Raw genomic sequence first — 57,671 nt, 5'->3', positions numbered from 1 at the left:
TCTACCCTGAAAGAGTCGCTTTTCCAAGCTCAGTGGTATTAAAAGGGTTACTTAAAATTCTATTCCCTTTTGTGGTTGTTGTTAACTGGATGACCAATGGAATGTTACGTTTATTTGGCATTAGCGCTGAACAAATTGACGAACATAGCATGAGCAAAGAAGAGCTAAAATCGGTGTTGAATGAATCGGGTGCATTGATTCCAGCTCGCCACCAAAGCATGCTGACGTCTATTTTAGACTTAGAACAAGTGACCGTTGAAGATATTATGATCCCGCGTAACGAAATAGTAGCGATTGATATTAACGACGATTGGAAGATCATCAGCCGTCAATTGACTCATGCGCAGCACACCCGTGTATTACTTTATCGCGATAATATCGATGACGCCGTCGGTTTTATTCATTCGCGCGATGCTCTTCGTCTTTTGACCAAAGAGCAGTTTGATAAACCGTCATTATTACGTGCGGTCCGTGAGATTTACTTTATCCCCGAGGGAACATCTCTAAATACCCAGCTATTAAAGTTCCAACAATCAAAAGAGCGCATTGGTATAGTGGTTGATGAATATGGCGACATACAAGGTCTCGTAACCCTTGAAGATATTCTTGAAGAAGTGGTTGGCGATTTCACGACCACACAAACACGTACGCCCAGTGAAGAGGTAACCACGCAAAGTGATGGCTCTTACCTTGTTGATGGCGGGGCTAACGTGCGCGATCTTAATAAAGAAATGGGCTGGGAATTTCCTCTTGATGGCCCTAAAACACTCAGCGGTTTAATTGTAGAATACTTAGAAGACATTCCAGATGCTAATTTAAGCCTTAAAATAGCCGGCTACCCTGTGGAAGTGTTAGAGGTAAAAGAGAATATGATTAAACAGGTAAAAATTAAGCCTAATCAACGTAAGTTATAAGTTTAAATAACGCGTTAAAAAAGGAGCCTTGGCTCCTTTTTTGCTTTTAAGGTAAGTAGTTAGCCAAAAAGCAGTCGCTCAAACCAACCTTTATCTAGCTCGTCTTCACACCGTTTAAGCTGCGCACCATAACGACTTGCCCGATGCTTAACTTTATTGGCAACACTCATTAGCCACTTTTTCTTTTTATAAGTACCGCGTTTATAACCGCCCCACCCTTCGTGATAATTTAAGTATTGCGCATAAGCATCCCATTTAGATATTTTATTTACTTTATGTGTTTTATAAACAAACCACGCCATAAAATCGATTGCATCATCAAAGTCATCCCTATCAGCACCGCTATTACCCGTTTCACGAATATAGTCAGACCATGTTGGGGTTTTTGCTTGTGAGTACCCGTAAGCATCACTGGCACGCCCTGTAGGGATAATCCATAAAAAATATTCCATCGGAGGGGCAGCATCATGACGAAACGAGCTTTCTTGGTACATCATGCTCATAAGAACATGTTTAGGCGAACCCCACTTTTCTTGTGCGTCTTTTGCATCAAAGTACCAGTCCGGCTTTTCTTCAAAAATTTTACAAAGATCATTAGGTTGCTTTGGTGGCGCAGTGGCACACCCTGCTAAAGAGAGGGCAAAAGATAAAATAATTGCATTTTTTTTCATTTTTATACGATCTCACTGAACTTTTTAAAAAAGTGTGGGTCTGAGTATATGAATGCAGCAGTATAGCATTGTTTCATCCCTGAAGAATATTTACGCAGCCCACTTGGGCTGCGTTTTTTTTGCTTAAAAAAGCTTAAACAACAGCTTTAGCATTAAAATATTCATCTAAAAAGTCAGTAAAGCTTAGCGTGTCGTCGCGCTCTATTTCTTCACGCGCTTTATTTGAAGAAACAACTTGTTGCTCAAGCCATTGCTTAGAAAATACGTTGTAGTTAGATTCTGCATGACTTTGCTTATATTTATTAGCTAATTGGATAGCAAACACACCATTATCTATACCTGCACTTTCCAGTTCAGATATATAGCGTCCCGAAAAAGTCAGCATTGGGTTATCAACCCAGGTAGCCATTTTTGTTATGGTTTCGCTGTAATAGGTCACCCCATACGCCTTATCCATATACTTAGCTACTTCACTTAATTGATCAAAAATCTCTTTACCCCAACTTTGCAAAGTACGCTGTTGGTTATTGTCATTAAGCATAACACCTAACTGACGTCCTTGATTAACCACTGTATCTAAGTTCTCTGTGCTTCGGGCTTGCTCTTTCCACAGCATTTCTGGCGAATCTTTTAATAAACAATACGTCAAAAAAACATCTAAAAAGTGTATTTGATCTATATCAATACCGGTTTCACTAAACGGATTTACATCAAGTGCTCTAATTTCAACATATTCAATGCCGGCTCTTAATAAAGCATCCGTTGGTTTTTCACCACTTTTAGCATTACGTTTGGGGCGAATTGGCGAGTAAAATTCGTTTTCGATTTGAAGAATGTTTTTGTTAAGTTGCTTAGGCGTAGCCGTGGTGTAATCATCAATATCACCGTATAGATCAGAAGGCGTATTGATTGCCTCTTTAAGCCCAGCAACGTACTCATCTAGCGAGTTATACATGACGCGTAATGAAGATTGTGCGCTATTGGTATAGCCTAAATCTCCCAAGCGAAGTGCCGTGCCTACCTCTAAATAAAGTGTACCTTTACCTAATTTTTTAAATGGTAAGTCAGTTTTTCGCCCTTGTAAAAAAGAGTTACATAAGGCTGGTGAGGCACCAAACAGGTAGCTAATTAACCAAAGCTCACGCTTAAAATTACGGATAAGCGCTAGATAACCATCCGAAATAAATGCATCTAGACTTTGCTCACTTTGCTTTAGGGTATGTAAAGACTGCCAAAAAGACTCTGGGAAAGAAATATTAAAATGCACACCTGCAATTGCTTGCATCATACTGCCGTAACGGTTTTTTAAGCCTTCACGGTATAACGTTTTCATGCGTGCGGTATTTGAGCTACCAAATTGAGCCAGTACGATGTCATCTTGATCTTCAATAAAGCATGGCATACTGATAGGCCATAAAAGCTCATCGCCCATGTGTTCAAGTGTAAATTTTTGAAGGTCTTTTAATTGTGCTAAAGTTTCTGTCGCAGATTCACTAACAGGGGTAATAAACTCAAGTAATGACTCTGAAAAGTCAGTAGTAATGTGCCCGTTTGTTAATGCACTACCTACACCTTTAGGATGCCCTAAAGTGGAAATGGCACCATTACCTTTAATACGTAGCGACTCTCGCTCAATGCCACGTTTGATCCCTTTAATTGCCTGCTGATGCGGTGTGGTAGATAACGCGTTAAGCGCGCTAGATAAATCATGTATAGTCAAAAAATGCTTCCTCGGCCACGTGGCTTAATCTTACGGTTATGGGGGCTAATTGCCCATACTCAAGACTAAATTGTTAAGAACAATATAATTTTTCAAAATTGTTAACTATTTACCCTATTGAGCATGCGCTTGATACAATTAGCATCAACCAGCTAGCTAATCTTGCCACTGCTAATACTATTATACAATCGCTTTACCAGGGCGTGTTGAACTTTGCGGATTGAAATTTGTTCAATCTAGGGGCGATTAAAATCGCGGCGCGAGGTTTGTAACCTAGTGGGCTAAGTAAAAACCAAGCAAAGCTTCCGCGTCCTGCTCACGCCCCTTACCTACATCCATGTAGGCAACAAAGAGTTTATCGCCCCTAGGCAGAACCCGAAGGGCAGCGCATGTTTGGCATTTATGCTGCGTTATCGCCTATTTATGGGGAGTAACCACACTTCATAGGCTCTGCCTTGCCTAAAAGCCAAACATACTGCTGCAAATTCAACCATCAAAGATCAACACGCCCTAAAGCCTAAAGACCGTGAATTACTAGATTAGACTTCACAAGCCTTAATATTTTAAGCGCAAAATTTGATATAGATCATAAAAAGTCGCGATTTTAGTAACATTATTATTCAGTGCGTTGCCTTTACTTCACCTCATTAAGTTTACCCAATACAATAACAAGTTAATTAAAAAGGATGATTAAAACTAACATGCGTCATAATCAAAGCTTAATAAATGAAGAAGTCCACTTTAGTGATTCTCAACAATTAGTCTCTACTACCGACTTACGGGGAGTTATTACCTATTCAAATAAAGCATTTTGCGATGTAGCAGGCTTTAGTGAACAGGAACTCATTGGTAAAAATCATAATATTGTACGCCACCCTGATATGCCCAAAGCAGCATTTAAAGAAATGTGGAGTACGTTAAAAAGTGGCCATTCATGGCGAGGGATAGTCAAAAATCGTTGTAAGGATGGCCGGTATTACTGGGTTGATGCTTTTGTAACACCTATTTTTGAAGGTAATCAATTAGTTGGATATCAATCTGTACGTACAAAGCCAGATAAAAAACATGTTTTAACAGCCCATAAACTATACGAGAAATTAAATAACGGTAAAGCCACTTTTAATTTTAAAGAGCACACAAGCTTACGCCAGATGCTTACATTAGCTGTTGTATTTAGTTGGGTAATTATGAGTGGGTTTGCTTTTTCGATTCTGGCAGCAGCTATCAACGTATTAATTTGCGTGCTTATTTTAGCCTTAAATTATCAAGAGCTTGTGGCAACCCCTGCTAAATTAAACGCCTATAAACAGCATTCTGACTCTATCTCGCGCTATGTTTTTTGCGATAACTCGCCGCTAAGTGTGAGTGACTATAAAGAGCAAATGTTACTTGCTAAGCTCAGAACCGTATTGGGGCGCGTAAAAGATGCCACCTATGCCTTTAATAACATTGCTGAAAATCTCGATGATAAATCGACGCTCACCGAAAAAGGTATTGAGGCACAAAGTACACAACTTGAACAAATCGCTACCGCTATGGCGCAAATGACCGCTACGATTGGTGATATTTCAACTAGTACAACAAATACTGCCGATAAAGTTAACTCTACTCAACATAGTTGCGCAGATATAAAACAACATATTGTTGATAACAAAAAAATGGTGTCTGAGCTGGCTACTCATGTAGATCACGCCGCTAATACCGCAAACAACCTCGCACAAGAAGCGGATAAAATAGGCCAAGTAATGAATGAGATTGAAGGCATTGCTGAGCAAACTAATTTATTAGCACTTAATGCAGCAATAGAAGCCGCAAGAGCTGCAGAGCATGGCCGTGGTTTCGCCGTGGTAGCCGATGAAGTACGTGCACTGTCGTCTCGTACGCAAACTGCTACAGGGCAAATTCACAGCTCGATTAAGGATATCCAAGATACGTTAGTTAATTGGTCTAAGGTAATGCAAAATACAAGACTTCAAGCAGAGGGCTGCGTTCAAACAACCGAGCAAACACACCATGAGCTCGATAGTATATTCAATCAAATTAGTGAAATAGCATTACTTACAAACAGTATATCAACGGCTGCAGAGGAGCAGCAGATGGTGAGCCATGATATTGCTAATAATGTAGATAATATAAAAGAGGTAAGTAACGACAACTTAGCGTTGAGCTTTGACGTTGCTAAAGATGCCGCAGAATTAGTTGCCGGCTCACAAAAAGTAAACAACTTGCTTTATACATTTAAAGTATAAAGCAATAAGCCGCCTGCTTGGCGGCTTATTGTGCGCCTATATTAGCGTTTTGAAAAAATCAGGCCTTGCTCGTTTGCATCTATCACAACAATATCGCCAGGGTTATAATCGCCCCCTAATAGTTGCTGCGCCAATGGGTTTTCGATTGTTTGCTGAATAGCTCGTTTTAATGGCCGAGCACCGTAAACAGGGTCAAACCCGCTGGAGGCAATTTTTTCAAGCGCCGCATCACTGATCTCTAATAAGTAGCCCATTTCTGTTAAACGCTCACGCAATTTAACAAGCTGAATATCGGCAATTTCTTTAATATGCTCATTGGCAAGTGGATGAAATACGACGGTTTCATCAATACGGTTTATAAATTCTGGCCTAAATTCGTTAACAAGCACATTCATAACCTTGCTCTTAAGCGTTGCGTAGTCGTTTGTGCCCGCTTGCTCTTGAATAATGTCTGAGCCTAAATTTGAGGTCATAATAATAACCGTATTTTTAAAATCAACCGTACGCCCTTGCCCATCAGTAAGGCGGCCATCATCGAGTACTTGCAATAAAATATTAAATACATCGGGATGCGCTTTTTCTATTTCGTCAAGCAAAATGACAGAGTAAGGCTTACGGCGAACGGCTTCGGTTAAATAGCCGCCTTCTTCGTAACCAACATAACCGGGAGGTGCGCCCACTAAACGTGCTACAGCGTGTTTTTCCATAAACTCAGACATATCGATACGCACCATGGCATCTTCTGTATCAAACATAAAACCTGCAAGCGCTTTAGTAAGCTCTGTTTTACCCACCCCAGTAGGCCCTAAGAATAAAAACGAACCTATGGGCCGATTAGGATCGGCAAGCCCTGCACGAGAGCGGCGTATCGCATTTGCTACTGCAACAACTGCCTCATCCTGCCCTATCACTTTGCTGTGTAGTTGCTCTTCCATTTTTAGCAGCTTTTCTCGCTCACCTTGCAACATGCGCGATACTGGGATCCCAGTCCAACGAGAGAGTATTTCTGCAATTTCGTCTTCGCCTACTTGGTTTTTTAGTAAGCTCATTTCTTGCATTTCAGCTTGCGAGGCTAAATCAAGTTTTCGCTCAAGCTCTGGAATTCTTCCGTATTGCAGCTCCGACATGCGCTGTAAATCGCTTGCTCGGCGGGCAACCTCTAAATCAAGGCGCGCTTGTTCAAGCTCAGCTTTAATTACTTGCGTGCCTTGTAACGAAGCTTTTTCTGCATTCCATACTTCATCAAGCTCTCGATATTGCGCTTCTAAATCGGTAATAAGCTGCTGCATTTCGCTGCGCCGTTTTTGGCTTGCATCGTCTTTTTCTTTGGCTAAAGCGTTATCTTCAAGTTTTAATTGAATAATACGGCGCTCAAGCTTATCTAAAGACTCAGGCTTAGAATCTATTTGCAGACGAATTGACGAGCCAGCCTCATCAATTAAATCAATGGCTTTGTCGGGTAATTGTCGGTCGCTAATATAGCGATGCGATAAATGCGCAGCAGCAACAATGGCTGGGTCGGTAATATCCACCGAATGATGTAACTCATAGCGCTCTTTTAAGCCGCGTAAAATGGCAATCGTATCTTCAACTGAGGGCTCTTCAACCAATACTTTTTGAAAACGACGCTCAAGTGCAGCATCTTTTTCTATGTATTGGCGGTACTCATCAAGCGTAGTGGCGCCCACACAGTGTAGCTCGCCTCGAGCCAGCGCTGGCTTTAACATGTTGCCAGCGTCCATAGCGCCGTCGGTTTTACCGGCGCCCACCATGGTATGAATTTCATCAATAAACAAAATCACTTGGCCTTCTTCTTTGGCCAGTTCGTTAAGCACCGATTTTAAACGCTCTTCAAATTCACCGCGGTATTTAGCACCCGCCACCAGCGCGCCTAAATCTAGCGATAAAACACGCTTACTTTTTAGGCCCTCTGGCACTTCACCATTTATAATGCGCTGGGCTAACCCCTCAGCAATGGCCGTTTTACCTACCCCTGGCTCACCAATAAGCACGGGGTTATTTTTGGTACGGCGCTGCAAAACTTGAATCGTGCGGCGAATTTCGTCATCGCGCCCAATAACGGGGTCGAGCTTACCTTGTTCTGCGCGCTCGGTTAAATCAATGGTGTATTTTTCAAGTGCTTGTCGGGTTTCTTCGGCGTTAGGGTCATCGACCTTTTGGCCACCGCGAATTGCTTTTATGGCACTTTCTATTTTAGTTGCAGTGATATTAAGCGCTCTAAAAATATCACCTAAAGGGCCTTTGTCGTCACAGGCCGCTAGTACAAATAATTCGCTCGAAATATACTTATCTTTACGCTTTTGCGCGTACTTATCACATAAGTTAATAAGCGAAGCCATATTATTAGAAAGCTGTACGTCGCCTCCTACTCCTTCAACTTTAAACAGCTTTTCTATTTCTTGAGAAAGCTTGGTGTTGAGCTCATCTGCACTCACGCCTGCTTGAGCAAGCAAAGCACGCACACTAGAGCCATTTTGCTGTAAAAGCGCATACATTAAATGTACAGGTTCAATAAATTGATGATCGCGCCCTAATGCTAGCGACTGAGCATCTGAAAGCGCAGATTGAAATTTACTTGTGAATCTATCTAGACGCATGAGGGTTTACCTATTTAATAAACTAATTGCTTAATAAATGGGTATGTTAATAGAATTGTTCAAGGTGTTAAGATGAATATTGTGGGGAAATAGTGTTTATTTGCGCCAGATCAAACTTGCCATGCGCCCTGTTTTGCCTTCTCGCCGATAAGAGAAAAACAGTGACCGCTGAGAAACAGTACAATAATCGCCACCGCTAATATTTATAACGCCTAATTGCTCAAGTTCGATGCGAGCGATTAGGTAAATGTCGCACAAATATTTTTTATTGCTTTGCAATTTAAACGCCTCTTTAAACAGCGGGGATTTTGCAATAAACCGCGAAGCGACCTCGTCGCCAACTTCAAATAGCTCAGCACCAATAGCAGGACCAAGCCACGCATATATTTGCTTACTAGGCGCGCTAAAACAGGCAAGCGTATTTTTTATGATCCCTTTTTCGAGACCACGCCAACCACCATGCACAGCTGCAACTTCGCGGCCATCATGGCTTGCAAGCAAAATAGGTAGGCAATCTGCACTCATAATAGCAAGAGGCTGATTTATAACTTGGGTATACAACGCATCAGCAGTGTGTAATGTTTGAAAATCAAAATCTGCATCAACACAGAGCACATCAGCACTGTGCACTTGATTAAGCCAAAGTGCCGGTTTTGGGAGGGATTGCTCTACCAAAGCACGGTTTTTTAGCACGTGCTCTGGAGTATCATCAACATGTAAGCCTAGATTTAAGCTGTTAAAAGGCGGCTTTGACACGCCGCCTTCTCGGGTGGTACTGCACGTACCTACCGAGGTTAAATTAGGCCATGGTGCTGACAAAAAAGTCATTAATACTCTATGTCAGGGTTAGCTTTTGTATCTTCTCTAAGCACTTGAGTCATTGCCACCATGTCATCTGGAATAGGCGCTTGCCAGGTCATCATTTCGCCCGTAATAGGGTGCGCAATACTTAATTTTACTGCATGTAAAGCTTGGCGATTAAATGTACGTAACATTTCAAATAGCTCTGGCGTAGCACCTTTAGGTGGACGAGGACGGCCGCCGTAAGCTCTATCACCAATTAACGGGTGGTTTATATACGCCATATGAACACGAATTTGGTGTGTACGTCCGGTTTCTAGGCGGAGGCGTAAACGTGTATGAGCACGGAATTTTTCAGCAACACGGTAATGTGTAATGGCAGGCTTACCCATTTCGTGAACTGCCATGTGTGTACGCTGCGTAGGATGGCGGCCAATCGGCTTTTCAACCATGCCACCTGCTGTCATAGTGCCATTACATAGAGCTTCGTATTCACGCGTGAAGTTTTCACGTTTTTGCAGTGCTTTAACTAGATGTGTTTGCGCCTGAATAGTTTTAGCCACCACCATTAAGCCTGTAGTGTCTTTATCTAGACGGTGCACAATACCAGCACGCGGTACGTTAATAATATCCGGAAAATGATGTAACAATGCATTTAACACTGTGCCATCTGGGTTACCTGCACCAGGGTGGACGACTAGGCCCATAGGTTTGTTGATAACCAAAATATCGTCATCTTCATAAACAATGTTTAATTTGATATCTTGTGCTTCGTATTCGCGTGGTGCTTCAATGCTGGTTTCAACATTTACAACTTCACCTCCGAGTAGTTTTTCTCGCGGTGTGTTATAGATTTCACCGTCAACGGTGATTTTATCATCCAATATCCATGTTTTTATACGTGAACGTGAATAATCAGGGAACAATTGCGCTAATACTTGGTCTAGACGTTTACCACCTAACTCGGTAGGAACCTCGGCTTGAAGTGAAATTTGTTCTGACATTAGTAACTTTACCCAATTTACCAGTGCAAGCTGTGCCTGACTGGGTTAGAATCGCTTTTAATAAAAGCATAATATAATACGCATAGTTTACTCGGTTTTACCGCCGTGGCCTAGCCGAAGACATCGAAGGTAACAAATAAAATGATAAATAAAATAGGGAAACGTGCATTCGCCATTGTTTTTTCAGCTTCTGTACTTACTTTAGGGGCCTGTTCTTCTGCGCCTGACCAAGAAGATATCCAACGCGTTCCTAACAAATCTGCACACGCTTTGTATGAAGATGCAAAACAAACACTTGACTCTGGTTTATACGCCCGAGCAATTGAGTTATTAACCGCTATTGATTCACGCTACCCATTTGGGCCTTTCTCAAAGCAAGTACAAATGGATTTAGTGTATGCCCATTACCAATCAGGTAATACAGAACAAGCATTAGCGACAATCGACCGCTTTATTCGTTTAAACCCAAATCACAAAGATTTAGATTACATGTACTACATGCGTGGTTTGGTTAATATTAAAGCTGATAAAAATGCCTTCCAAGAGTATTTTGGCATAGACAGAGCTGACCGCGATGCCAACCGTACCCGTGTTGCATTTACCGATTTATCAACGCTTGTAAAACGCTTTCCAAAAAGTGATTACGCACCAGAGGCTAAACGCCGCTTAGTGTGGCTATTAAACCGCATGGCGCGCTACGAGCTAAAAGTAGCAAACTACTATTACGAACGTGAAGCTTACCTAGCGGCCGCTAATCGTGGTAAGTACGTTGTTGAGCATTACTCGCAAAGCAGCTATTTAGATCCAGCCCTTGAGATGATGGAAAAAAGCTACGAAAAGCTTGGCTTGAAAGATTTAAGTGAGCACGCAAGACTAACGCGTGAATACAATAAGTCGAATAAATAAGTTTGATAGCGGTTTTTAATCAAACCTAAATTGTTTAAAGCCCTCACTGAGGGCTTTTTTATTACCTAAAAACAAGGTTACCTGATGCTAATAGTGCTTTATATTACTTAGTGGTTAGCCTTCGCACCACACCGGTCATATCAATAGCACAGCACTACACGCATGTTACAAAGAGGTGCACCGTGTGGCCCTAAGCTTGACTTTTTACTGGCGCAAAAACAAAAAAGGTAAGCCTAAGCTTACCTTTTAGTTAACTCATTATGGGTTATTAAAGTTCAAAGTCTTTTTTGAATTTTAAACCAAACTCGCTACGGTCATTACTGCGCATTACACCAACAAAACCTGACTGCTGCAAACGACCTACATCGTAAACCTCATTTAATACGTTTTCACCGTATAAGGTTACTTCCATATCGCCATACGGGTTAGTGTAAGAAACATTAAAACCAACTAACTCACGCGAATCAATAGTTTCACTTTCATTGTAAACTGACTGGCCTTGCATTTCACTTCTGTAAGAATAGTTAGCATTAAATGCAACGGTTGCACCGCTGTCTAAATCCATAAAGTAAGAAGGGGCTACCATTACAGTCCAACGTGGCGTTAATGCTGGCGAATCACCTTTACCAATACCTTGTACGCCTGCATCAACTTCTGTGATTTCAGAGTCTAAGTAACCGACAGAGCTGCGAATTGTAAAGTCGTCTGTAATGGCAACAGTGGTTTCAAGCTCAATACCTTGCGCTTTAGACTCACCGGCATTTTCAACAATCGTTACAAAACCACCGCCTGCAGTAGGGTCTGAAAATGGTAAAGCAAGGTCAGTATAATCTGTTACAAATACAGCCAACATCATAGATACATTTTCATGTACTTGGCCTTTTAAGCCCATTTCGTAGTTAATCGCTTTGGTTTCATCAAACGATACAAACTGATCTGGGCCACCAAAAGGACGCGGAGGGAAGCCACCGGTTTGGTATCCTTTTTGAATTTGACCATATACATTCATGTTATTGCTGATTTGATACGATGCGTTTACATCCCACGTTACAGCGTCAAACTCTGCACTTACGTATTTACGTTCAGCAAATGTAGGGAAAATCGCATCGGCATCTTTCTCATCTTTTGAATAACGAAGTCCACCGCCAATACTTAAATCATCTGTTAAATCATAACTTGTATTAAAGTATACAGCGTATGAGTTTGTTTCTTGGTTAATCTCAAATTCGCCATAACCACCAAATGAAGGTGTTACACCATCGTTTAATAAACTATTTGGTGTATTAAATGGGCTAAATACAAATGGACCTGAACGTGTAAAGCCATCCTCATTAAAGAAATAAAGGCCTGATACAAAGTCCATATTGTCATAGGTAGCATTTAGTTGAATTTCAAACGAGTATTGGTCTGCACCACCCTCTTCTGGGAACTCAGATAAGTTAAGTGGTGACGCATCATCATCAAGTCCACCTTCGTATTCAGAAGTACGGTAACTTGAAATAAATTTAGCCGCGTACGTATCATCAATTGCCCAATCAGCGGTAAATGACGTCCCCCACCCTGAGTAAGAGGTAGATTCAATACCCGCAACAGTAGTGCCTAAATCATCTGGGTCAGAAGGAATTAGATCCTGTGTTAATAGTGGGAAGTCACCATTAAATACATCGTTTGCATCAAGCGGCTCAGTTAACTCAATAGTGTAAGGTGATTGACCTGATTCGTTATCAACACCGTCAAGTGAAAAAGTTAACGCTAAATCACTAGTGGCCTGCCATTTAAGGGCTACGCGGCCACTAAACTCTTCTTCTTCACCAATTTCTTTTTCTGGGTTAGCTAAATTAACTGCTTCACCCACACCGTCGCGTGTTTTGTAAGATGCACTTGCAGACATGCTCACGTCATCAGTCAACGAGTTATTAAAGTAAACATCGCCAGCAATACGTCCGCGACTACCAATTTTAGCCGAGGTTGTAACAATCCCTTCGTCACCGGGCTGCTTAGTAATTACATTTACTGCGCCACCTAATGTATTACGACCATATAATGTACCTTGTGGACCACGAAGAACTTCAACACGCTCTACATTTGGTAACGATAAGTTTGACCCCATTTGACGGCCTAAGTAAACACCATCTAAATAAACACCGACACCCGGATCGGTTGTAATTATGTGATCTTGCAGACCAATACCTCGAATAAACACAGAGGCATGCGCCGCATTACCTACACCGTAGCGAGTAATATTTAAGTTTGGAACGTATTTACCAATATCTTCTAGGTTACTCATATTGGCTTTATCAATTAAGTTAGCACCAATTGATGTGATAGCGGTTGGAGATTCAAACAAGCTCTCTGTACGTTTACGAGCTGTAACTTCGATTTTTTCAAACGCGTCTTGTTTTGCTGTTGTTTTAACTTCTTCAGCATTTACAGAGGTAGTGAGTGCAGCAACAATTGCTAGGCTTAACTGTGAGAGTTTGCGTAGTTTCAAAATATTCTCCAAAGGATACCGTATAATTTAATTATGCGAACTTATTGGCTAAGGCAATAAGTTTTGGGCATAAAAAAAGACGCTTAATAGCATCTTTCCTCTGGAAGGGCATTATATTACATATTTGTGAAGAAATGTATAAAACCTTTCATTTAGTAAACATAAAAGTACTAATTAATTATAACTTTTGATTTTTATTGGATAACTTACGTGAAAAAACTCCCTCTATAAAATGTAGACGCTGCTATTTTTTATATTAACTATGTTACCTCTGCTGTTCACATACAAAGCCTTCATTATTCCATAAAATACACCAATCTACGCTAGGTATAGCTTATCGGACTATGCACTATGATTGATATTAACCAAAAATAGCAATATAGTATTACTATTGCATCTATGGACAGAAATTATGGATATTAAAAATACTCCAATACACTATATAAAGTGCTTTAATAGTCCAGACTATACTTCACTTTTCTGTGTAGCAGCTAACTACAATATTTTATTAGTTAATTACCAAGCACTTAACGTAATAACGACCTATGAACTTATCAACAAGTTTATGCAGGACAACGGATATAAAAGTTTAGTTATATTTGATGTACCTAAAAATAGTGACGTATTAGCTTTAAAAGAATGGCCTAATTTAAAGGGCCTTTTCTATGAAAGTTCAGATGATTCACTTTTTCAACAAGGTCTTGAAGCCATTGAACAAGGTAAACTTTGGTTTCCACGTGATGTCACTGACAGCTGGATGAGGCAAATGTTAGCCTCTGAACAACAAACCACCTTGCAATCTAGTAATCTCACTTGTAAGGAAATTAAAGTATTAAATTTGCTTTTCTCCGGTTTACACTCTAGCGCCATTGCAGATAGTCTATTCATTAGTGAAGCCACTGTAAGAGTGCATTTACATAAAATTTATCAAAAAATATCTGTAAAAAATAAGCAACAAGCATTACTTTGGTGTCAAAAAAACCTAAGTAAAGTCAATAGTTAAGCGGGCTTATTTGAAAGCGTATTACATCTGAATACTCACCAGCAGCTTGACGTGTAAAGTCCTCCAACTGAATACTAAGCGGTATAAAAAACTCCGTCTGCCCAGAGTAAGAGAAGTTTAAACTTGAAGGTTTTGCTAAGTTAATTTCTTCTGCGCCTAACTGCAATGTATAGTTAATACCATATTTAGTACTATAAATAGCATGTATTAAACGACTTTTATTTTCTGAAGCTACATTAAGTTGGACATCAGTGTTGGTTACTATTTGTAGACTGGGTAACATTGAATAGGTTTGTGCAGGCTTTAACTCCCCCAAATAAACTGTGTTAGAAAAAGTGTTATAGCCTAATAAAGATAAACTAGTACGTGGTTGGATGTTCGTTTCAATTTCAATCTCTTTCTCATCCATAATTTGTTTACTTTCGTCATAGAGTATCAACTGAAGCCTATCATTGTAGTTCCCCGCTTTCACGGGGGTCCCTGCAGGTATTACCAAGCTAATATCAACTACGTTATTGCTTAATTTCACATGACTAATTGTCCTGCTTAATAACTGATTTTCTAATAGAATTTGATAATCGATAACTTGAGAGTTACTTTTGAAGTAGCCTTGATTTTGAGAAGAAATACCAAAATACAAGGTACAACCCGCTGTATTTACTGTACTTATACGAATTACTTTCTCAGCATCGACTCGTGATCTTATGTTGTAAAAAGACAAGTCATCAAACAAATATTCAACTTCACCAATACTTGCATCACACTGAGCATTAACTCTACAAGCTAAAGATAGCGTAAATATACTTATTGCTAAATACACAATTTTAATGAACATAAATAACCCCTTTTCTTTGAAGTTGTTCTGCATCACGAACGTCTATAAAAAATTTAGTATTGACTTTATTTTGCAAGGTTACTTCATAGCGACAAGGAGCAAGGCCTGTTATAGCAAAGCGGCCTCGCTTATTTGTGAAAAAGGTATACTCTTTACCAGATGCATCACTTGAACAAATGGCCTTTCCAACCATTAAGGCTAAGGGAGCCTCGTCCTTGCTTCGAAGAGTTGCAATAACAGAAATATTTGCTGCAGTGCCAATTATTGCTTTGTGCCCAGTTTTATACTGCGGGTAAAAACTAAGCATGCCAGAGCCTATGTCATAGCCGGGGGCTAAATCATCAATATCAACAGGAATGTTTATGCTGTCATATGAGCTCAAGTCATTGAGCAATATAGTTTTAAAGTCGCTATTATCGGCTCTATACTCGTCCTCAACTCGGCCTAATGTAATTACTTTATTTTCTAAGCTTTTATGGGCGTTAACGAGTGCAAAACTATCGTATATAGGTTTTCCGAATGCCCACGTATCGTCTGCAAAAGCGACGCTCGATGCTACACTTAAACGACTTTGATGATAAGCAGAGCGGGCATTTAAATCTTTGTAAAAACTTGCATGCTCTAGGTTAGCAGCAAAACGATTTGCGTTATATTGCATGTTTAGATCAAAGATAGTTTTATTTAAATCATTATTTTCGAGCCCTGCTCGTAAGTTCAACGCACCAACAAACCGTTGGTTACTATCTTGCGTAAACTCTAGTCTTGTTTTATCACGTTTGGAGCGATGAGATAATTTAATCCTGTGCTGATTATTGAATTTATAGGTCAATGATAAACTGAGCCCCCACTGCTTTTCACCTCTGAGGTCATCCCATTGCGCGCCAGCTGTATACCTCCACTGACTGTTGGCTAAGTCTCCTGAAATATTTAAACCCATAGATTGATCAAATTGTTCACCCTCATGTTCACGAGAGATGTTTGCAAAGAAAGATGCTAATGTCCTACTGTTAACATAGTAGCTATAACTCGCTTGCGCATAATGCTCTGTGTAACGGTTATTGAACGCTTCCTGGGTCCTAAACCCCAAAGCTGTAAAGTATTTTGAAGTGTATTCATAACCAAACGTAAACTCACTTCCTAGGTTGCTCATATTATAGCTACTATAAACTGTACGATAGGCATAACCTTGGTGTTTAGCGAAGCTAAGTGCTCCCTCAAAAGCCAGCTGACCCACCTTAGCAGCATAAATTTGTTTAGTGCCTATTTGCTGAGCGTATTTATCTCCTTGGACTGTAAAGCCTGCAGTCCAACTTGGAGTGAGACCATAATCTAGGTAAGCACTAAGGAAGGAGGAATTTTCCTCATATTTGAGCCTATCGCCAGCTTGAGCCGGTACACCTAAGTGAATTTCATATTCAAGCTGTCCTTTAGCAAATAAATCTAAACCAGTTGCAACGTCAAAGTTTACATAGCGAACAACGCCTGCTATATCAGTAATTTTTAGAGAAATATTATTACTACCTTCGCTTATAGGTATATCATCTAAAGAATAAATGCCCGCAACTAAATTAAGACGCTGAATAATACGGCCATCTACATATACCTCCACACTTGAAGGGCTCTGCAGGGTAAAGCTTTGTGAAGCAGTCGGTCTTATAGGCCTATCTGATAATAGAGAAAAGTCATGTGCTAATGAAAAGCCCAATAAACGAGAGGAATTTTGAAAATAGCCACCTGAACTAAAGTTATCCCCAATAGAAAGGCGCATACCTAAGTTTGGTAAATCATGAATTAACCGAGTTCCCCGGCGTTTAAAAATTGAAGAGGAAGGCTGAGATATTTTGTTATATTCAAGCTCATTTTCTACCACCCAGCCTTGCCAACTAGCCACGATTTCGGAGCGTAACGCGTATTGCTCTTGAGCTTGCTGCTGTTCTTGATCATCTTGATGAACATAGCTTGCATAAGCGTTGACAAACCCACTGGCTTTTGCTGGTTCAATAGCCTTTAATTTTTTTCTACGTTTTTGCGCACTTAATTTTTGAGGACGAGTTAACTCTACTGGAACAATAATATCCAAGCTAAAATCACTCATATCAAATACAACACTAAAACCCAATTCTTTTAGTGAAGTTACCGCTAATGAACTACCTTTTAACACCTTGAACAGTTCCTCCTCTTTTTCTTCAAGTAATACTTGGCGAAAATGAGGCTCTAACTCATTCCACTTTAAAAAAAGGGCATCATCTTTATCGACTTTAAGTAAAACCTGACCGATTGAACTTTTATTCAGTTGAGCAGACACATTAAGCTCAATTGTCCTGTTAGAAGGATTAATTTTTGAAAACACAGTAAGTGGAAAAAAGAACATAGCGAATAAAAACGCAGCTGTAATTTTCATTGCACTAAATCTAAACTTAAATGCTCCACCTTGCCTCTTTCAATATTTTCTGGGAGCTTAATTTTTATGGTTTGTGTAGCATACGGCGCAAAAAAAACATCGTATCCATTTTCTAATAAAGCTTGCTTTTCAAACGCAGTCACAACTGATTTATTAGTAGTCACTTTAACTTCGTAATCCCTGAGACGAGTTGCGCCTCTTCCTTCATTTTTTACTTGAGTTAAAAGCTCCCCACTTTCAATTGTTGATGTGAGTATTTTTAATTTTGGTAAATACTCATCCATGTGCACGTGAACAACTAAATTTACATTCATTAATATTTTAAGTTGCGAGGTATCACTATCGATATTAGAAGCCAAAGGCTGCTCAACTAAACTTACTTGATAGCTTTTATCATATTTCGGAAAACTCTCGGCAATCCACCTAAATTGAATTTTCTGGCCTTGCCCCTCTTGTAAAAATAAAGAGGGAGGAAAGACCCATAACGGAGAGTCTTCCAGCTTTTTTAAAGATGGGCTGGGTGTGGAAAAATCAATTTCGTGTACTTCAATATCAAATGCAATTTCTCTGGGTAATTGATTATAAACCAGACTAGATGGTATTTTTGAAGGCTCCTGCGGGGATAGTGTAACCACCATAGGTGTTACTTCAAGTGCATCAACCGAAATAGTAATACTCCAAATTAATATTACTAAACATCGACTGAGCCACTGAATACTAAACATTAGAATACAACCTCTAGCTGACTATCATCAGCTTGAAATTCTTTAGGTATCGATATTGCAATATTACTTTTTGAATTGGGTAGTAGAATTTTCCCTGAAAGAGCTTTGCTTAGCTCCATACCTTCTAAAGTTAATACTTTACCTTTAGATTTAATATTCCATTGACCTTTAGAAAGACGTAAGTATTTATTTCCTCGATTTTCTAACGACACACTCCATTGATTTTCTGCTAATTGTTTTTTTTCTTTAACTATAAGGTTAGCTTTAGCATTTTCAGGCACAACATTAAATAGGGTTCTAAAACTAAGTGACATACCAACCCCAGACTGCGCATTATCATTTAGATCTACCGACACTTGTTCTACGGTAATTCTGTACGACTTGGAATGTTTAATAATAGGCTCCCCGATATATCTAACGATAATCGATTGACTATTTCCAGGTGGGATGATTGTTGTCATAGGAATAATTAAAAAATCGTCTTCATTTTCCTCTAAAGACTCGACTCCTGTATCACTTATACTCATATTATATGCAGAAACATCGATAGTTAACGGTTTATCTGACGGGTTAATAATTCGAAGCGTCTGCTGTGATTGACTACCCTGAGAGCTGAGATCAGCTACCATTGGCCTCACTTGAAAGGCGTTAGCCGAAAAAGAAAACAAACAGAATATTAATATAAGTAAAGCATGCATAGAATTCCCTCCTAAATAAAGGCAGTGGTTATTCACTGCCTTTTTAATTTAACTTTAGTTTGCTGTTACTGTTAGCATTAATGTATCTGCATACGTACCAGCATATACAGGTGCTTGAGTAACTTCTAAATCAATCATCCCTGCTACGCCTGAAGTTGCTAAAGTATTACTTCCGCCACTGCTTTGAAATGCACTTTGATCATTCGTTCCATTCTCGGCTGACAAAGTAAAGTCATATGGGCCTGCTGTTAAATGAGCAGTGTATCCTACACCTCTGTCTTCATGATCAGCGTTTTGAAGGTGCCCTTCAGAAGTAGTTAACGTAAGTGTTGCACCATCTACATCATTACATTTCAAATCAAAGTTAACTGTTTTTGTATTGCCTAGTGCAAGTGCTGGAAAGTAATGAGTTGTTGCGATATTGCTTACTTCACATATAGACTCAACTGCACCACCTACGTTTAAGTTTTCTGCTAATGCTGAACCTGAAGATAGTGCCGCGATTGCTGATATTACGATTAGTTTATTCATTGTTATATTCCTTATCCATGTGACATATAGTTTGTTATGTTTAATAAATGTGCGCTTAAAGCACCCCACCTGATACTACTGATGGTGTCATTTCTATGCGGATCACATCCTGGTAACTTCCTGCATAGATTAAGGGGTCATCTAGAGTTAACTGAATCTGAGCAACACTATCAAAAATAATTTCATTAATATCAAAATTGTAGGTCGATTTGATTGCCTGTGCCGATACAGACACAACGTTTTTGGCACCTTCCAGTGACCAGTTAATATTATATGAACTTATTTTATCGCTTTGCTCATGACTTAAGCCGCCATTGAGAGATTGCATTGATATTCGCATTGGCGAATTACAGTTAATTACTAATGTTGTATTAGCGATGCCATTAGAAGAAAACGCTAGGTTATTACTTTGTGGAGTAAATTCACACACTGGAGCGATATAGCCCAGCAATGTAATACTTACTTCATCGTTGCTATATGCATTGGATGCTAAGCAACATAATACTAACCATGTTAGCCTCTTCATCATTGCCACTTCCTTTGAACTACCTTGCTAATACAGGGGTAATGTTAAGCTAAAATTCAGGTTTAGGAAGTTGTTATTTGATTACAAAACAAGAAGGTGAACTAAATAAATAATGTGAATATATAGCGCCTATTATAAACATTTGAGTGGCTATGAACCTTTAGAGATAATCATATTGTGACTATCTTTCTCTTTAAGTCCGCTGTAGCGCTATGTTTAGTGTTTATAAACTATTAAAATATAAAAAAATCAAGCATAAACAGCAAAATAAACAGTAATTACTATTTCCTAAATCATTAGCTAAACAAACTCAATAAATTTAAAAGTTTTTTAACTTTAATAAAATCAATAACTTCGCTCTAGTAAAAACCCATGAGTTAACAATTGTAAACTCGAAATAAACTAAATTCTCAGTTCTTTTTTAACTAACTAGCTAAAATTATTAGATAAATACTAAATTCACTTCTATAATCCCCCTGAAATCAACATCTAAATAACAAATAGGAAATACATATGAAAAAGCTATCTGTAGCAGTAGCAATATGTGCCGCACTTGCAACAAGCGCTGTAAGCGCTGTAAGCGCTGAAGTTCGTATAAATGGTTTTGCATCTATAGTAGGTGGTAAAACCCTAGACAGTGATCAGACTTTATACGGATATGATGATGACATCTCTTTTAAAAACGAGAGCAAGTTCGCCTTACAACTCTCTGCTGATCTTCAAGAAAAACTAACTGCGACAGCGCAAATTATTGCGCGTGGAGAAGATGACTTTGACGCAACATTTGAATGGGCATATGTTACCTATGAATACAGCGATGAACTGCAATTAAGCGCGGGTAAAATGCGTGTTCCTTTTTACAAATACTCAGACTTTTTAGACGTTGGCTATGCTTATCGTTGGGTTCGTCCACCGCGTTCTGTATACGGTATTCCATTTTCTACTTATGAAGGACTTAGCGTAGTATATAACAGCCAATTAGGTGACTGGGATTCTACATTACAAGGATTTTATGGCGCTTTTGATGGCGATATAGATGTATTTGGAAACGAGCTACCTGCAGAATTGAATAACTTAGGTGGTATTAACTGGAGCGTTTCTTACGACTGGTTTAGCGCAAGAGCTGCATACATTGTGGCCGACACTAGCATTTCTATAGATAACAGTGATTCAAGTAACTTAAGTGCCCTAAATGGTATTATTGATGTACTTAATGCAAGCGGTTTAACCAGCACAGCGAACGACCTTATCACTGACGAAGATGAAACAACTTTTTTCGGGATTGGTTTCTCTGTTGACTATGATAACTTTTTATTTGATGCCGAATATACTCAGTTTGAAGTCGAGGGAAGTATTTTGGCTGAGCAATCACAATACTATGCCTCAGCTGGCTACCGTATAGATAATGTTATTGTTCATGTAACTTATGAAAAAAATGATGATGAACATGATTCATCACGCTTTAATACACTCGAATCAATTCCATTATTAAATACAAACGTAAACCTCGCCCTTGATAGCATGCGAGCAGAGAGTAACGTATACACCATTGGCGCGCGCTATGACTTCCACCCTTCAGCTGCATTTAAAATTGATTTTAGTCGATTTGACGATGACGTAACGAACCTTGAAACTGATGTAGTAGCTGTTGGCGTTGACTTAGTATTCTAATTGGAGCGAAATATGAAAAAATTAATCCTAGCAAGTGTACTGTCGCTATGTACGTTTAGCGCCTCAGCTGAAGTAGCGGTGATAGTAAACCCAGGCAATGCAAGTGCACTTGATGCCGATACAATTAAAAAGATTTACCTAGGAAAAGCAAAATCATTTGCTAACGGTAATAAAGTTAGCCCTGCTACTCAAAATGGTACCGCTGTGGCTGATGAATTCAATTCTAAAGTAGTTGGTAAATCAAGCAGCCAATTAAATGCCTATTGGTCAAAACTTGTTTTTACAGGTAAAGGTACACCACCAGAAAAATTTGATTCTGACCAGGCTGTTATTGATTTTGTTGCTAGTAATGGCGACTCAATTGGTTACATAGACAGCAGCAAGGCAACAGATAAAGTTAAAGTAGTTGCTACGTTTTAAGTGCGGTAGCTAGATATAAAAAACCACCGATTAGGTGGTTTTTTTATATCTAAATATTACGGCTATATACTAATATGCTTAAACAAATGAGCAATTGAGTGGCGGACAAGTGTGTAGATAGCGAGGCAAAAAAAACGTTATTTAGTTGCTCTAAATAACGTTTTTTGAATGCAACTAGCACTTGGCTTAGCCTCTAAAATGTTTAAGTATTATTACAGATTAATATTACTCAATTTTAAACTTCGCAGTCGCATCTAATAGGTTATCTGAAAGGTAGTGCAGGTTTTTCGCTACATCCCTTACCGCCGCGAGTGAGTCCATTGTATCTTCAAACGATTCATGCATATTCGTCACATTTTCTACGACCATCGCAGCAACGGATGTTTGCTCCTCTGTAGCAGCGGCAATTTGTGAATTCATACCATTTATTTCTAGCATTTGCTCTGCAATTTTTTCTATCGACACACCAGTTTTCTCTGCGGCTGTTGCATTATCTGTGGCCATATCTCGCGCAGATGTCATCGCCGTTACCGACTCATTTGCAGCCTCAGTCAATGTGCTTAGTAACTCACGAATTTCATTTGTAGAGTGGGCAGTACGTGATGCAAGCTCTCTTACTTCATCTGCAACCACAGCAAAACCGCGACCATGCTCACCCGCACGGGCCGCTTCTATAGCAGCATTGAGAGCTAATAAATTAGTTTGCTCAGCAATAGATGTAATTACATTAAGGATTTGAGACACATTTTTTGTATCATCCGCTAGCTTATTAATTGTTGAAGCTGCTTGATTGATTTCGTCACTCAACGTTCGTGAGGCGCTGACTGACATTTGAACTTGAGTTCTGCTTTGCTCTACCTCTTTTTCTGCGGTTTGCGCTGCATTTGATGCACTTGCCGCTGATTGAGAAATATCACCCACACTTTGCTTCATCTCTTCCATAGACTGCTTAACCACCTCAGCCTCAGTTGTTTGCTTTGTGGTTGCGCGCTCAGCCTGCTCCATACCTTGCACTAAGCGAGTTGAATTTTCCATTAGTGGCTCACATACCGCGATTACCTCAAGAACTGTTTTTTTCAACAGAGCGATAAATGAGTTAAAGTTAATCGATACTTGACCAATTTCATCCTCTGAATTAACGCTCAGATTAGTGCTCAGTGACCCTTTACCGTTCGCCAGTAAACTCAGGTTATTAGCCGCATCACTCGCAGAAGCAGCAATACGTTTAGCAATCCAAATAGCCATAAATAGCAGTAAAATTAACGAAACAATAGATACCACTAGCATAAGCGTAAGGGCGTGATCAGAACGCTCTTTTGTACTTGCAACTAGCTCAAAGAAACGAGCGTCTGCTTTAGCTTGCGCGGTTTTAAACTTTTCAAGTACATCATTATACAGGGCTGTTTTTTTCTGCGCTTGTTGTTGGATTTTACTAAAATCGGCTGTCCCATTAACCATACCATTCGCAATGCTGGATGATATTTTTTCGTAATTGGCTAATTGTACTTTTGTATCGCTATGAATATACGACGCGTTTATTTGCTCAACCGCATTTATGTTGTTACTTAGTGCATTGTATGTATCTGCTGCTTTTTCTACTAACTCCTGCTCACCAAAAGTAACAGCTTGCGTATAAAGCTCATCGAGCTTTTCTAAAAGGCTTACATTTGCCGATGTTAATTTAACCACCTGATACGAAGACTTTTCCATTTCATCAAGTGCGATTCTATTATCATTCATTGCAAAGTAATTAATCAAAACGATCGCTAAAAATGCTAGAACCGCAATGCTGGTAATAGCATGAATTTTTTTACTTATGCTGAGGTTTTGAAAAGAGAAGCCTGAAGCCATTGTGTATACCTTATTTTGTTGTCTATATCTATTATCGGCTTATTACCTATAAGTGTTAACTAAATTTGTAATATTTCTAGTTTTTTTTACAAATACAGCGAGTATTCAACAACTGGTAAGCTCAAAAAGGATAAGGTGGTTAATAAGCAAGCAAAATGAAATTTTTCCATAAAAAAACCAGTAGCATTACTGCTACTGGTTTTATAATTTGGTGCGGATGGGGGGACTTGAACCCCCACGCCCGAAAGCACTACCCCCTCAAGGTAGCGTGTCTACCAATTCCACCACATCCGCATTTTTAAGCTTTCGCTTAGGTGTTAAACTTATTGACTTAATTTGAGGAGTATAAATCGTTTAACGTTAGCTTTACGCTAAATTAGTTTGGTACGTCAGAGCTCTGCTGTTGAGTAACAGGTACATCTTCTTCTGCTGGCGCTACAGTTTCTACTGCAGGTGCCGCTTCAAGGTTTTCCCACTCATCGGTCTTTTTGATTTGACCGGCAGTTAAGTTACCTAACACAATACTTAAAACAAAAAACACTGTTGCTAAGCTTGTTGTTGTTTTGGTCATAAAGTTACCTGCACCTGATGAGCCAAAAACTGTGCCCGAAGCACCGGCGCCAAATGAAGAACCCATGTCTGCGCCTTTACCTTGCTGGATTAAAACCATACCAACTAAAGCTAAAGCAACAACTAAATAAACTACTAATAAAATTTCGTACATCTTATACGGTCCCTTTTGCACTGTTACAGATTGCAGTGAACGAATCTGCTTTTAGACTAGCACCGCCAATAAGGCCGCCGTCTATATCTGGTTGTGCAAATAATAATTCGCTATTTTTTTCGTTAACGCTACCACCATATAAGATGGTAAGCCCTTGTGCTAAATCGCTGTCTAAAGAAGCAATTTTACCACGGATAAATTTATGAACAGCTTGTGCCTGTTCTGGCGATGCAGTCTTACCTGTGCCTATGGCCCAAACGGGCTCGTATGCTATCACAGAATCTTTCAGTGCTGCTACACCTAATTTCTCAATTACCGCATCAATTTGTGCAGCAACTACGTGTTCGGTTTGACCGTTTTCTTGCTCGCTCTCGCTTTCCCCAATACACAAGATTGGTGTTAGTCCAACTTGCTGTGCACGGGCAAATTTTGCGGCTACGGTTGCGTTGCTCTCTTTGTAGATACTGCGTCGCTCTGAGTGGCCTACGAGTACGTACTTAGCTCCTAAATCTTTAATAAGCTGAGCATCCACTTCACCGGTAAAGGCGCCTGGGGTATTTTCGCTTAGCGTTTGAGTCCCCGTGGTTACACCGCTTTCAACCAGTGCTGGTACTAATGGGAATGGAGGAAATAAAACAATGTCTATCTCATTTGATTTAACACTGTTAATGGCATCAGACAGTTGAGTAACAAGCTCTAAAGAGCCATTCATTTTCCAGTTGCCTGCGACCATTGCCTTACGTATTGCCATTTTCCACTCCAGATTAGAAAGCGGGCGAGATATTAACTTTTCTCGCCCTAAGTTACAAGAGGTTATTGTTATCAACCAGTTTATTTGCTCATAGATTCGACAACTGCTGCAATTTTTTGCGCACTGTCTATGACTATTTTTTCTTGTTCGGCTTCAACCATAACACGTACTACCGGTTCGGTGCCTGATTTACGAAGTAAAACACGGCCTTTGTCGCCTAAAGCTTGCTCTACTTGCGCAACCGCATCTTGTACTTCTGGTGCTTGTGTGGGATCTGTGCCAGGTGTGTAGCGTACATTAATCATTTTCATTGGGTACTTTGTGAAACCTGCCCCTAAATCTTGTAATGTACGATTTTGAGCCACCATTGCAGCCAATACCTGAAGGCTCGAAATGATACCATCGCCTGTGGTGATTAAATCAAGATTTAATACATGCCCTGAGCTTTCACCACCAATTTTCCAGCCTTTTTGCTGCAGCATTTCCATAACATAACGGTCGCCAACTTTACTGCGTGCAAATTCAATGCCTTTTGCTTTTAATGCATTTTCAAGCCCCATGTTCGACATAACCGTGCCAACAACACCACCACCTAGCATGTGATCTTCAGCCGCTTGGCAGGCAATAATGTAAACTAAATCATCACCGTCAAATACACGACCGTTATGATCAACCATCATTACGCGGTCGCCGTCACCATCGTAAGCAATACCTACATCGGCCTTGTGCTCTAGCACTTTGCGCTTTAACGTATCAACGTGTGTAGCACCACATTCATGGTTTATATTCACCCCATTAGGCTCGCAAGCATGAGTAATCACTTCAGCGCCTAGCTCACGCATCACCGACGGTGCAATATGGTAGGTTGCGCCATTGGCACAATCTAGTACAACTTTTATACCTTCAAGTGATAAACCTTGAGGGAATTGGCTTTTACAAAATTCAATATAGCGCCCATCAGCACTTACTAAGCGCGAGGCTTTACCAAGCTTATCGGAGGCAACACAGGTCATTGGTTCATCAAGCATCGCTTCAATTTGTAGCTCAACGTCGTCGTCCAGTTTTAAGCCTTGGCCATTAAAAAACTTAATTCCGTTGTCGTAATAAGGGTTATGCGATGCACTAATTACGATACCCGCTTCGGCCCTAAACGTCTGCGCTAGATAGGCAACTGCAGGCGTCGGCATTGGCCCAAGCAATACAACATCTATTCCTGCGGCGATTAAACCAGCTTCAAGCGCGGTTTCTAACATGTAACCTGAAATACGGGTATCTTTACCTATAATTACTTTTTTTGTTCCACTAAGTGACAAAACTCGGCCAGCGGCCCAGCCTAATTTCATTGCAAACTCAGGGTTAATTGGCGCTGCGCCCACTAAACCACGTACCCCATCGGTACCAAAATATTTTCTTTCGCTCATTATAAAGCTCCTTTTTCGCATGCCTGGAGGACACCAAGCACATCTGCCGTTTCTTTTACATCGTGTACACGAATAATTTTTGCGCCATTTTGCGCGGCAATTAGCGCACCGGCTAAGCTGCCCGCTAATCGCTCATCTGTTTTTCTGTTTAGCAAATTACCTATCATCGACTTGCGTGAAAGACCCGCTAAAAGTGGTAGTTCAAACTTATTGAATGCATTAAATTTAGCCAGTATTTCAAAATTATGCTCAAGGGTTTTGCCAAAGCCAAAACCCGGGTCGAGGATAAGTTGCTCTACCTTAATACCCGCTGTTTCGCATGCCTTTATACGCTGCTCAAAAAAATGGTTAACTTGCGCTAATAAGTCAGTATAAGTGGGCAAATTTTGCATTGTGCGGGGCTGCCCTTGCATGTGCATCAAGCACACTGCAACATCAGGGTATTTAGCGAGTGTACTTAGTGCACCTGGTTCTTGCAATGCACGCACATCGTTAACTATATCTGCACCTGCTAAAATGCCCTGCTCCATAACCTGCGCTTTACTGGTATCTACCGATATAACACAGTCACTTTTAGCTCTAATGGCTTTTATTGCAGGTATCACACGTTTAAGTTCATCGTCTAAACTAACATCTGGTGCGCCTGGGCGTGTAGATTCACCGCCAATATCAATAATAGTTGCACCCTCATCTAACAACTGCATTGCCTGCCTTACCGCGTGCGCTGTATCTAAAAACTTTCCGCCATCAGAAAATGAATCCGGAGTCACATTTAAAATACCCATCACACATGGTTTTTCTAAATTTAATTTACGCCCGCGGGGAAGGTTTATTGTGTTAGTCATCGCCAACCTTTGAGTTATTTGATACAAAAAAGCCCCGAAGTACGGGGCTTTTAAAACATTATTTTAACGATTATTCAGCTTTATCATCAAGGTTTGTTTCATCTTTTTTCGATGAATCATCCGGTTTTTGGCTTTCATCAGCCGGCTTTTCTTGAGGTGCCACTGTTTTAGTTGGCTTATCGTCTAAACGGTCATGTGCATCTCGTGGTTCACGCACAGGCTGACGCGCCATTAAATCATCAATTTGTTTAGCATCAATTGTTTCGTATTTCATTAATGCATCTTTCATCGCATGAAGAATATCAATATTTTCTTTTAATATATCTTCTGCTCTTTGATAATTGCGGTCAGAGAATAAGCGTACTTCAGCATCAATGACTTTAGCTGTTTCATCAGACATGCTCATTGCGCGACCACCGCCGCCGCCCATGTACATCTCGTTTTGATCTTCAGCGTACAGTAACGGACCTAGTTTTTCACTCAAGCCCCACTGCGTTACCATTTTACGTGCAATATCTGTTGCACGCTCAATGTCGTTACTCGCACCCGTAGTTACTTTGTCTTCGCCATAAATAAGTGCTTCAGCAATTCGGCCACCGTAAAGGCTAGAAATCATTGACTCTAAAAGCTCTTTAGAATGGCTAACACGGTCCTGTTCAGGTAAGTACATGGTTACACCAAGGGCACGGCCACGTGGAATAATCGACACTTTATAAACTGGGTCGTGCTCTGGCACCATACGGCCAACAATAGCATGTCCTGCTTCATGGTAAGCCGTCATTTCTTTCTCTTGCTCACTCATCACCATGGTCTTGCGCTCTGCACCCATCATGATTTTGTCTTTAGCAGCATCGAATTCAGCCATACTTACAACACGCTTATTACCACGTGCGGCATAAAGTGCAGCTTCGTTTACAAGGTTTGCTAAATCAGCACCAGAGAAACCAGGTGTACCACGTGCAATAACTGCCGCTTCTACGTTATCGCCTAATGGCACTTTACGCATATGTACTTTAAGGATTTGCTCACGGCCACGAATATCAGGTAAGCCAACCACTACTTGACGGTCAAAACGACCAGGACGAAGCAATGCAGGGTCTAGTACGTCAGGGCGGTTAGTTGCCGCTATAACAATTATACCTTCGTTACCTTCAAAACCGTCCATTTCTACTAGCATTTGGTTTAGTGTTTGTTCACGTTCGTCGTGTCCACCGCCCATGCCAGCGCCACGCTTACGCCCTACAGCATCAATCTCATCTATAAAGATAATACAGGGTGCAGCCTTTTTAGCTTGCTCAAACATATCGCGTACACGAGATGCACCAACACCAACGAACATTTCAACAAAGTCAGAACCTGAGATAGTGAAAAACGGTACTTTTGCTTCACCGGCTACGGCTTTAGCAAGTAATGTTTTACCCGTACCAGGAGGACCTACCATTAGTACACCCTTAGGAATACTACCACCAAGTTTTTGGAACTTAGAAGGGTCACGTAAAAAGTCTACTAACTCTGTTACGTCGTCTTTTGCTTCATCGCACCCTGCTACATCAGCAAAGGTTGTTTTAACTTGGTCTTCGCTCATCAGGCGCGCTTTGCTTTTACCAAACGACATTGCGCCTTTTCCGCCACCGCCTTGCATTTGACGCATAAAGAATATCCACACCCCTATAAGCAGCAACATTGGGAACCAAGAAATAAAAATACTTGCTAAAAACGATTGTTCTTCAGGCTGAACGCCTTTCACATTTACATCATTTTTAAGTAAATCATTAATTAAGTCTTCATCGTACATTGGCATTGTGGTTTGAAAACGCTCACCACTGCTTTTAGTACCGGTTATATTACCCGTTCCACGGTCAATAATAACTTCTTGTAAAGAGCCGCTACGCACGTCTTTTACAAATTGAGTGTAACTTGTTTGACGATCAACTTGATCGCCACCATTAAAGCTCTGAAATACTGACATTAGCACAACTGCAATAACCAGCCAGAGTATTAGATTTTTCGCCATATCGCTCAAGGGGTTAACCTCTTGTATCCAATTAATTTAAATTCAACTAAACGCCAAGCAACTGTACTACAGTTTGTAGCCGGTCGCTACTATATATACTTCCCGAGAACGGGCACGTGAGGCATCAGGTTTGCGTATTTTCACTGCTTTAAAACTATTACGAACGTCTTGCAAGTATTGATCAAAGCCTTCACCTTGAAACACTTTAACAACAAATGCACCATTTTTCTTTAATACTTGATGACACATATCAAGTGCTAATTCTACCAAATACATGCTACCCGCTTGATCTACCGAGTTATTCCCGCTCATATTTGGTGCCATGTCAGAGAGTACCACATCAACATTTTTACCATCAATGCGTTTTAACAATGCATCAAGTACGGCTTCTTCACGAAAATCGCCTTGTAAAAAGTCGACCCCCGCAAGTGAGTCCATGGGTAATATGTCACACGCAACAACCTGACCTTTATCAGATACTTTCTCGGCTAAGTATTGTGACCAGCTGCCAGGTGCAGCACCTAAATCAACAACGGTCATACCAAAGCGAAGCAGTTTATCTTTATTTTGGATCTCATCTAATTTGAAAACAGCTCGAGAACGCCAGCCTTTTTTTTGCGCTTGCTGAACATATTGATCATCAAAATGTTCTTTCAGCCATCGCTTTGAACTGGCTGAATGTTTTTTATTTGTCATAAATTAACACGCAACTAATTAGTAATATTCTTTAGATGGCGTTAGAATACCCTTAATTCAAGCCATATTCAGCAAAATTTGTATAAACATGACATTATCAAACAAACAAAAGCAGTTTTTAAAAGGCCAGGCGCATAGCCTTAAGCCTGTAGTTTTACTAGGTTCTAACGGTTTAACCGAGGGCGTAGTCGTTGAAATTCAAAGTGCATTAGAGATTCACGAATTGATTAAAGTAAAAGTACCTACTGACGATCGTGAAACAAAAGCACTTATTTTTGATGCAATCGTTCGTGAAACCGGCGCTACTAAGCTACAAACAATAGGTCACACTGTTGTATTGTATCGTCAAAGTGCAGAAAAAAAGATTCAATTACCACGTGCATAAGTTAATTGTGCAGTGAGCTTTTTATAAAAAAACCAGCATTAAGCTGGTTTTTTTATTATAGGTGCTTAATTATACTTTTTACTTTTAAAAAATAAATTTAAAAGTACGGCTCTGTTTAAGCAATTTAAGGCCTGTTTTATTTAGTGCGTTTGTATTTTAATAAACGGTCTAAAAATTCAGTGGTTAATTCATTTATAACGCCGGTCTCCGCGTTTACAATCAAGCTAAACCCCACATTTAAATGCGGTATAACAACCAAATCACTACGATAGCCTTGCACCCAACCACTATGATAGTACAGCGTTTCATCGTTATAGTTATAAATACGCCAGCCTAAACCATAATAAGCTTGTTCTAATTTCCTTTTCCATACGCGTCTATAACGTTCTTTTTTTGTAAGTGTATAAGGGCGTGCTTGTGTAGCAAGTGCTTCTAAAGAAAGTACATCTAGGTTTTGCCCTAATTGCGCTTTTAACCATTTTGCCATATCGGTTGCGCTTGCATTTACGCCCGCAGCTGGGCCAACTTTATAATAGTTTTTTTTCAACTTGGCTGTGTACCAACGTTTTTTTCCTCTAACGTGCGGCAATGCATAATTTTTATCCTGCACCATTGCATCATAGCCTAAGCTGGTATCTCTCATTTTTAATGGTGTGAAAATCCCCTCTTGCAGCCACTGATCATATTTTTTATTGGTACTGCGATAAATTACATCATCAATTAAACTAAACATCACATTCTGATACCCATAGCATTGGCCGGGTTCGCAAATGGGCTTTACTGTTAATAGCTTTTCGACAATATCGGGGTAACTCATTCTTGATTCGATTAAATTGTCATATGCATTAGGGACCAAACCGCTGGAGTGGCTTAATAAGTGAAACACTTTTAAATTGTCTTTATAAACAGTGTCTTTAAAGGCAGGTATATACTCGCTTACCGGTTTAAATAAATCGATTACCCCTTCACTTGCAAGCTTTGCAGTTAACGATCCAGCAAAGGTTTTTGACACCGAAGCCAACCTAAAGCGGGTGTGGCGATTAACCTGTGTACCACTTCTTGCCTTAGTGCGGCCCATGGTGTGAATATAATCAGCGTTACCAATACTCACTATAGAGAGCGCAGCGCCAGGTATACCTTTACTGTTAAGTTTTTTTTCTGCGTAGCGTCCATACTGTTTTACGAATCCATCCCAGTTTGAGTCTGCTTTAGCTATTGCCTTAAGCGGAAGAGATAGACAAATAGCGACCCAAACATACATAAAATTAGTGAGATACTTCATTCGTTACAAATTTATTCTTTTTTAACTACATCTATGAGCATAATATCATGAAGTTTTAGTGGGACTAACGTACAATGTTGCGATTATTGGCTTTTTAAGTGGATGTTAAGTAGTTATGCGTTTTATAGTTGTATCACTTTTTATATTATTATCAGCAGGTTGTGCAATTACCAAACAGCCGGCCGAGCCTTTGGCTTTACCGTTAAAGCCAACATTAAAGAGCGAAACTTACCAGCTTGAGTATAAAACAGAGCACGCATCGCCAAAAGTTAAGTCTGTACAGTTACCGGCGCACAAAGTAACACGCGGCCAAACAGTGCGTATTACAACAGATAAAGCAAGCGTAACAGACACACTATTAAAACAAATAACACAAGCCTTAAACGATAAAGGCTTAGAGGTAACTGATAATAAAAGCAGTGATTACACGCTCGCTATTCATCAGTTAGACCTAGCATTTACTGACGATACCAAATATGCGTTAACCCAGCCTGAAAACCCTTACCCTTTATTTGTAAAAGTAGCGCAGCAATACCCTACTCAGCAATGCGCCACCATACTCGCGCAAGTAAGTATGCGCATTACGCACCGTGCTTCAGGCGATGTGGTATGGTTTGCAAAATCATCAATAGACAGCGCAAGCTTCCACCGTGAGCCTTTATTGTTTAGCTTTGCCCAAGAGCAAAAAATTACTAATGAGTTAGAAGTCGCAACATTTGTACATCAGCAAAATACCGAGCAAGCCCGTATAGCGCGCGCAGGTAAAGAAGTAACTGTACCGCCTTTTAAAACCATTACTAAATTAAGCAGCTTAACTAAATTACAAGGTCCATGTACGCGTACCGAAGTGAGCGCCTTAACACCTATGATGCAATATTACTTAAGCAGTATTTTAATTGACAAAATAAAAGTGCAATAACGTAAAAAACTACATTTTTTTACAGATTCAAGGATTCACTTACTAATATACTACGTTTAATAACACATAATAATTAGGTCCCCAGGGATGAAAATCGCTTTCTTACAGCATACTTTAATTAATAGCGTATTGCTTTGCGCCAGTTTTTTGAGCTTTCAAAGCCAGGCAAGCAATCGATACTATGCTGATAACACGCTAGAGCCTACCCAAGGTTTTGCGTGGGATTGGAGCGCTGGGGCTGGTTATTATGTAGAAGACTCTTACCTAATTGGCCTTGACTCATACGACGATGGTATTGAACTCGATTTAAGCCTGGCTATTTCCTACGAAAACTTTTACCTCGACTTTGATCATAACCAGTTAAGCGGCGGTTTAGTCGTCGGTTACAGCCTTATAGATAAATTTGATTGGGGCCTAGATATATTGGGCACTAATACACAAGCCGGATTTGACGAAAAAGGCTTAGGTTTTTACAACCATGGTGTAATAGAAGAGCTTGCGGGTATAAAATCGCGTAATTACGATTTTGATGCCGGACTTAGATTAACGCGCCGCTTTGAAAACTCGCAAATTTCGTTTGAGTTTTTACATGACATTACAGGTACACATAACGGTTGGGTATTAAACACCTTTTTTAGCCACATTTTGCCATGGCGTAATTGGGAGTTTAGATCAGGGGTGGGTATAAGCGCTTACTCGGGCAGTTTTACAAACTATTATTTTGGTATAGACGCCGACGAAGCCACCGCTAATCGCCCTATTTACACCCCGAATGGCAGCACCAGCATTATGTTTGAATTTCATGCTGAGTACCCTATATCTCAAGATTGGGTATTTTTGTCTGGCTGGTTAACAACGTGGTTTTCAAAAGAAATAGACGATAGCCCTATTATTTCACAAGGGTATCAGCATAAAGCCAAGGTAGGCCTGCGTTATGTATTTTAAATGGATCTGTTTATTATTGATCTTCCCTGCTATTTCATCTGCTAAAACAACAGATAAAACAGCCCCCTTAATTGCGCTTCCAGACACCTGTGTAGCACTGCGTGAAGGCCGCAATTGCTATGCTGATATTACACTTAGTTGGCAACAGCCGACTATTGGAAACTACTGCTTACGAGACGCAACATCAAAATATATTATGCAATGTTGGTTAAAACAACAACAAGGCGTATTCGAATATACATTTGACTCCCAGCACAGTATTTCTTTTGAACTGTTTGATAGTAATACAGCCCAAATTATTGCCACCACTGAAGTTAAACTTCAGTGGGTTTATCAAAATAGACAAAAAAAACGCCGTTGGCGCCTATTCTAATCTACTAAGGAAGCTTTATGGATAATTACGGCACTATTTTATTAGTCGAAGATGACGCCTCTCTAGCCCAATGGGTGGCAGAGTACTTAACCGAACAAGGCTATACGACCCATGTTTGCCACCGCGGTGATGAAGTTATAAGCCAAGTAAAAAACTTAAACCCTAACATTGTGCTACTCGACATTATGCTACCAGGCCAAGACGGTATAAGTGTGTGCAGAGAACTACGTAGTTTTTACATTGCCCCCATTATTATGTTGACCGCCCGCGATGATGAAATGGATGAAGTTATTGGCTTAGAAGTAGGGGCAAGTGATTACATCATGAAACCAGTGCGTCCTCGCGCATTATTAGCCCGTATTAAAGCAGCGCTGCGCCTGAGCAGTGAACCAACTAAAGTGCCCAATGACAGTGTGATAAAAGTAGGCGAACTCAGTATCGATACTCAATCTCGCAGTGTAACATTTAACAAGCAAGATATTACTATTTCCAGTGCTGAGTACCTGTTACTACACTATTTAGCAAGTAATGCAGGCCAAGTGGTTTCGAGGGATGCAGTGTTTAAAGCAACGAAAGGCCGTGAGTATGATGGACTTGATAGAAGTGTGGATGTATTAATCTCCGCGCTTCGCAAAAAGTTTCATGATGACCCTCAAAACCCAGAAAAAATAAAAACAATTTGGGGGCGTGGTTATTTACTTGTTGCCACTGCGTGGGAAGAGTGACCGTGGCGCTTTAAATGAAAAAATTTTACATTTCACTACTCGGTAGTGCGCTACTATCTATTGTTGTATTGGGCTGGCTAATTGATGCATTTAGCCAACAAACACAAACACCCCATGATGAATTTAGCCTACAAAGCCAAATGATCAACGGCTTTAGTAAGCATTTAGCTAATGTAGCTACCTCTGAACGCGCAGCTTATGTAAAGCAATTGGCAAGCGACTTTAATGTAAAACTCGATTATAAAAGTAATGAATCTCTTGCATTAACCCCGCCCTTAATACTACAGATGCATGCCCAAAGCGGGCTTATTTTAGAAGACCAACAAGGTTTTTATATGCTCTACAGCAGTGAAGTGTTGTCGCCTTATCATCTTTCTATGCGCCTAGATAAAGGGGTTGAGGCAGATCAACGCAACGATATAATACTTACTTTGCTGTTTTATGCAGGGCTATGCGTTTTTATGGGCTTTATTATTGCCCCACTTGCCAAACGCTTAACTGTGTTAAACGAAGCGGCTAAAAAATTTGCCGCAGGTGATGTGCAAGCGAGAATAAAGGTCTCACACTTTACCTATATAAGAGACGTTGAGCTTACATTTAACCGCATGGCAAGCCAAATAGAAAAGCTCGTGGCGGAGAATAAGTTAATGGCATCGAGCTTATCGCACGATATCAGAACCCCTATCGCTTGTTTGCGCTTTGGCTTAGATGCCGCTTTAGAGACGGAAGACTTGTCTAAAATTCAGCAGTACCTTGGGCGTATGGAAAACGACCTCGACCATATGGAATCGATGCTTAAAAGCTATTTAGCCTTTGCAACACTTGAGCAAAATGCCAATCAACTTACCTACTCGCAAACTCATTTATCGCACTATCTTGAGGACTTACTCACCCAGCTTTCGCCAAAAATTGAAACCAGCCACCTCAAAGTACAATTAAATAGCAGTGACGATATAGTTTTTGCTGATTTACATTGGCTTGCTCGGGCTATTAGTAATTTAATTGGCAATGCCTGCGACTTTGCAAAAGACACTATTTATGTCAGTGCAAAGCGTGATGAGCATTATTTATATATTACGGTTGAAGATGATGGACCAGGCATTGCACCAGAGAACTTTAATAACGTTTTTAGCCCATTTTTTAGAGAAGAGAGCCACCGTAACCGTGCTGATAAAAGTTATGGTTTAGGCTTAGCAATCGTTGCCAAAGTGGCAGATTGGCATCACGGCAGTGTAAGTGTTAGTAAAAGTACGCGACTTAACGGGGCCTGTTTTACCCTTAAAATTGGTCAGCACCACGATACGTAAAAAAATATTTACTAACATTTATTACACAAAATCAATTCCTTATTCTAAACCTGTTGATAACATTAATTAAATGCATCGCGCGACAGACACATCAGACGATAATTATTGTCACAATTGGGTAAATAAGTGCTTTTTATTTATTTGCAATTCCAGTAGATTGTCTGCGCCGTCAAAAAATAGAGAAGTACAACAATATGAGCGCAGTTAGAGGTGAGTTTAGCTCTCGCTTTGGATTTATAATGGCCGCCGCAGGCTCTGCAGTAGGTCTAGGTAATATTTGGGGGTTTCCGACCCAAACAGCAAGCAATGGTGGTGCAGCTTTTTTAGTCGCTTATTTGATACTAGCGTTTTTTTTAGCATACCCAGCACTTATGGCTGAGCTTATAATTGGCCGACACGGACAAGCTAATGCGGTATCTTCTTTAACAAAAATAACATCACACACGTGGCAAAAGCGCTTTGCTTTTATAGTTGGTTTTGGCGGAATTTTATGTGCGGGCTTTATTTTAAGTTTTTATGCTATTGTGGCAGGCTGGATGCTCAGCGCTACAGTCGAGCCTATCACTACGTTGGCTGGCGCAAACGGGGCTTCAACGTGGCTAAGTGAGCAGTCACTTTCACGAAACATCATTTTTACAGTGATATTTATTATACTCACCGTGGCTATTATTAGTCGTGGCGTAGAAAACGGCATAGAAAAATGGTCTAAGCGCCTAATGCCCGCTCTTTTAGGTATTTTATTTGCCCTAATTGCCTACGTTATGACTCAAGAAGGTGCTATGCAAGGGCTAAAAGCCTATTTAGTGCCTGATTTCTCATCGATATTTGATGCAAACTTACTCGTAAGTGCACTCGGCCAAGCGTTTTTCTCATTGTCGCTAGGCACCAGCGTGATGATTATTTATGGCTCTTACATAAGTAAAAAAGAAAACCTAGTTACACTGGGCGCTTATGTAACGTTAATAGATGTGTTTATCGCGTTTGTAGCGGGCCTTTTAATTATACCCGCCATGTATGTAGCACAAGCACAAGGCGTAGAAATTTTTTCATCTACTGGCACACTTCTTTCTGAAGACACATTAGTATTTCAGGTATTGCCAGCTTTATTTGATGGTATGGGCTCAGTAGGTTTATTTATTGGTTTTGCATTTTTTGCCCTAATGAGCATAGCCGCGCTTACCTCTTCTATTTCAATGTTAGAGGCGCCCGTGTCGTATACTGTGGAGCGCTTTGCAATGAGCCGCCTGCAGGCAACATGGTTAATTGGTGCGCTAATAAGTGCAGTGAGCATTACCATAGTATGTAACTTAGGCAGCTTATTTGGTTTAGTGATCACCTTAACAACTAAAGTCGCTCAGCCTTTACTTGGCTTAATGTGTTGTATTTTTGTTGGCTGGATTTGGTACCGTGGCTCGCTGCTAAAAGCAATACAACAAGGTAACCCTGAGGTTCATAACACGCTTTTTTGGAAAATATGGCCTGTATACACAAAGTTTGTGTGCCCTATAGCCATTGGCGCTGTGTTTTTACACTCAGTGTTAAGTTAAAACGTTTTTTAACTAACCTGAGTTCAGGTTAAATACTACATTAAGCAAAAAGCCCATGCATTAAGTGGGCTTTTTAATAGCTTAAATTTATCCCTAATAAATTAGTTTAGAGTATTTAACACCATATCCTGATGGGGGATGCCATCTTCTAGGTATTGCTCTCCTACTTCTGCAAACCCAAAAGAGCGATAAAATGCTAACAAATAGGTTTGTGCACCTATATAAATAGGGCGCTGTGGCCACTGCTTTTTACAACATGCTATAGCCGCATTGACAAGCTCAGTAGCCCGCCCTTTACCACGCTCACTTTTACAAACCAGTACGCGACCTATAGCACTGTACTGCTCACTTTTTTCATAGCACCGAGCATAAGCTAATAAATAATTATCTGAAATTGCATATAAATGCTGAGTACTAGCGTTAATGTCTACGTCATCGAGTTCAGGGTAAGGGCACGTTTGCTCTACTACAAATACGTCAACGCGACCGCGCATTATCGTAAACAAAGTACGCGAATCAAGCGCATCAAAATGCGCACATTTAAACGACATATAAAATCCTAAAATAAAAAACCCAGCTTGAGCTGGGTTTAATTAAACTACGGCATCACTTAGGCAAACAAACGCTCTAATTGGTCGCACAACTGCGATAAATTAACATGGTCGTGCTCTATGGTTAAATCAACATAACCATCGCCTCTAAATGCTCTATCCAACTCGATTAGAACATGTGTTTTGTGTGCTTCTGGTACAAACGATAATTCAATTTCTTGAATACCAAATAAGCTGCGGCTATTGGGCTTATACTCTAACTCTTGATAACACCCAGAAACCGACTGAAAAGTAGGCGCGCGTAAATGGCCTTTTTCAACATCAGCTTTTAATAAACTAAACCCTAATTTATCCATTGCTTGCATACAGGTTTTAACGGCTTCGTTAGGGTAAATATGCAAATGGTCTTTATCTGTTGGATCTAGTGCTAAATCAATATCAAGGCCCGTTTCAATCCATACATGTGATTGGTTGTAGCCGGCATTAATTTCGGTAATTGGCGTTTCTGGATGAAGGCGCGCTTCAAATGGAATACTTTTAACTTCGCCTGGCTCAACAGTGCCTATGTCGGTTATACGCCACTGATCAATCACGTGGTTAGTAAAGTATTCACCATCTTCGCCATCAACTTTAACGCGTGTCATTAAAAACAAATCAAGACCCGCGATTTCTTGAGCCACATCGCCTGCAGTTATAACGATATTAGCGTTAAAAAGTTGTCCCGGCTGAAGATGCTCAGTTTCTAAAATTGTATCTACTTTTGCAGCGCCAATACCAACCGACGCTAAAATCTTTTTAAACATATCTATCTCCTTAAGCTGAGCGGCTCAGTTTGTTGCTCAAGCTTAAACTCCTTCGTTAAGGCATCTTAACCATATTTAAAAGCCAATGTCAGTGAAAAAATGTTATTTACATGCTATTTACTATTAAATACACGCTTAATGTGCATTTTTTATACATGGCTAGACAAGTAATTGATTAAAGGCGCTCAATTTTAGGGCTATTTTTATTTTCAATGGTATAAAATTTTCGCTACACTGCAATCCCAAATGAAGTGATATTAAGAATTATGGAACTAATCTATTTTGCCACCGCATTTGTGTGTGGATTTGGTGTTTATCAATTAAAACTTCCCCCTCTTATTGGCTTTTTACTTGCTGGTTTTGCATTAAATTTATCTGGCTATAAAAGCACCGAGCTACTCGATACCATTGCCGCCCTAGGTGTAACACTTCTTTTATTTAGTATTGGTTTAAAACTTAAAGTAAACAGCTTAATAAAGCCCCAAGTTTGGGCACCTGCAACCCTGCACATTATTTTTAGCAGTGCTTTATTTAGTGGTTTTATGTTACTCCTCGGTATTTTTGCTGTGCCTATGTTTGTTGATTTAAGCTGGCAAAGTGCGTTATTAGTTGGTTTTGCACTAAGCTTCTCGAGCACTGTATTTGCCGTAAAAGTACTTGAAGAGCGAGGCGAAATGGCAAGCCTGCACGGAAAAATAGCCATTGGCATCTTAGTTATGCAGGATATTTTTGCGGTTATATTTTTAGCCATTAGCACCGGCAAAGTACCTAACATGTGGGCACTTGTTATAATTATCTCACTTCCTTTAATACGCCCGCTTATGTATGCCGTGCTTAACCGCTCTAAACATGGAGAGCTATTACCCTTATTCGGCTTTTTCTTTGCATTGGTAGCCGGTTATAACGCATTTGATTTTGCAGGTTTAAAAGGTGATTTAGGCGCACTTATTATGGGGATGATGTTTGCACCACATAAAAAGGCGGGAGAGCTTTCTAAATCACTCCTTAATTTAAAAGATATTTTGCTCGTCGGTTTTTTCTTAAGTATTGGTTTGAACGCAGAGCTTACAGCTAATTCATTAATTGTCGCGTTAATCCTTATACTTGTGCTGCCAGTTAAAACCTTACTTTATTATGTGTTTACGAATACCTTTAAGCTCAGAGCGCGCACCTCGTTACTCACTGCGTTTAGCCTTGCCAATTTTAGTGAGTTTGGCCTTATTGTGTGTGCTGTGGCAGCCTCTACAGGCATGATCACCTCAGAGTGGCTGGCGGTAATGGCTATTGCGGTGTCTATTACGTTTGTTATTGCATCGCCACTTAATAAACGCTCAAACGAGTTATACGTAAAAATTGAGCGCTGGTTATTAAAGTTTGAAAGCAAAACCCGCTTAGCTGAAGAGCTACCCGTTAATCTAAACGACACTAAAATCGTTATATTTGGCATGGGACGCATAGGTACAGGTGCCTACGAAACAATAAATGCGACTCACCCTAATGTAGTGGCGGGCATTGATATAAAACCAGAGGTGGTAGAAAAACATATTAAACGCAATAGAAAGGTACTCCTTGCCGATGCCACCGACCCTGACTTTTGGCAGCGCGTTAATCACTCCCATGTAGAAATGGTGATGTTAGCTATGCCAAAACATATGCAAAATATTTTTGCATTAGAACAATTACAAGCCTCAGGCTATAACGGTCAAGTAACAGCTATCGCCAATTACCCAGATCAGCAAAAAGAGCTCGAACAAATGGGCGTAAACTCGACCTATAACTTTTACCTAGAAGCAGGAAGTGGTTTTGCGGAGCACGTAAAGCAAGAGCTATTTGAAAAATAATACTTTAAAACTAAAAAATAGAGTAAGCAAAATAAAAAAGCCTTATTATTAATAAGGCTTTTTTATTAGTTTTTGTTTGAAAACTCATTTTATTTACATTCCTTTACATTACTTCTCTCTATCAACAAGAAAAACAGATAAACTACCGGTGTTGCTTAAATAAACGCCTTCGCACCTTTGTCAGTTAATTAGACTCCAGCTAGTTAATGTAAGGTAAGCATTTATTTATCAACATAAATTTATTCAATCAGAGGGCCTACTCCCTCATTCAATAGGCTGTTTCTTGCCCGTCACAGCCTATTTTATTTATTTTTTCTCGCCCATTTTAAAAACCACAATTTAATGCGTTTTTAGCCAAAAAGCAGTAGTATTCCCTCCTACTTTTTATCAATGACTGACTCATTATGGATACAGCAGAACTCAAGCTCGCCATTAATACAATTATGCCCTTCGGGAAGTATGCTGGCAGGCCACTGCTTCTTTTGCCGGAGCCTTACCTAGTGTGGTTTAAACAACAAGGGTTTCCAGAAAGTAAACTCGGGGCGCAGCTGGCGATGATGTACGAGGTTAAATTAAATGGACTTGAGCAAATGCTAATGCCTTTACTTAAAAAAAATGAAAAATAATTGAGAACTTTTTCCACGTAGCTGGGTCTATTATTATGCTACTTGTTGATTTTGGTTTTTAACCGCAAAAAGCGCCTTAGGCGCTTTTTTTATGTCCGGTATTTTTAGGTAATTTGCTTTTATACCAATCCGCGTAATTAAGTGATCTATCTTGAGGATAGACAACCGTGTTGATAGCTAGGCAAAAAATTGGCTATTTAGTTGTTCTCGGCAATTGCTTCTGCATTGCTCTACCTTCTGCATCCATGCAGTCGTAAATGATGATTTTTTAACGTAGGTAGCGACACATTTGCCCCCACAAAATGATTAAGTATTATTGTGGATAGGTATTAGGTAAGGTAACTATAAACTTTGCCCCACCAAGCTGTGAGTCTGTTATTGCATAGTGCCCTTTATGCCAAGATACAATTTTTGCCACTATGGCTAAGCCTAAACCAAAGCCCCCTGTGCTTTTATCACGGCTTTTATCTAAACGAGTAAAAGGTTTAAATACGCTTTCTCTGTCGTTTTTTAAAATTCCTTCACCGTCATCTTCCACAATAAAGTAAATTGCATCACCCTGCGCTTTGAGTGTCACATCAACACGACTAACCGCGTACTTTAACGCATTGCCCACCAGATTTTGCATCACACGCGCAATAAAGTGTGCATCACACTTGTACACTAGAGCCGGTGGTAACACCGCATTAAATTCTATGCCGCTTGCAAAATTTAGTTTATCAATGACCGATTGCGTAAGGGCAGCCAAGTCAACGTCGCTTGTCGCTAAACTTGGTTGCTGCGAATCAAACCGAGCATATTCAAGCATTTCACACACAAGCGCTTCAAGTTCGCTTATATCTGCCTGCATATTAGTTAGGTAATGCCGCCCTTTTTGTGATTGCAGTGTTTCTTCTAGCATAGCTATGCCAAATTTTAATCGTGCAAGTGGCGTTCTAAATTCATGAGATACAGAGGAAGTCAGTTCTTGCTGCGCACTAAGAAGATGCTCTATGCGCTGCTGCATTACTTTTAGAGTATCAGTAACAGGTAAGAAAAACGATTTAGAAGGAGTACTTAAAGTAAAGTCTTGCGAGCCATCTACCGCTTCGCACGCATGGCGTAACTTAGAAAAATCACGCCATAGTAAAAAGCTCCAAAGCCCCACAGGTAACCCTACAATAGCCAGTAACATTAAATACGGGATAACAGAGCTTTCAGGTGCTTTTAAAACGCCTACAGGACCAATTTGAAGTAGCTTGTTATCACCAAGCTCAACATACCATACTATGCGCTGCTTTTTATCATACAGGTACAGGTAATGATTTTTATCTAATGAGGCTTGCTGCTTAAGGGGTAAAATAAGATCTTTACGGGCAATAACATGGCTTTCAAAACTGTGTTTGAGCTTATCTAACCCATCATCAGTTTGCGATAATAACCAAAGTGCTTGGCCAAACTCATCATCTAGCAGCACTTGCTGCTGCGTCTCTTCGTAAGGCCAAATTTGTTCTATAACACCACTAACAATAAATAAAGAAACAATGATATAAACATATAAACTTATAAATAGTTTGCCCATTATTCCTTATTTACCTTCATATATTATTTTTCCCAAGCATCAGATACAAACAAGTAACCTTGTCCCCACACGGTTTTTATACGGTAAGGTTTATCACTATTATCACCTAACTTTTTGCGAATGCGTGATACACGTACATCAACAGTGCGGTCAAGCCCATCGTATTGGCGACCAATCATATGTTGATGAACCTGTTCACGGCTTAGCACTTCGCCTGCATTTGAGGCAAGTAACCATAATAGCTCAAACTCATGGGATGTAAGTACTATTTCGTTTTCATTTAACTTAACAATTCGGCTAGTTTTATCAATGACTAAATCACCAAATTGAATCTCTTCGGCCGCTTTAACTTCTGGTTGCCCGCGACGCAGTAAAGCATTTACACGCGCCAGTAAAACACGCGGCTCAGCAGGCTTTACAACATAATCATCTGCACCTAGTTCTAATCCAATCACTTGGTCAAAATCTTCACCTTTTGCAGTAAGCATTAAAATTGGCAACGAAAATTTATCACGGACTTGACGACATACGCTAAAACCGTCTTTACCTGGCAACATAATATCTAAAATCATTAAATCAGCAGCGTTATTCTCAAGATAACTAAATACTTCATCACCACGGCTCAATACATCTACTTCTAAGCCATTATGTTCAAGATAATCTTTTGTTAATTGTTGTAATCCTAGGTCATCTTCAACAAGTAAAATTTTTGGCATGAGTTGCTCCTAAATTAAAAATAGCTCCATGGAGAGCGAAGTCTGCGCCTACTTTTTTTAGCATCAGCACTTTGCACTTCAACGTGTGTTTTAGCAATTAACACACCGGTATGAGGATTGATTAAGGAGTATATGGTCTCTACCTGAACACGCGCTTTATACTTAAACTGACCAATAGCCTGCTGTTGCCAGCATTTAATAAGTTTACTTTGTTGGTACAGACATACATCGCTTGGCGATGGCTGCTGCCAATCAAACGTTAAATCGAGATCGCAAAATGCTTGCTGCTTAGACACAACGCACACTTTAGGGGAAACCTTTAAAAACGCATTTTGCGCTACAACGGGAGGGCTAAACAGAAAAACTGTAAGCACAATCAACATTAAATACTTCATATCAAAAAGTATGATCGAATCCTATAAAAGCAGTCATTGAATAGTTACGTTCAAAAAGCGGACTGCTATCCATAGCTGAATAGTCATAATATGCTACATGAAAACGAAGACTGTTAGCCTCACTTAATGGCCAACTGGCGTCGATTTTAGCATAAGGTTGCCAGCTACTACCAACGTCAATTTTACCTAATGAAGTTTCGTGTGCTTTTAAACCATAAAAGTGGCTGTTTAATTCAGCCGATTTGTAGTTAACACCCAGTGTTGGTTTTAACTTTAAACGCCCTATTCTACTGTGGTACTGCCATTGTACGGCGCCGCGAATACCATTATAAACATTACTTATATCGTGTAATAACTGTATCGATAGCACATGGTTTTGCTGCACATAATGATAGCTACCCCCGGCATCTAAGGCTAAATGGCGTTTATCAATATTATCGACATGTATTTTTTTAGGCTGGGGCTTGTTTAGCGCTTGCGCGAAGGCTGCTCCCCCCGTGGATGCCGGTAAAACAAAAAGGTTATTAGGATGCCAATTAATAAAAAACCGAGACTCTGCATTGAGTTCTGAAACAATATTAAAATGATGTTGTTGATTTTCTTTAAGTGTATAGCCTAGGCGGCCATTATCAAAAAACCAACGTTCACCATAAAAAGCAATTCGCGGTATCAAAGGAAGTGGGACATTTTTGCCGCCATGCAGTGGGTTGGTAATAACACCCACGCCAGCGCTAAGATTTACATGCCATTGCTTAACAGTAATATGTTGCTGCGCATATTTTTGCTCACTATTGGCCTGTGACGCTTGGCTGGGCAAACAAACGAAGCAAACAACAAAGTAAAAAATATAAACTAAAAGTTTTAGCCGCATTAAACTAATCTGAGTGAGTAAAAATAAGTAAGTGACTCATACTAGCAAGGTAAGCACAAATGTGCGCCACCTGATTACAATCATTCACAAATTTTACACACCTAAATAACATTTAAATATCAGGCGCTATTTCAATACGGTTACGACCATGGGTTTTAGCAATATACAAAGCACGGTCGGCACGCTCAATAAGCACCGAACCTTTGGTAAAGGGGCGTAAAATTGCAAGCCCAAAACTTGCAGAAATTGCACGTTTAGAATTTATATCGTCTTTTTTACGGATAGTTAATGAGGCAATATCTAAGCGAATTTTATCAGCAAACACCATAATGTCGTTAATGCTGTCAAAATACCCGGTAATACAAAATTCCTCTCCGCCATAGCGGTAAACATTTAGGCTATCACTGATATTTTGCGACACTTTTTTGGCAACCAATTTAAGTACTTCATCGCCCTTTTGATGACCAAAATCGTCGTTAAAACGCTTAAAGTGATCAATATCAAACATGATGAGTACCGCCAAAACGCTGTCATCAGCTTGCTCTGAATAGTTTTGACAGAACTTCTGAATATCATCATCAAACTTTCTTCGATTAAAAAAGCCTGTAAGAGGGTCTGTATCTGCCGCTTCTTGAGAAAGGTTTAAAGCTTCTTTTAAATCTTTAATTTCGTTATAAGCTAGAGCAAGCTTAGTTTGGAACTCACGCGCATACTCTTGCATAGCCACTGACTCATCTGTCAAACGCTCAACACAACCAAGTATCTCATTAAATGAATTTACATTAACTAAACTTGCCAGCTCATTTTGAGAATCTACCAACGAGGTGGTAAAGCTTTTAGAATGATCGAGGGTTACGCTTATATCATGCTGTACTTGCTGCATAGTGCCATGGAAGCGATCAGCCATCTCTTGAAAAAACACTAAGTCATCTTCGCTTAAATGCTTATCAAAAATTTCTTTCGCCCTATTTTGAGTACATGTTTGTTGCTCAGCAATGACGTGATCGAGCTCAGCATTTAATGCCGGCTTACTCCCTTGCACATAGCAATACCAAATTGCGTAGTTGATAGGCGTTACCGGCATCCGGTACTTTACCATCAAAGGAATTGCTTTTTTTAAACATTGAGCAGAATGAGCGAGCGATACAGCATGATCCATAATTATTATAAACTCTCGTGCGTCATTATTTTTTATTATTAAGCTTTCATGTTAAGTAATAGTAAACTCATACGCAACTGTTAATCATACTATTTACTGAATTATATTAACCGTTAAAATATTAAATAACATTTGCGCCTAAAGTTTGCGCAATATTCCATAATGCACTGATTGCAGGGTCGTTAAGCTCTTTTTTAAGTACCGCTAAACCAATATCAAACCCTTCTGGTTGGTAATTTTTGCTCGGCAGCACGTGTACCTTATCTTGCAGTGGACTATTATCTAGCACTATTTTAGGAACCATGGCGACACCTAATCCCAAACTCACCATAGACACCATTGCTTCGTGCCCAGCCACCTGCGCATAAATTTTTCCATGTACATTGTTTTTTCGCCACCATTGCTCTAATCGCTGCCTAGAAAACCCTTGCTCTGGAACAATAAACTCCAATTCTGACCAATCAATATCAGGGGCATTTTTAGCTATGTTTTCACTGATCGGACAATGAATTTTAGGGCCTATAAGAACTAATGGAGAGTGGCCTATATTCACAAATGCAATTTGGGCAGGGAGTTTACTAGGCCGTGCAGCAATCGCCATTGACTCATGAGCATCCAGCACTCGGTTTATTGCCAGCGCTGGATCGCCTGTATTTAGCGTTATTTCAATATGCTGATGCTGTGCGCGGAGTTGCTCTAATATTTGGTGTAAAAAACTATATGAAGCAGTGACAGAGCAATAAATACTCACATTGCCGTAAATATGCTGGGTGGGATCTTTGACATTCGCTTTAAAGCGCTGCCAATTGGCTAACGTAGAGGTGGCGTAATCAATAAACGACTCCCCTTCTTTAGTTAACTTTACACTTCTGTTATCACGTATGAATAATGCAACACCCACTTCATCTTCAAGCTGCTTAATATTACGACTTAATGTAGGGGCGCTTATATGACAAAGCTCGCTTGCGCGGGCAAAATGGAGCGTTTTAGCTAACGCTAAAAAGTAATTTAAATGCTTATGATCCATAACCCCTTCCACGTTTCATTTTTTGAAATACTTTAGTGCAAATATATCATTTTACGCAAGCAAAGTTTTTTTTTATGGTGTGTTTAAACAAAGCAAATAGGCTTTGCATCTAACAAACACGAATTATAGGACACTAACATGGCGAATTATTTTAACACTTTACCTTTACGCGAGCAGTTAGCGCAGTTAGCTCAATGTGAGTTTATGGACCCAAGTGAATTTACCGACGGTGTAGATGCACTAAAAGGTAAAAAGCTAGTTATTGTTGGGTGTGGCGCACAAGGTCTTAACCAAGGTTTAAACTTACGTGATTCAGGCCTAGATGTATCATACACGTTACGTCAATCAGCAATTGATGAGCGTCGTCAGTCATACTTAAATGCATCTGAAAACGGCTTTACTGTTGGTACATACGAAGAGCTAATCCCTAGTGCTGACGTAGTATTAAACCTAACTCCTGATAAGCAACATACGGCCGTTGTTACTGCCATTATGCCTTTAATGAAACAAGGCTCTACACTTGCTTACTCGCACGGTTTTAATATTGTTGAAGAAGGCATGCAAATTCGTGAAGACATTACGGTAATCATGGTTGCACCAAAGTGCCCAGGCTCTGAAGTACGCGAAGAATACAAACGTGGCTTTGGTGTACCTACGCTTATTGCAGTACACCCTGAAAACGACCCACAAGGTCACGGCTTAGCACAAGCTAAAGCCTACGCTGCGGGTACCGGTGGTCATCGTGCCGGTGTACTTAAATCATCGTTCATTGCTGAAGTTAAATCAGACTTAATGGGTGAGCAAACAATTCTTTGTGGCATGTTACAAACGGGTTCTATTTTATGTTTTGATAAGATGGTTGAAAAAGGCATTGATGCAGGTTATGCATCAAAACTAATTCAATACGGGTGGGAAGTAATTACCGAAGCCCTTAAATACGGTGGCGTAACGAACATGCTTGACCGTTTATCAAACCCAGCAAAAGTAAAAGCATTTGAACTAAGTGAAGAACTTAAAGTTATTATGCGCCCGCTTTATAACAAGCACCAAGATGACATTATCGACGGTACTTTCTCGCGCGTAATGATGGAAGATTGGGCAAACGATGATGCAAACCTACTAAAGTGGCGCGCTGAAACAGCCGAAACTAACTTTGAGAAAACCCCTGCTGGTGATGTAGAAATCTCGGAGCAAGAGTTTTTCGATAACGGTATTTTAATGGTTGCTATGGTTAAAGCGGGCGTTGAGCTTGCATTTGAAACCATGACTGCAGCGGGCATTATTGACGAGTCGGCTTATTATGAGTCGTTACACGAAACACCGTTAATTGCCAACACAATAGCACGTAAAAAGTTATTCGAAATGAACCGTACTATTTCTGATACTGCAGAATACGGCTGTTACTTATACAACCATGCGTGTTTACCTTTACTTGCCGATTTTATGAAAAACATCGACACCGATGTTATCGGTAAAGGCTTAAATGAGCAAAGTAACCAAGTAGATAACCAAACATTGATTCAAATTAACACGGCACTACGTGAGCACCCTGTTGAAATTGTTGGCGCAAGACTGCGCGGCTACATGTCAGCAATGAAGAAAATTGTATAACTAGTTTCGCTTGTTAGAAACCAAGCCCACATGCATATGCTGTGGGCTTTTTCGTGCAAGTAAAAAAAGTAACGAGTATACCCTTTTAGATATATTGCAATAATTAGCGCTTAATTAATAATGTGCTAACATGGCTATCTACCTAGTTGTAAAGTTAAATAATATGACGATAAAAAACCTAACTATCACTCAAAAAATCACCATTTTAGGCAGTACCATTGCAATATGTGTAGCTGCATTAATTGGTTTAACGTCTTTATATAGCTCTGAAGATATTATAGAGCAACGTATGATTGAATCGGAGCTACCTAGCAAATTACATAGCATTAGCAATCAAATTGGTGGCGAAATAAACGAACTACTAGGCGCTGCACAGCAACTATCATCAAATGAATTTATCTTAGCGTGGGCACGCTCAAATAACCAAGACGACACACTACTGCTCAAAGAATTAAACCGCGTAGCAAAGCAGTTTGATTTAGCAACGGCGTCGTGGGCAAACCGTGATACAGCGCAATATTGGAACCAAGACGGTTTTTTACGCGTACTTAAAAACGATGCGGCGGATGGTTGGTTTTTTGGCTTTACCAATTCAAATAATCCGTACTCAATCAGTATTTATCAAGAATCCCCGACTGATGTAAAAATGTTTGTAAATCATCAACAAACAAATGGTCTTGGATTAGCGGGGCTTGCAAAAAGCATCACCGACATGCAAAAGCTATTACAACAATTTAAAATTGAGCAAACAGGTTTTGTATTTATCGCAGATAAAAGCGGCCTAATCCAGTTACACAAAGATGCAAATAAAGTGGCTAAAGTAAACATAGACACACTTTATGGCCGTAATGTACATAGCAATTTGTTCAACCCCTCTGGCTTTGCAATTACAGAATTGACACTAAATAACGAAGCCACATTTTTAGCTGCAATGCCAATAGCCAATACCGACTTATACGTATTAGCTCAAGTACCAAAAAGTGAAGTTTTTGCAACTGTAAGTACATTGGAGTGGCAAATTTTTACCTTTACGCTCGTTATTGCACTTGTGGCTAGTATTCTAAGCTACTTGTTAGCTCGCTCTTTAGCGTCGCCGCTTTCTGATATGGCTGAACTGTTCTCACGTTTAGGATCAGGCGATGCTAATTTAGCCTACCGTTTGCCAGAGTCTAATCAGCCCGAACTAAATAATTTAAGCCATGGCTTTAATCAATTTATTGATAAAATTGAAACTGCCATCAAGCAAGTGGCTAACGAAAGTACCGAAATACGCCAAAGCTCTAACCATGTATTTGAACAAGCAAAAAACAACTCGCAGTCTATTAATAATCAAAAAGAGCAAACCATTTCGGTGGCTGCAGCCATCAACGAAATGGGCGCCACCGTACAAGAAATAGCACAAAGCGCAGCTAATGCAGCCAAGCTCACTCAAAGCAGCCAAGAAAACACCAGTCAAAGCCATCAGCAAGTACTGCAAAGTCAAGCCACTATTTCAGCGCTTGCCACTGACATTGATGGTATTACCGAGCAAGTAACACTGCTTTCTAAAAAAACAATTGATATAGCGAGTATTGTTGATTCTATCCGCGGCATTTCAGAGCAAACTAATTTACTGGCCTTAAACGCAGCCATTGAATCGGCTCGTGCTGGAGAGCACGGTAGAGGTTTTGCCGTAGTGGCCGATGAAGTACGCGCACTTGCTAATCGTACCTCGCAATCAACCACCGAAATTCAGTCTATGATTGAAGAGTTAACCACTATTTCTGAAGATGTGGTTAACGATATTAGTCAATCAAAACAAAAGGCCCAACAAAGTGTAGGCGCAATGCAGAGCTCTGTTGAGCTGCTTGATGCGATAAGCGAAACAGCAAATCAAATAAACGATATGGCTACCTTAATTGCCACCGCCACTGAGCAACAAAGTAACGTGGTTGCCGATGTAGGACGTAATATTGAGCAAATAAGTGAAATTAGCGACCGTGCTATGAATGAGCAAATAAACACAGAGCAAGCAATTCGCGATTTAGCAAATAGCGCTCAAGCGCTCGATGCACTCGTGGCCACCTTTGAAAAACACCACTAAACACGTTTTGTAACACTTTAATAAACTACCTTCGCATATTGCATCTACACTTATAGATGTAATATGTTGGAGGTGGTTTATGAGCATATCTTGTTTTAACGCATTATTACTCAGTAGTTGCTTATACTTAAGCGCATGTAACAGCACAGTGCGTGAGCCGCCACCGCTGGCCCTTGCAAACCATCCAAGCTTTAACCGTATTAACGTTGAAACCGAGCAAGACATATTTAAGCTCGATAAAACAATCACCTCCCAACTTGATGCCCACCTAACCAGTAAGCGAAGCGCGCATTACTTAGCAAACAGTATTTTAAGTTTTTTATTAAAAAACGGCGATAGCTCGTTAACTTATCAAAGTGGCGCCACGCTGAGTGCATCTCAAACCTACGCTAATTTAAACGCTAATTGCCTGTCGTTATCGATATTAGCGTATAGCTTAGCCGATTATTTAGGCATAAAAGCGCGCTTTCAAAGAGTTCATATTCCTGAATATTGGGCAATGAATAAAGGGGTTAATTTACTAACAGGACATATTAATTTATCAATTGACAATGCGCTTATGCAAACAATACCAGCCACAATGGTTTATCAACGTGATAAACAGTTAACCATAGATTTTGACCCGAACATAAGAAAACAAAGATTTAAAACCAGCCCATTAAGCAAAGAGTTTGTTACAGCTATGTTTTATAACAATAAAGGCGCTCTAGCTTTAGTAAATAAAAATTATAATTTAGCTTATAGCTACTTTAGTGCCGCAGTTGAAGCCGCCCCATTATACAGCGGTGGCTGGGGGAATTTAGGCATTGTATTTAGGCAGCTTAATTATTTAAAAGAAGCCGAACAGGCTTATAACTATGCTTTATTGCTTGATAAAAATAACCACACTGCCATAGGTAATCTCGCAGTGTTGTACACCTTAAGTAACCGCGCTAAACAGGGCCAACAAATGCTAAAGCAGCTCAATAAAAAGCGCCAAGCTAACCCGTATTACCATATATCACTGGGTAATAGTGAGCTGGCACTTAAAAACTACTCTCAAGCGATTAAGCATTTTAAAAGCGCTTATAAAATTGACGCTAAACTACACGAAAGCCACTTTGGCCTTGCACAAGCGTATTATTTTACCGGCAATATAAAGCAGGCAACACATTATATGCGCTTGGCGGGTATAAATGCCGAATTTAATTATGACAAAGCCCGCTATCGTAATAAATTAAATGCATTAAAAAATGCCACAGCCTTACTTAATCATTAGCTGCTGGACGTAATGCTCTTTTTGTGCCCTGCTTAATTTTTTAATTTGCCACTCTAGCTTACTGGCTTCACTCTTTGTGCCTACCTTTTGTTGATGAATTAAAACCAAAGGGCCTTTGCCTTTTAGGTTTTTTGCACCTTTACCAGCTTGATGTGCAGCTATGCGCTTATCAACATTTGTTGTTATACCTGTATACCAGTGGCCTAAACGCGTTTGTACTATATACAAATACCACGTTGAGGGTACTTTGTGTTCTTTGCTTATATTTATACTTAAACTTTTGTGTATGTTTGTGGTCAAAACCTTGCCCTAACCCTCGTAACTAAAAACAATTTCTTAAAAGGGTTTTACCTTCAGTGACTAATCGGTATTATGCAGATTATAAAAAATAAGGATCACAACTAACAATGCAGTCGTTAAAAACTTTTTCTCTTTGGCTTATCGTTGCTCTCACATTCAGCTCTTTAGCAGGTTGTTCTAGCTGGGTATATAGAATCAATATCCCACAGGGTAACTTTTTAGAGCAATCAGATGTAGATAAGCTTCGTGTAAATATGACGCGAGAGCAAGTTATTTATGTACTAGGTCGTCCAATAGCAGAAGATGCGTTTGATAATAGCACCTGGCGTTATGTGTATAGCTTTAACAAAGGCCGCGATAATGAGCAGCATAAAGAGTTGGTGATTAAATTTGAAAATGAAAAACTGGTTGCTGTTTCGGGTGATTATGATCAACCCGAAAACTTTGATACTCCTTTAGAGCAGTAAACGCTTTAGGTATTAAAAAGGTGAGCATGGCTCACCTTTTTAATACCTATACTGGTTACTTTTATAAAGGACGACCACCGGTAATTTTATTTGCTCGGCCTTCCTCTTTTGCTTTTTCTGCACGCTTTCTTCGAGCATCTTTAGGGTCTGCGATAAGTGGGCGATAGATTTCAACTCTGTCTCCATCTTTTAATTCGTAATGCGCTTTTACTGTTCTATTCCATACCCCTAGTGTAAGCGCAGTTGGGTCTATTTCAGGGCACTTTTCAATGATCCCCGATTGAATAACAGCTTGTTCGGCTGTGGTTCCTTGCGCTACTTCCACCGTTAATGTGGTTGCTTTAGTCGGTAATGCAAAAACTATCTCAACCCTAATCATTATCTTGCTCCATATACATCTTTTGCACGTTGCGTGAATGCACTAACCATATTTTTGGCTACATCATTAAATATTTTACCAAACGCCAATTCGATAAGCTTGCTAGAGAATTCAAATTCAAGCTTAAGCTCAACTTTACATGCCTTATTATCTAACGCTTGAAAATGCCAACGCCCCTTTAATGTTTTAAACGGGCCATCAACAAGCCTTAATTGAACAGTTTGTTCATCTATAAAGGTGTTTTCAGTGGTAAACCACTTTTTTATACCGGCCTTAGATATTTCTAAACTCGCGGTCATGTTATTATTGTGCTGCGAAACGATTTTAGAGTCTGAGCAATTAGGTAAAAACTGCGGATAAGCTTCTACATCATTAACTAGGTCAAACATCTCTTTAGTGCTGTACATAACCAGCGCACTTTTTTCTATTTGTGGCATACTCACTCCCAACTGTGTGGGCGAATTTTAGCAAGCTTTGCGCGTTTCCCCAAATTTTCATGGTCTTAAGTTCACTTGATTATTTTAAAGGCGCATGTAAAAAATCGATGTAAAACATCTCTTAATACGTATATTATAGGGCACTATGGCTAAGAAAAAATCATCAAAATCGAACAGTAATACCATCGCGCTTAACAAAAAAGCGCGTCATGAGTATTTTTTACACGACAAGTTTGAAGCAGGTGTTGAACTACAGGGCTGGGAAGTAAAAAGCATCCGAGCTGGTAAGGTAAATATCTCAGAAACTTATATTCATCTTAAAAATGGCGAAGCTTTTTTGTTAGGCAGTCAAATCCAGCCTTTAAATAGCGCTTCAACCCACGTTATCTGCGATCCTATGCGTTATCGTAAGCTACTATTAAGCCGCAAAGAGCTTGATAGATTAGTCGGTGCCACTGAGCGAGAGGGCTACTCACTTGTTGCCACTGCCATGTATTGGAAAAAATGTTGGGTGAAACTTGAGTTTCACTTAGCTAAAGGTAAAAAAATGCATGACAAACGTGAAGATGGCAAAAATAAAGATTGGTCGCGTGAGAAAGAACGCCTCATGAAACACAAAGTATAAGCACAACGCCTAATTTACTTTAGGCGTTTTTTTTTAAGTTTTCATCGGTTGAATTTAAAACAACCTGATCAAATTACTCCCAGCTTTATTTAATTCATCCCCGTGCGTTGTATAAATAAATTATTACATTTTATTTTTATTTTTAATCTCTTTAGATACTCGCCCATTTTAGTGCGCAAATTTTATGGTACAAAGCGAGTAATTTAGGCTTGTCTATCCTTCTTCTTTGTTTCTATTATTGAATATTTTTCCCTCAATACTCTACAAAAACTCATACTAAAATCGCAAAGGGTGAAGATTGATAACACTTAAGTTACATGATATTAATGTCAGCGCTTGTTAAGCAACTAAATTTATAACATATCAACAAGGACTTAAGGATGAAGCAATCAATTGCATTTACACCTAGCATAATTGCAGGTGCTACAATCGCACTCTCAGCAGGGTTTACAACAACAACTTATGCTGCTGAAGAAGCAAAAAAAGTAGAACGCATTGAAGTAACAGGTTCGCGCATAAAACGCACCGATATCGAAGGACCTTCGCCAGTACAATCTATTGGCAAAGCAGATATCGAAAACATGGGTTACGATAACCTTCAACAACTCCTCGAAAGAATGCCAGTGGCAGGCAGCGGTACTTTCTCTACTCGCGGCAACAATCAAGATTCAACTGCAAATGGATCTGCGGCGGTCAGCCTACGCGGTTTAGGTGCAGATGCTACCTTAGTATTGATCAACGGCCGTCGTGTGGCTATTAGTGCCTTTGCCGAAGGTATTACAAACTCATTTGTCGATATTAATAGTATTCCGGTATCGGCGATTGAACGCATTGATATTTTAAAAGATGGCGCATCAGCAATTTATGGCTCTGATGCAGTAGCGGGCGTTGTCAACGTTATTTTGAAAAAAGACATAGATGGCGTTGAACTAAACTTAGGCTACGGCGGTACCGATGGCCCTAATTACGAAGAAACAACAGCAAGTTTAGTATGGGGTACGACTAGCGAAAAAAGTAGCGCCTCAATTATTATTGACTACTTTAAAAACACCTCGCTTTCATCAGACGAAATGGGCAGTTTAGGCACCGCTAATCAATCGCCTTATGGCGGCGAAGACTTTCGCTCTTCTCGTGGCTTTCCAGGCTACTTTTATGTTGATGGTGTAAAAACAATTGACCCTGATTGTCCCGCAGAAAACGCAACAGCAAGCGGCAGTTGTTTATTTGATTACGGCCCATTTGGTTATATCGCCCCTGAGTCTGAGCGCGTAGGTGCTATTTCTCAATTTGAATACAATTTTGATAACGGCATTACTGGCTTTTTGGAAATGGCAGTACAGCATAATACCTCTGTTGCAGCCGGCGCCCCTACGCCACTTGATGAAGACGCAGGTTTAACTGTACCCGCTAGCCACCCAAATAATCCGTTTGGTGAAGATATCCAAATTGGCCGCTACCGCACAGTGGATGCAGGCGCTCGCCAATGGAATATTGAGTCAGACACACTACGATTTGTGGCCGGTCTAAGAGGTGAAATAAACGAATGGAGCTGGGAAGCAGCTGTTCAAAAAGGCCGTAGTAAGTCGATGCAAACGGGCGATCGCTCACAAGGCTGGGTACGCACTGACTTTTTACAACAAGAAATTGATGCCGGTAACTACAACCCATTTGGTGGCACCTATAACAGCCCTGAAGTCATTGATAGAATTACCACAAGCCTAGTACGCCGCGGTGAGTCTCATATGACCTCATTCGACGCTAACATCTCTGGTGAAGCATTTAGCTTTGGTGATGATGTGGTTATGATGGCCGCGGGTATTGAATACCGTGAAGAAGATGTAACCGATACACCGGATGACCAATTTCAGCGCGGTTTAATTTTTGGTACGGAGTCTGTGTCTGCTGCAGCAGAGCGCGACCAATACGCAGCCTATGTGGAATTTTCAATCCCACTTGCTGAAAACCTAGAGCTACAACTCGCTGGACGTTACGATGATTACAGCGACTTTGGTAATACAACAAACCCTAAAGTCGCTTTACGTTGGGCACCTACTGACGAAATAACCATTCGTGGTTCGTGGGCACAAGGGTTTAGAGCGCCATCGCTTGCACAAGTAGGTTTGGGTCCATCACAGGAGAGTCAGTTTTTTGTAGATACATACCGCTGTGAAGCAACCGGACTTGATTGTGACGCGCTAGATTACAACATTGAATTTGCTGGTAACCCTGACCTAGAAGCCGAAGAGTCAGAATCGTGGAATGTTGGCTTTATTTGGGCGCCTTCTGCTGAGTTTGGTTTAAGTGTAGATGTGTGGAGTATCACACAAGATAATAAAATTGATGAGCAAGAATTTGGCCCAATTTATAACTCTGAGTGTAATAACCAAAATAGCACTGTATGTGTACGCTTAGCCCCTAGTGGCGGTAATAGCTTAGGGACTATTCAAAAAATATACAGCACCTTTGAAAACGTCTCTTCGCAAGAAGTGTCTGGTGTTGATTTATCAGGGAATTACAACCACTCATTGGATGATTTAGGCTTACTTAAATTTAACTTAGAATGGGCATACCAGAACAAGTTTGAAAAAGATGGTCGTGATTACACGGGTGAATACTATTATCCAGAGCACCGTTGGATTTTCTCTACTAACTGGGAAATTGGCCAATTTAATACCAACGTAAATATTAGCTATGTAGGCGAGTTTGAAGATACCCCAGATATAGACTTTGACGGTAACTTAGACTTTGATAGTAATACATCACGAATGGTTGACTCGCAAGCACTGGTAGATTTACAAACATCTTACCGTGTAAGTGATGCAACGAAAGTGTCGCTTGGTGTAAATAACGTGTTTGACGAAGAGCCACCATTTGCCATTGGTGATGGCGATGCGGATCTCTACGGTTATGCGTCGGGAGTGCACAACCCACGTGGTCGTTACTTCTACACTAAAGTAACCTTCTCGTTTTAATTTAGGGCGTGTTGATCTTT

Annotated in this window: 52 protein-coding genes and 1 tRNA gene (1 of these 53 running past the window's edge); 21 read left to right on the top strand and 32 right to left on the bottom strand. The window is 40.0% G+C overall.

The genetic code is table 11. The features are described from left to right. Positions 1-914 carry the 3' portion of an HlyC/CorC family transporter gene (locus CWC16_RS05405; RefSeq protein WP_138540798.1) on the top strand. 355 nt of this gene lie to the left of the window's left edge, so the window shows 914 of its 1,269 coding nt (coding positions 356-1,269); the start codon falls outside the window, past its left edge; it ends in the stop codon at positions 912-914. 59 nt (positions 915-973) lie between these two features. Here the strand turns inward: CWC16_RS05405 and CWC16_RS05400 are convergent, their stop codons facing one another. Together CWC16_RS05400 and gshA are read right to left on the bottom strand one after the other, a co-directional pair. Next, positions 974-1,585 carry a transglycosylase SLT domain-containing protein gene (locus CWC16_RS05400; protein ID WP_055014039.1) on the bottom strand — a complete coding sequence of 204 codons (612 nt, stop codon included), beginning with the start codon at positions 1,583-1,585 and terminating at the stop codon, positions 974-976. Between the two features lie 133 nt (positions 1,586-1,718). After that, the gene (gene gshA / locus CWC16_RS05395; protein ID WP_138540797.1) at positions 1,719-3,305 is read right to left on the bottom strand and encodes a glutamate--cysteine ligase; all 1,587 of its coding nucleotides are present in this window, start codon (positions 3,303-3,305) and stop codon (positions 1,719-1,721) included. Between the two features lie 701 nt (positions 3,306-4,006). Between gshA and CWC16_RS05385 the strand changes: the two genes are divergently transcribed. After that, complete coding sequence (locus CWC16_RS05385) at positions 4,007-5,554, top strand: methyl-accepting chemotaxis protein (RefSeq protein WP_138540796.1); 1,548 nt, start codon at positions 4,007-4,009, stop codon at positions 5,552-5,554. 41 nt (positions 5,555-5,595) lie between these two features. Here CWC16_RS05385 and clpB read toward each other — a convergent pair whose 3' ends face one another. From clpB to rluD, 3 genes are all read right to left on the bottom strand, one after another. Next, positions 5,596-8,172, bottom strand: a complete 2,577-nt coding sequence (gene clpB / locus CWC16_RS05380; protein WP_055017178.1) for an ATP-dependent chaperone ClpB — start codon at positions 8,170-8,172, stop codon at positions 5,596-5,598. 96 nt (positions 8,173-8,268) lie between these two features. Next, entirely contained in the window at positions 8,269-9,000 is a 732-nt protein-coding gene (pgeF, locus tag CWC16_RS05375; RefSeq protein WP_138540795.1) for a peptidoglycan editing factor PgeF, read from the bottom strand. Next, positions 9,000-9,977 (bottom strand): 23S rRNA pseudouridine(1911/1915/1917) synthase RluD, encoded by a 978-nt coding sequence (gene rluD, locus CWC16_RS05370; protein ID WP_055019196.1) that lies wholly within the window; start codon positions 9,975-9,977, stop codon positions 9,000-9,002. The genes pgeF and rluD overlap by 1 nt, the downstream gene beginning before the upstream one ends. A 141-nt stretch (positions 9,978-10,118) precedes the next feature. Here rluD and CWC16_RS05365 point away from each other — a divergent pair, with 141 nt between their 5' ends. Continuing rightward, positions 10,119-10,883 carry an outer membrane protein assembly factor BamD gene (locus CWC16_RS05365; RefSeq protein ID WP_055017177.1) on the top strand — a complete coding sequence of 255 codons (765 nt, stop codon included), beginning with the start codon at positions 10,119-10,121 and terminating at the stop codon, positions 10,881-10,883. 268 nt (positions 10,884-11,151) lie between these two features. On the opposite strand, the gene CWC16_RS05360 is transcribed toward CWC16_RS05365, so the two are convergent. Then, positions 11,152-13,374 (bottom strand): TonB-dependent receptor, encoded by a 2,223-nt coding sequence (locus CWC16_RS05360; RefSeq protein ID WP_138540794.1) that lies wholly within the window; start codon positions 13,372-13,374, stop codon positions 11,152-11,154. A 412-nt stretch (positions 13,375-13,786) separates the two neighbouring features. On the opposite strand from CWC16_RS05360, the gene CWC16_RS05355 reads away from it, so the two are divergent. Then, on the top strand, positions 13,787-14,377 hold the full coding sequence (locus CWC16_RS05355; RefSeq protein WP_055017176.1) for a LuxR C-terminal-related transcriptional regulator: 591 nt from the start codon (positions 13,787-13,789) through the stop codon (positions 14,375-14,377). Here the strand turns inward: CWC16_RS05355 and CWC16_RS05350 are convergent. Genes CWC16_RS05350 through CWC16_RS05325 form a run of 6 tightly spaced genes read right to left on the bottom strand, consistent with a single transcriptional unit; the run spans position 14,367 to position 20,096 of the window. Continuing rightward, entirely contained in the window at positions 14,367-15,212 is an 846-nt protein-coding gene (locus CWC16_RS05350; protein ID WP_138540793.1) for a hypothetical protein, read from the bottom strand. The two genes, CWC16_RS05355 and CWC16_RS05350, sit on opposite strands and share 11 nt — an antisense overlap. Next, positions 15,202-17,613, bottom strand: coding sequence for a fimbria/pilus outer membrane usher protein (locus tag CWC16_RS05345; RefSeq protein ID WP_249929187.1), 2,412 nt, complete (start codon positions 17,611-17,613; stop codon positions 15,202-15,204). The genes CWC16_RS05350 and CWC16_RS05345 overlap by 11 nt, the downstream gene beginning before the upstream one ends. Next, positions 17,610-18,338: a fimbrial biogenesis chaperone gene (locus CWC16_RS05340; protein WP_249929186.1), complete on the bottom strand. Its 729-nt coding sequence runs from the start codon at positions 18,336-18,338 to the stop codon at positions 17,610-17,612. Before CWC16_RS05340 ends, CWC16_RS05345 begins: the two co-directional genes overlap by 4 nt. Further along, positions 18,338-19,036: a fimbrial biogenesis chaperone gene (locus CWC16_RS05335; RefSeq protein WP_055014050.1), complete on the bottom strand. Its 699-nt coding sequence runs from the start codon at positions 19,034-19,036 to the stop codon at positions 18,338-18,340. Before CWC16_RS05335 ends, CWC16_RS05340 begins: the two co-directional genes overlap by 1 nt. Positions 19,037-19,090: 54 nt before the next feature. Next, a complete protein-coding gene (locus CWC16_RS05330; RefSeq protein WP_138540792.1) occupies positions 19,091-19,567 on the bottom strand; it encodes a hypothetical protein in 477 nt (158 codons plus the stop codon). 55 nt (positions 19,568-19,622) lie between these two features. Beyond that, positions 19,623-20,096 carry a hypothetical protein gene (locus tag CWC16_RS05325; RefSeq protein WP_249929185.1) on the bottom strand — a complete coding sequence of 158 codons (474 nt, stop codon included), beginning with the start codon at positions 20,094-20,096 and terminating at the stop codon, positions 19,623-19,625. Positions 20,097-20,606: 510 nt separating this feature from the next. On the opposite strand from CWC16_RS05325, the gene CWC16_RS05320 reads away from it, so the two are divergent. Then, a complete protein-coding gene (locus CWC16_RS05320; RefSeq protein WP_138540791.1) occupies positions 20,607-21,764 on the top strand; it encodes a porin in 1,158 nt (385 codons plus the stop codon). A gap of 12 nt (positions 21,765-21,776) precedes the next feature. Continuing rightward, positions 21,777-22,184, top strand: coding sequence for a type 2 periplasmic-binding domain-containing protein (locus tag CWC16_RS05315; protein WP_138540790.1), 408 nt, complete (start codon positions 21,777-21,779; stop codon positions 22,182-22,184). Between the two features lie 225 nt (positions 22,185-22,409). Here CWC16_RS05315 and CWC16_RS05310 read toward each other — a convergent pair whose 3' ends face one another. From CWC16_RS05310 to rlmE, 8 genes are all read right to left on the bottom strand, one after another. Continuing rightward, positions 22,410-24,035, bottom strand: a complete 1,626-nt coding sequence (locus CWC16_RS05310) for a methyl-accepting chemotaxis protein (RefSeq protein ID WP_055014054.1) — start codon at positions 24,033-24,035, stop codon at positions 22,410-22,412. A gap of 209 nt (positions 24,036-24,244) precedes the next feature. Continuing rightward, a tRNA-Leu gene (locus CWC16_RS05305) sits at positions 24,245-24,329 on the bottom strand. Between the two features lie 82 nt (positions 24,330-24,411). Then, the gene (gene secG, locus CWC16_RS05300; RefSeq protein WP_004587340.1) at positions 24,412-24,759 is read right to left on the bottom strand and encodes a preprotein translocase subunit SecG; all 348 of its coding nucleotides are present in this window, start codon (positions 24,757-24,759) and stop codon (positions 24,412-24,414) included. Position 24,760: 1 nt separating this feature from the next. Continuing rightward, the gene (gene tpiA, locus CWC16_RS05295; RefSeq protein ID WP_055017169.1) at positions 24,761-25,510 is read right to left on the bottom strand and encodes a triose-phosphate isomerase; all 750 of its coding nucleotides are present in this window, start codon (positions 25,508-25,510) and stop codon (positions 24,761-24,763) included. A gap of 80 nt (positions 25,511-25,590) precedes the next feature. Next, positions 25,591-26,931: a phosphoglucosamine mutase gene (gene glmM / locus CWC16_RS05290; RefSeq protein ID WP_138540789.1), complete on the bottom strand. Its 1,341-nt coding sequence runs from the start codon at positions 26,929-26,931 to the stop codon at positions 25,591-25,593. Next, complete coding sequence (gene folP / locus CWC16_RS05285) at positions 26,931-27,776, bottom strand: dihydropteroate synthase (protein ID WP_138540788.1); 846 nt, start codon at positions 27,774-27,776, stop codon at positions 26,931-26,933. Before folP ends, glmM begins: the two co-directional genes overlap by 1 nt. 70 nt (positions 27,777-27,846) lie before the next feature. Beyond that, positions 27,847-29,790 (bottom strand): ATP-dependent zinc metalloprotease FtsH, encoded by a 1,944-nt coding sequence (ftsH, locus tag CWC16_RS05280; protein ID WP_138540787.1) that lies wholly within the window; start codon positions 29,788-29,790, stop codon positions 27,847-27,849. Between the two features lie 66 nt (positions 29,791-29,856). Beyond that, a complete protein-coding gene (gene rlmE / locus CWC16_RS05275) occupies positions 29,857-30,486 on the bottom strand; it encodes a 23S rRNA (uridine(2552)-2'-O)-methyltransferase RlmE (protein ID WP_138540786.1) in 630 nt (209 codons plus the stop codon). Between the two features lie 88 nt (positions 30,487-30,574). Between rlmE and yhbY the strand changes: the two genes are divergently transcribed. Next, positions 30,575-30,871, top strand: a complete 297-nt coding sequence (gene yhbY, locus CWC16_RS05270) for a ribosome assembly RNA-binding protein YhbY (protein WP_004587346.1) — start codon at positions 30,575-30,577, stop codon at positions 30,869-30,871. Positions 30,872-31,007: 136 nt separating this feature from the next. Here yhbY and CWC16_RS05265 read toward each other — a convergent pair whose 3' ends face one another. After that, positions 31,008-32,153: a serine hydrolase domain-containing protein gene (locus tag CWC16_RS05265; protein ID WP_138540785.1), complete on the bottom strand. Its 1,146-nt coding sequence runs from the start codon at positions 32,151-32,153 to the stop codon at positions 31,008-31,010. 115 nt (positions 32,154-32,268) lie between these two features. Between CWC16_RS05265 and CWC16_RS05260 the strand changes: the two genes are divergently transcribed. The 6 genes from CWC16_RS05260 (at position 32,269) to CWC16_RS05235 (ending at position 37,969) form a co-directional block, all read left to right on the top strand. Then, positions 32,269-33,072, top strand: coding sequence for a hypothetical protein (locus tag CWC16_RS05260; RefSeq protein WP_138540784.1), 804 nt, complete (start codon positions 32,269-32,271; stop codon positions 33,070-33,072). A gap of 87 nt (positions 33,073-33,159) precedes the next feature. Beyond that, positions 33,160-34,017, top strand: coding sequence for a MipA/OmpV family protein (locus CWC16_RS05255; RefSeq protein WP_138540783.1), 858 nt, complete (start codon positions 33,160-33,162; stop codon positions 34,015-34,017). Next, positions 34,007-34,390: a DUF3019 domain-containing protein gene (locus CWC16_RS05250; protein ID WP_138540782.1), complete on the top strand. Its 384-nt coding sequence runs from the start codon at positions 34,007-34,009 to the stop codon at positions 34,388-34,390. Before CWC16_RS05255 ends, CWC16_RS05250 begins: the two co-directional genes overlap by 11 nt. A gap of 17 nt (positions 34,391-34,407) precedes the next feature. After that, positions 34,408-35,115 carry a response regulator gene (locus CWC16_RS05245; RefSeq protein WP_138540781.1) on the top strand — a complete coding sequence of 236 codons (708 nt, stop codon included), beginning with the start codon at positions 34,408-34,410 and terminating at the stop codon, positions 35,113-35,115. Positions 35,116-35,129: 14 nt separating this feature from the next. After that, on the top strand, positions 35,130-36,422 hold the full coding sequence (locus CWC16_RS05240; protein WP_138540780.1) for a sensor histidine kinase: 1,293 nt from the start codon (positions 35,130-35,132) through the stop codon (positions 36,420-36,422). Positions 36,423-36,616: 194 nt separating this feature from the next. After that, the gene (locus CWC16_RS05235) at positions 36,617-37,969 is read left to right on the top strand and encodes a sodium-dependent transporter (RefSeq protein WP_138540779.1); all 1,353 of its coding nucleotides are present in this window, start codon (positions 36,617-36,619) and stop codon (positions 37,967-37,969) included. A gap of 101 nt (positions 37,970-38,070) precedes the next feature. On the opposite strand, the gene CWC16_RS05230 is transcribed toward CWC16_RS05235, so the two are convergent. Together CWC16_RS05230 and CWC16_RS05225 are read right to left on the bottom strand one after the other, a co-directional pair. After that, entirely contained in the window at positions 38,071-38,520 is a 450-nt protein-coding gene (locus tag CWC16_RS05230) for a GNAT family N-acetyltransferase (protein ID WP_138540778.1), read from the bottom strand. Between the two features lie 59 nt (positions 38,521-38,579). Then, positions 38,580-39,323 (bottom strand): sporulation protein, encoded by a 744-nt coding sequence (locus CWC16_RS05225; protein ID WP_055014066.1) that lies wholly within the window; start codon positions 39,321-39,323, stop codon positions 38,580-38,582. 266 nt (positions 39,324-39,589) lie between these two features. Between CWC16_RS05225 and CWC16_RS05220 the strand changes: the two genes are divergently transcribed. Both CWC16_RS05220 and CWC16_RS05215 read left to right on the top strand, forming a co-directional pair. Further along, complete coding sequence (locus CWC16_RS05220) at positions 39,590-41,164, top strand: cation:proton antiporter domain-containing protein (RefSeq protein ID WP_138540777.1); 1,575 nt, start codon at positions 39,590-39,592, stop codon at positions 41,162-41,164. Between the two features lie 404 nt (positions 41,165-41,568). Next, complete coding sequence (locus tag CWC16_RS05215) at positions 41,569-41,790, top strand: DUF3820 family protein (RefSeq protein ID WP_004587357.1); 222 nt, start codon at positions 41,569-41,571, stop codon at positions 41,788-41,790. Positions 41,791-42,103: 313 nt separating this feature from the next. Here CWC16_RS05215 and CWC16_RS05210 read toward each other — a convergent pair whose 3' ends face one another. The 6 genes from CWC16_RS05210 to ilvY form a co-directional block, all read right to left on the bottom strand. Continuing rightward, the gene (locus CWC16_RS05210; RefSeq protein ID WP_138540776.1) at positions 42,104-43,351 is read right to left on the bottom strand and encodes an ATP-binding protein; all 1,248 of its coding nucleotides are present in this window, start codon (positions 43,349-43,351) and stop codon (positions 42,104-42,106) included. A 23-nt stretch (positions 43,352-43,374) separates the two neighbouring features. Next, positions 43,375-44,067, bottom strand: a complete 693-nt coding sequence (locus tag CWC16_RS05205; protein WP_055014070.1) for a response regulator — start codon at positions 44,065-44,067, stop codon at positions 43,375-43,377. A 14-nt stretch (positions 44,068-44,081) separates the two neighbouring features. Then, positions 44,082-44,462 (bottom strand): DUF3019 domain-containing protein, encoded by a 381-nt coding sequence (locus tag CWC16_RS05200; protein WP_171037627.1) that lies wholly within the window; start codon positions 44,460-44,462, stop codon positions 44,082-44,084. A gap of 1 nt (position 44,463) precedes the next feature. Next, positions 44,464-45,279, bottom strand: a complete 816-nt coding sequence (locus CWC16_RS05195) for a MipA/OmpV family protein (protein WP_249929184.1) — start codon at positions 45,277-45,279, stop codon at positions 44,464-44,466. Between the two features lie 166 nt (positions 45,280-45,445). Continuing rightward, entirely contained in the window at positions 45,446-46,492 is a 1,047-nt protein-coding gene (locus CWC16_RS05190) for a GGDEF domain-containing protein (RefSeq protein ID WP_171037626.1), read from the bottom strand. A 121-nt stretch (positions 46,493-46,613) separates the two neighbouring features. Further along, positions 46,614-47,519, bottom strand: a complete 906-nt coding sequence (ilvY, locus tag CWC16_RS05185; protein WP_055014073.1) for an HTH-type transcriptional activator IlvY — start codon at positions 47,517-47,519, stop codon at positions 46,614-46,616. Between the two features lie 138 nt (positions 47,520-47,657). On the opposite strand from ilvY, the gene ilvC reads away from it, so the two are divergent. The 3 genes from ilvC (at position 47,658) to CWC16_RS05170 (ending at position 52,471) form a co-directional block, all read left to right on the top strand. Further along, a complete protein-coding gene (ilvC, locus tag CWC16_RS05180) occupies positions 47,658-49,130 on the top strand; it encodes a ketol-acid reductoisomerase (protein WP_055014074.1) in 1,473 nt (490 codons plus the stop codon). A gap of 163 nt (positions 49,131-49,293) precedes the next feature. Next, positions 49,294-51,213: a methyl-accepting chemotaxis protein gene (locus CWC16_RS05175; protein WP_138540773.1), complete on the top strand. Its 1,920-nt coding sequence runs from the start codon at positions 49,294-49,296 to the stop codon at positions 51,211-51,213. 79 nt (positions 51,214-51,292) lie between these two features. Continuing rightward, entirely contained in the window at positions 51,293-52,471 is a 1,179-nt protein-coding gene (locus CWC16_RS05170; protein WP_138540772.1) for a tetratricopeptide repeat protein, read from the top strand. Here the strand turns inward: CWC16_RS05170 and CWC16_RS05165 are convergent. After that, on the bottom strand, positions 52,457-52,771 hold the full coding sequence (locus CWC16_RS05165) for a GIY-YIG nuclease family protein (RefSeq protein ID WP_138540771.1): 315 nt from the start codon (positions 52,769-52,771) through the stop codon (positions 52,457-52,459). The genes CWC16_RS05170 and CWC16_RS05165 overlap by 15 nt on opposite strands. A 107-nt stretch (positions 52,772-52,878) precedes the next feature. On the opposite strand from CWC16_RS05165, the gene CWC16_RS05160 reads away from it, so the two are divergent. Then, a complete protein-coding gene (locus CWC16_RS05160; RefSeq protein WP_055014077.1) occupies positions 52,879-53,238 on the top strand; it encodes an outer membrane protein assembly factor BamE in 360 nt (119 codons plus the stop codon). A 61-nt stretch (positions 53,239-53,299) separates the two neighbouring features. Here CWC16_RS05160 and CWC16_RS05155 read toward each other — a convergent pair whose 3' ends face one another. Beyond that, entirely contained in the window at positions 53,300-53,617 is a 318-nt protein-coding gene (locus tag CWC16_RS05155) for an RnfH family protein (protein WP_138540770.1), read from the bottom strand. Further along, positions 53,617-54,054 carry a type II toxin-antitoxin system RatA family toxin gene (locus CWC16_RS05150; RefSeq protein ID WP_055014079.1) on the bottom strand — a complete coding sequence of 146 codons (438 nt, stop codon included), beginning with the start codon at positions 54,052-54,054 and terminating at the stop codon, positions 53,617-53,619. Before CWC16_RS05150 ends, CWC16_RS05155 begins: the two co-directional genes overlap by 1 nt. 145 nt (positions 54,055-54,199) lie before the next feature. Here CWC16_RS05150 and smpB point away from each other — a divergent pair, with 145 nt between their 5' ends. After that, the gene (gene smpB / locus CWC16_RS05145) at positions 54,200-54,679 is read left to right on the top strand and encodes an SsrA-binding protein SmpB (protein ID WP_055014080.1); all 480 of its coding nucleotides are present in this window, start codon (positions 54,200-54,202) and stop codon (positions 54,677-54,679) included. Positions 54,680-55,059: 380 nt separating this feature from the next. Then, positions 55,060-57,651, top strand: coding sequence for a TonB-dependent receptor (locus CWC16_RS05140; RefSeq protein ID WP_138540769.1), 2,592 nt, complete (start codon positions 55,060-55,062; stop codon positions 57,649-57,651). The last annotated feature ends 20 nt before the right edge of the window (positions 57,652-57,671 follow it).

The sequence above is a fragment of the Pseudoalteromonas sp. S3776 genome, assembly GCF_005886915.1.
GTDB lineage: Bacteria > Pseudomonadota > Gammaproteobacteria > Enterobacterales > Alteromonadaceae > Pseudoalteromonas.
This window is presented reverse-complemented; position numbering and strand designations above follow the sequence as displayed.

What these genes read in the sequence shown, in the direction of transcription:
- CWC16_RS05350 (WP_138540793.1), bottom strand. Translation starts at nt 15,212, where the DNA reads ATGTTCATTAAAATTGTGTATTTAGCAATAAGTATATTTACGCTATCT.
- CWC16_RS05210 (WP_138540776.1), bottom strand. Translation starts at nt 43,351, where the DNA reads ATGGGCAAACTATTTATAAGTTTATATGTTTATATCATTGTTTCTTTA.
- CWC16_RS05325 (WP_249929185.1), bottom strand. Translation starts at nt 20,096, where the DNA reads ATGATGAAGAGGCTAACATGGTTAGTATTATGTTGCTTAGCATCCAAT.
- CWC16_RS05260 (WP_138540784.1), top strand. Translation starts at nt 32,269, where the DNA reads ATGCGTTTTATAGTTGTATCACTTTTTATATTATTATCAGCAGGTTGT.
- CWC16_RS05205 (WP_055014070.1), bottom strand. Translation starts at nt 44,067, where the DNA reads ATGCCAAAAATTTTACTTGTTGAAGATGACCTAGGATTACAACAATTA.
- CWC16_RS05190 (WP_171037626.1), bottom strand. Translation starts at nt 46,492, where the DNA reads ATGGATCATGCTGTATCGCTCGCTCATTCTGCTCAATGTTTAAAAAAA.
- CWC16_RS05240 (WP_138540780.1), top strand. Translation starts at nt 35,130, where the DNA reads ATGAAAAAATTTTACATTTCACTACTCGGTAGTGCGCTACTATCTATT.
- CWC16_RS05225 (WP_055014066.1), bottom strand. Translation starts at nt 39,323, where the DNA reads ATGTTTAAAAAGATTTTAGCGTCGGTTGGTATTGGCGCTGCAAAAGTA.
- CWC16_RS05315 (WP_138540790.1), top strand. Translation starts at nt 21,777, where the DNA reads ATGAAAAAATTAATCCTAGCAAGTGTACTGTCGCTATGTACGTTTAGC.
- CWC16_RS05150 (WP_055014079.1), bottom strand. Translation starts at nt 54,054, where the DNA reads ATGCCACAAATAGAAAAAAGTGCGCTGGTTATGTACAGCACTAAAGAG.
- CWC16_RS05235 (WP_138540779.1), top strand. Translation starts at nt 36,617, where the DNA reads ATGAGCGCAGTTAGAGGTGAGTTTAGCTCTCGCTTTGGATTTATAATG.
- glmM (WP_138540789.1), bottom strand. Translation starts at nt 26,931, where the DNA reads ATGAGCGAAAGAAAATATTTTGGTACCGATGGGGTACGTGGTTTAGTG.
- CWC16_RS05355 (WP_055017176.1), top strand. Translation starts at nt 13,787, where the DNA reads ATGGATATTAAAAATACTCCAATACACTATATAAAGTGCTTTAATAGT.
- CWC16_RS05345 (WP_249929187.1), bottom strand. Translation starts at nt 17,613, where the DNA reads ATGAAAATTACAGCTGCGTTTTTATTCGCTATGTTCTTTTTTCCACTT.
- CWC16_RS05265 (WP_138540785.1), bottom strand. Translation starts at nt 32,153, where the DNA reads ATGAAGTATCTCACTAATTTTATGTATGTTTGGGTCGCTATTTGTCTA.
- clpB (WP_055017178.1), bottom strand. Translation starts at nt 8,172, where the DNA reads ATGCGTCTAGATAGATTCACAAGTAAATTTCAATCTGCGCTTTCAGAT.
- CWC16_RS05340 (WP_249929186.1), bottom strand. Translation starts at nt 18,338, where the DNA reads ATGTTTAGTATTCAGTGGCTCAGTCGATGTTTAGTAATATTAATTTGG.
- smpB (WP_055014080.1), top strand. Translation starts at nt 54,200, where the DNA reads ATGGCTAAGAAAAAATCATCAAAATCGAACAGTAATACCATCGCGCTT.
- CWC16_RS05200 (WP_171037627.1), bottom strand. Translation starts at nt 44,462, where the DNA reads ATGAAGTATTTAATGTTGATTGTGCTTACAGTTTTTCTGTTTAGCCCT.
- CWC16_RS05320 (WP_138540791.1), top strand. Translation starts at nt 20,607, where the DNA reads ATGAAAAAGCTATCTGTAGCAGTAGCAATATGTGCCGCACTTGCAACA.
- CWC16_RS05215 (WP_004587357.1), top strand. Translation starts at nt 41,569, where the DNA reads ATGGATACAGCAGAACTCAAGCTCGCCATTAATACAATTATGCCCTTC.
- ilvC (WP_055014074.1), top strand. Translation starts at nt 47,658, where the DNA reads ATGGCGAATTATTTTAACACTTTACCTTTACGCGAGCAGTTAGCGCAG.
- CWC16_RS05220 (WP_138540777.1), top strand. Translation starts at nt 39,590, where the DNA reads ATGGAACTAATCTATTTTGCCACCGCATTTGTGTGTGGATTTGGTGTT.
- CWC16_RS05160 (WP_055014077.1), top strand. Translation starts at nt 52,879, where the DNA reads ATGCAGTCGTTAAAAACTTTTTCTCTTTGGCTTATCGTTGCTCTCACA.
- secG (WP_004587340.1), bottom strand. Translation starts at nt 24,759, where the DNA reads ATGTACGAAATTTTATTAGTAGTTTATTTAGTTGTTGCTTTAGCTTTA.
- CWC16_RS05155 (WP_138540770.1), bottom strand. Translation starts at nt 53,617, where the DNA reads ATGATTAGGGTTGAGATAGTTTTTGCATTACCGACTAAAGCAACCACA.
- ftsH (WP_138540787.1), bottom strand. Translation starts at nt 29,790, where the DNA reads ATGGCGAAAAATCTAATACTCTGGCTGGTTATTGCAGTTGTGCTAATG.
- CWC16_RS05175 (WP_138540773.1), top strand. Translation starts at nt 49,294, where the DNA reads ATGACGATAAAAAACCTAACTATCACTCAAAAAATCACCATTTTAGGC.
- CWC16_RS05365 (WP_055017177.1), top strand. Translation starts at nt 10,119, where the DNA reads ATGATAAATAAAATAGGGAAACGTGCATTCGCCATTGTTTTTTCAGCT.
- CWC16_RS05255 (WP_138540783.1), top strand. Translation starts at nt 33,160, where the DNA reads ATGAAAATCGCTTTCTTACAGCATACTTTAATTAATAGCGTATTGCTT.
- CWC16_RS05335 (WP_055014050.1), bottom strand. Translation starts at nt 19,036, where the DNA reads ATGCATGCTTTACTTATATTAATATTCTGTTTGTTTTCTTTTTCGGCT.
- ilvY (WP_055014073.1), bottom strand. Translation starts at nt 47,519, where the DNA reads ATGGATCATAAGCATTTAAATTACTTTTTAGCGTTAGCTAAAACGCTC.
- CWC16_RS05400 (WP_055014039.1), bottom strand. Translation starts at nt 1,585, where the DNA reads ATGAAAAAAAATGCAATTATTTTATCTTTTGCCCTCTCTTTAGCAGGG.
- CWC16_RS05140 (WP_138540769.1), top strand. Translation starts at nt 55,060, where the DNA reads ATGAAGCAATCAATTGCATTTACACCTAGCATAATTGCAGGTGCTACA.
- CWC16_RS05310 (WP_055014054.1), bottom strand. Translation starts at nt 24,035, where the DNA reads ATGGCTTCAGGCTTCTCTTTTCAAAACCTCAGCATAAGTAAAAAAATT.
- rlmE (WP_138540786.1), bottom strand. Translation starts at nt 30,486, where the DNA reads ATGACAAATAAAAAACATTCAGCCAGTTCAAAGCGATGGCTGAAAGAA.
- CWC16_RS05330 (WP_138540792.1), bottom strand. Translation starts at nt 19,567, where the DNA reads ATGAATAAACTAATCGTAATATCAGCAATCGCGGCACTATCTTCAGGT.
- yhbY (WP_004587346.1), top strand. Translation starts at nt 30,575, where the DNA reads ATGACATTATCAAACAAACAAAAGCAGTTTTTAAAAGGCCAGGCGCAT.
- CWC16_RS05385 (WP_138540796.1), top strand. Translation starts at nt 4,007, where the DNA reads ATGCGTCATAATCAAAGCTTAATAAATGAAGAAGTCCACTTTAGTGAT.
- pgeF (WP_138540795.1), bottom strand. Translation starts at nt 9,000, where the DNA reads ATGACTTTTTTGTCAGCACCATGGCCTAATTTAACCTCGGTAGGTACG.
- CWC16_RS05245 (WP_138540781.1), top strand. Translation starts at nt 34,408, where the DNA reads ATGGATAATTACGGCACTATTTTATTAGTCGAAGATGACGCCTCTCTA.
- CWC16_RS05250 (WP_138540782.1), top strand. Translation starts at nt 34,007, where the DNA reads ATGTATTTTAAATGGATCTGTTTATTATTGATCTTCCCTGCTATTTCA.
- tpiA (WP_055017169.1), bottom strand. Translation starts at nt 25,510, where the DNA reads ATGGCAATACGTAAGGCAATGGTCGCAGGCAACTGGAAAATGAATGGC.
- folP (WP_138540788.1), bottom strand. Translation starts at nt 27,776, where the DNA reads ATGACTAACACAATAAACCTTCCCCGCGGGCGTAAATTAAATTTAGAA.
- rluD (WP_055019196.1), bottom strand. Translation starts at nt 9,977, where the DNA reads ATGTCAGAACAAATTTCACTTCAAGCCGAGGTTCCTACCGAGTTAGGT.
- CWC16_RS05230 (WP_138540778.1), bottom strand. Translation starts at nt 38,520, where the DNA reads ATGTCGTTTAAATGTGCGCATTTTGATGCGCTTGATTCGCGTACTTTG.
- CWC16_RS05170 (WP_138540772.1), top strand. Translation starts at nt 51,293, where the DNA reads ATGAGCATATCTTGTTTTAACGCATTATTACTCAGTAGTTGCTTATAC.